The 57,671-nt window shown below is 38.5% G+C and carries 61 protein-coding genes and 2 pseudogenes (1 of these 63 running past the window's edge); 15 read left to right on the top strand and 48 right to left on the bottom strand.

Annotated elements, in window-relative coordinates; all coding sequences use genetic code 11:
- Window positions 1-772 precede the first annotated feature (772 nt).
- On the top strand, window positions 773-1,327 hold the full coding sequence (locus tag I2484_RS11720) for a DoxX family protein (protein ID WP_207151212.1): 555 nt from the start codon (window positions 773-775) through the stop codon (window positions 1,325-1,327).
- Between the two features lie 250 nt (window positions 1,328-1,577).
- On the opposite strand, the gene cydC is transcribed toward I2484_RS11720, so the two are convergent.
- The 7 genes from cydC to I2484_RS11750 form a co-directional block, all read right to left on the bottom strand.
- On the bottom strand, window positions 1,578-3,305 hold the full coding sequence (cydC, locus tag I2484_RS11725; protein WP_207151213.1) for a thiol reductant ABC exporter subunit CydC: 1,728 nt from the start codon (window positions 3,303-3,305) through the stop codon (window positions 1,578-1,580).
- On the bottom strand, window positions 3,302-5,032 hold the full coding sequence (gene cydD / locus I2484_RS11730; RefSeq protein WP_207151214.1) for a thiol reductant ABC exporter subunit CydD: 1,731 nt from the start codon (window positions 5,030-5,032) through the stop codon (window positions 3,302-3,304). The genes cydC and cydD overlap by 4 nt, the downstream gene beginning before the upstream one ends.
- A gap of 91 nt (window positions 5,033-5,123) precedes the next feature.
- Entirely contained in the window at window positions 5,124-5,234 is a 111-nt protein-coding gene (cydS, locus tag I2484_RS22000; RefSeq protein ID WP_481886405.1) for a cytochrome bd oxidase small subunit CydS family protein, read from the bottom strand.
- A 5-nt stretch (window positions 5,235-5,239) separates the two neighbouring features.
- The gene (locus tag I2484_RS11735) at window positions 5,240-6,271 is read right to left on the bottom strand and encodes a cytochrome d ubiquinol oxidase subunit II (RefSeq protein ID WP_207151215.1); all 1,032 of its coding nucleotides are present in this window, start codon (window positions 6,269-6,271) and stop codon (window positions 5,240-5,242) included.
- Complete coding sequence (locus tag I2484_RS11740; RefSeq protein ID WP_207151216.1) at window positions 6,268-7,617, bottom strand: cytochrome ubiquinol oxidase subunit I; 1,350 nt, start codon at window positions 7,615-7,617, stop codon at window positions 6,268-6,270. Before I2484_RS11740 ends, I2484_RS11735 begins: the two co-directional genes overlap by 4 nt.
- A gap of 629 nt (window positions 7,618-8,246) precedes the next feature.
- Window positions 8,247-9,437, bottom strand: a complete 1,191-nt coding sequence (locus tag I2484_RS11745; protein WP_207151217.1) for a MalY/PatB family protein — start codon at window positions 9,435-9,437, stop codon at window positions 8,247-8,249.
- A 137-nt stretch (window positions 9,438-9,574) separates the two neighbouring features.
- Window positions 9,575-11,701 carry an ATP-dependent Clp protease ATP-binding subunit gene (locus I2484_RS11750; RefSeq protein WP_207151218.1) on the bottom strand — a complete coding sequence of 709 codons (2,127 nt, stop codon included), beginning with the start codon at window positions 11,699-11,701 and terminating at the stop codon, window positions 9,575-9,577.
- A gap of 305 nt (window positions 11,702-12,006) precedes the next feature.
- Between I2484_RS11750 and I2484_RS11755 the strand changes: the two genes are divergently transcribed.
- Complete coding sequence (locus I2484_RS11755; RefSeq protein ID WP_207151219.1) at window positions 12,007-12,291, top strand: DUF3219 family protein; 285 nt, start codon at window positions 12,007-12,009, stop codon at window positions 12,289-12,291.
- A 451-nt stretch (window positions 12,292-12,742) separates the two neighbouring features.
- Here I2484_RS11755 and I2484_RS11760 read toward each other — a convergent pair whose 3' ends face one another.
- From I2484_RS11760 to I2484_RS11825, 14 genes and pseudogenes are all read right to left on the bottom strand, one after another.
- Window positions 12,743-14,092, bottom strand: coding sequence for an S-layer homology domain-containing protein (locus tag I2484_RS11760; RefSeq protein ID WP_207151220.1), 1,350 nt, complete (start codon window positions 14,090-14,092; stop codon window positions 12,743-12,745).
- Window positions 14,093-14,332: 240 nt separating this feature from the next.
- Window positions 14,333-15,406 (bottom strand): S26 family signal peptidase, encoded by a 1,074-nt coding sequence (locus I2484_RS11765; protein ID WP_207151221.1) that lies wholly within the window; start codon window positions 15,404-15,406, stop codon window positions 14,333-14,335.
- Entirely contained in the window at window positions 15,403-15,906 is a 504-nt protein-coding gene (locus I2484_RS11770; protein ID WP_207151222.1) for a sigma-70 family RNA polymerase sigma factor, read from the bottom strand. The genes I2484_RS11765 and I2484_RS11770 overlap by 4 nt, the downstream gene beginning before the upstream one ends.
- Before the next feature lie 20 nt (window positions 15,907-15,926).
- Window positions 15,927-17,195, bottom strand: coding sequence for a polysaccharide deacetylase family protein (locus tag I2484_RS11775; RefSeq protein ID WP_207151223.1), 1,269 nt, complete (start codon window positions 17,193-17,195; stop codon window positions 15,927-15,929).
- Window positions 17,196-17,574: 379 nt separating this feature from the next.
- Window positions 17,575-18,027, bottom strand: a complete 453-nt coding sequence (locus I2484_RS11780) for a pirin family protein (protein WP_207151224.1) — start codon at window positions 18,025-18,027, stop codon at window positions 17,575-17,577.
- A gap of 76 nt (window positions 18,028-18,103) precedes the next feature.
- Window positions 18,104-18,412 carry a monooxygenase gene (locus I2484_RS11785; protein ID WP_207151225.1) on the bottom strand — a complete coding sequence of 103 codons (309 nt, stop codon included), beginning with the start codon at window positions 18,410-18,412 and terminating at the stop codon, window positions 18,104-18,106.
- Window positions 18,413-18,456: 44 nt separating this feature from the next.
- Window positions 18,457-19,383, bottom strand: coding sequence for a DsbA family protein (locus I2484_RS11790; protein ID WP_255551353.1), 927 nt, complete (start codon window positions 19,381-19,383; stop codon window positions 18,457-18,459).
- Window positions 19,384-19,400: 17 nt separating this feature from the next.
- Entirely contained in the window at window positions 19,401-19,733 is a 333-nt protein-coding gene (locus I2484_RS11795; protein ID WP_207151263.1) for a winged helix-turn-helix transcriptional regulator, read from the bottom strand.
- A 467-nt stretch (window positions 19,734-20,200) separates the two neighbouring features.
- A pseudogene (locus I2484_RS11800) lies at window positions 20,201-20,479 on the bottom strand (dihydropteridine reductase); the annotation flags it as partial.
- 299 nt (window positions 20,480-20,778) lie between these two features.
- Complete coding sequence (locus I2484_RS11805; RefSeq protein WP_255551354.1) at window positions 20,779-21,780, bottom strand: ABC transporter substrate-binding protein; 1,002 nt, start codon at window positions 21,778-21,780, stop codon at window positions 20,779-20,781.
- Window positions 21,781-21,900: 120 nt separating this feature from the next.
- Entirely contained in the window at window positions 21,901-23,487 is a 1,587-nt protein-coding gene (locus I2484_RS11810; RefSeq protein WP_207151226.1) for a helix-turn-helix domain-containing protein, read from the bottom strand.
- Window positions 23,488-23,790: 303 nt separating this feature from the next.
- On the bottom strand, window positions 23,791-24,801 hold the full coding sequence (locus tag I2484_RS11815) for an ABC transporter substrate-binding protein (RefSeq protein ID WP_207151227.1): 1,011 nt from the start codon (window positions 24,799-24,801) through the stop codon (window positions 23,791-23,793).
- Between the two features lie 10 nt (window positions 24,802-24,811).
- Window positions 24,812-25,573, bottom strand: coding sequence for an ABC transporter ATP-binding protein (locus I2484_RS11820; RefSeq protein WP_207151228.1), 762 nt, complete (start codon window positions 25,571-25,573; stop codon window positions 24,812-24,814).
- A gap of 3 nt (window positions 25,574-25,576) precedes the next feature.
- Window positions 25,577-26,626: a FecCD family ABC transporter permease gene (locus I2484_RS11825; RefSeq protein WP_207151265.1), complete on the bottom strand. Its 1,050-nt coding sequence runs from the start codon at window positions 26,624-26,626 to the stop codon at window positions 25,577-25,579.
- 530 nt (window positions 26,627-27,156) lie between these two features.
- Between I2484_RS11825 and I2484_RS11830 the strand changes: the two genes are divergently transcribed.
- Entirely contained in the window at window positions 27,157-28,125 is a 969-nt protein-coding gene (locus tag I2484_RS11830; protein ID WP_207151229.1) for a glycine-rich domain-containing protein, read from the top strand.
- 328 nt (window positions 28,126-28,453) lie between these two features.
- Here I2484_RS11830 and I2484_RS11835 read toward each other — a convergent pair whose 3' ends face one another.
- From I2484_RS11835 to I2484_RS11855, 6 genes are all read right to left on the bottom strand, one after another.
- Window positions 28,454-29,023: a hypothetical protein gene (locus tag I2484_RS11835; protein WP_207151230.1), complete on the bottom strand. Its 570-nt coding sequence runs from the start codon at window positions 29,021-29,023 to the stop codon at window positions 28,454-28,456.
- 236 nt (window positions 29,024-29,259) lie between these two features.
- Complete coding sequence (locus tag I2484_RS11840) at window positions 29,260-30,843, bottom strand: sensor domain-containing diguanylate cyclase (RefSeq protein WP_207151231.1); 1,584 nt, start codon at window positions 30,841-30,843, stop codon at window positions 29,260-29,262.
- A gap of 501 nt (window positions 30,844-31,344) precedes the next feature.
- Window positions 31,345-33,099 (bottom strand): GMC oxidoreductase, encoded by a 1,755-nt coding sequence (locus tag I2484_RS11845; RefSeq protein WP_207151232.1) that lies wholly within the window; start codon window positions 33,097-33,099, stop codon window positions 31,345-31,347.
- 26 nt (window positions 33,100-33,125) lie between these two features.
- Window positions 33,126-33,929: a gluconate 2-dehydrogenase subunit 3 family protein gene (locus I2484_RS11850; RefSeq protein ID WP_207151233.1), complete on the bottom strand. Its 804-nt coding sequence runs from the start codon at window positions 33,927-33,929 to the stop codon at window positions 33,126-33,128.
- 753 nt (window positions 33,930-34,682) lie between these two features.
- Complete coding sequence (locus tag I2484_RS21835) at window positions 34,683-34,793, bottom strand: hypothetical protein (protein WP_346014187.1); 111 nt, start codon at window positions 34,791-34,793, stop codon at window positions 34,683-34,685.
- Window positions 34,794-34,835: 42 nt separating this feature from the next.
- Window positions 34,836-34,982 carry an HAD family hydrolase gene (locus I2484_RS11855; RefSeq protein ID WP_207151234.1) on the bottom strand — a complete coding sequence of 49 codons (147 nt, stop codon included), beginning with the start codon at window positions 34,980-34,982 and terminating at the stop codon, window positions 34,836-34,838.
- A gap of 380 nt (window positions 34,983-35,362) precedes the next feature.
- On the opposite strand from I2484_RS11855, the gene I2484_RS11860 reads away from it, so the two are divergent.
- Window positions 35,363-36,769, top strand: a complete 1,407-nt coding sequence (locus I2484_RS11860; protein ID WP_207151235.1) for an MDR family MFS transporter — start codon at window positions 35,363-35,365, stop codon at window positions 36,767-36,769.
- A gap of 44 nt (window positions 36,770-36,813) precedes the next feature.
- On the opposite strand, the gene I2484_RS11865 is transcribed toward I2484_RS11860, so the two are convergent.
- Together I2484_RS11865 and I2484_RS11870 are read right to left on the bottom strand one after the other, a co-directional pair.
- Window positions 36,814-36,993 carry a hypothetical protein gene (locus I2484_RS11865; RefSeq protein ID WP_207151236.1) on the bottom strand — a complete coding sequence of 60 codons (180 nt, stop codon included), beginning with the start codon at window positions 36,991-36,993 and terminating at the stop codon, window positions 36,814-36,816.
- 300 nt (window positions 36,994-37,293) lie between these two features.
- Entirely contained in the window at window positions 37,294-37,611 is a 318-nt protein-coding gene (locus tag I2484_RS11870) for a hypothetical protein (RefSeq protein ID WP_207151237.1), read from the bottom strand.
- Between the two features lie 395 nt (window positions 37,612-38,006).
- On the opposite strand from I2484_RS11870, the gene I2484_RS11875 reads away from it, so the two are divergent.
- Window positions 38,007-38,327, top strand: coding sequence for a cupin domain-containing protein (locus tag I2484_RS11875; protein ID WP_207151238.1), 321 nt, complete (start codon window positions 38,007-38,009; stop codon window positions 38,325-38,327).
- 356 nt (window positions 38,328-38,683) lie between these two features.
- Here I2484_RS11875 and I2484_RS11880 read toward each other — a convergent pair whose 3' ends face one another.
- Complete coding sequence (locus I2484_RS11880; protein WP_207151266.1) at window positions 38,684-39,532, bottom strand: pyridoxamine kinase; 849 nt, start codon at window positions 39,530-39,532, stop codon at window positions 38,684-38,686.
- A 203-nt stretch (window positions 39,533-39,735) separates the two neighbouring features.
- On the opposite strand from I2484_RS11880, the gene I2484_RS11885 reads away from it, so the two are divergent.
- Entirely contained in the window at window positions 39,736-40,284 is a 549-nt protein-coding gene (locus I2484_RS11885; protein ID WP_207151239.1) for an ECF transporter S component, read from the top strand.
- A 324-nt stretch (window positions 40,285-40,608) separates the two neighbouring features.
- On the opposite strand, the gene I2484_RS11890 is transcribed toward I2484_RS11885, so the two are convergent.
- From I2484_RS11890 to I2484_RS11940, 11 genes are all read right to left on the bottom strand, one after another.
- On the bottom strand, window positions 40,609-40,827 hold the full coding sequence (locus I2484_RS11890) for a hypothetical protein (protein ID WP_207151240.1): 219 nt from the start codon (window positions 40,825-40,827) through the stop codon (window positions 40,609-40,611).
- Window positions 40,828-41,320: 493 nt separating this feature from the next.
- The gene (locus I2484_RS11895; RefSeq protein WP_207151241.1) at window positions 41,321-41,914 is read right to left on the bottom strand and encodes a class I SAM-dependent methyltransferase; all 594 of its coding nucleotides are present in this window, start codon (window positions 41,912-41,914) and stop codon (window positions 41,321-41,323) included.
- A gap of 377 nt (window positions 41,915-42,291) precedes the next feature.
- Entirely contained in the window at window positions 42,292-42,741 is a 450-nt protein-coding gene (locus I2484_RS11900) for a transcriptional regulator, SarA/Rot family (RefSeq protein WP_207151242.1), read from the bottom strand.
- Window positions 42,738-43,217, bottom strand: a complete 480-nt coding sequence (locus I2484_RS11905) for a glutathione peroxidase (RefSeq protein WP_207151243.1) — start codon at window positions 43,215-43,217, stop codon at window positions 42,738-42,740. The genes I2484_RS11900 and I2484_RS11905 overlap by 4 nt, the downstream gene beginning before the upstream one ends.
- 14 nt (window positions 43,218-43,231) lie before the next feature.
- Window positions 43,232-43,651: an organic hydroperoxide resistance protein gene (locus I2484_RS11910; protein WP_207151244.1), complete on the bottom strand. Its 420-nt coding sequence runs from the start codon at window positions 43,649-43,651 to the stop codon at window positions 43,232-43,234.
- Between the two features lie 55 nt (window positions 43,652-43,706).
- Window positions 43,707-44,081 carry a hypothetical protein gene (locus tag I2484_RS11915; protein ID WP_207151245.1) on the bottom strand — a complete coding sequence of 125 codons (375 nt, stop codon included), beginning with the start codon at window positions 44,079-44,081 and terminating at the stop codon, window positions 43,707-43,709.
- Window positions 44,082-44,169: 88 nt separating this feature from the next.
- Window positions 44,170-45,273: an S-layer homology domain-containing protein gene (locus tag I2484_RS11920; RefSeq protein ID WP_207151246.1), complete on the bottom strand. Its 1,104-nt coding sequence runs from the start codon at window positions 45,271-45,273 to the stop codon at window positions 44,170-44,172.
- A gap of 224 nt (window positions 45,274-45,497) precedes the next feature.
- Entirely contained in the window at window positions 45,498-45,827 is a 330-nt protein-coding gene (locus I2484_RS11925; protein WP_207151247.1) for a YolD-like family protein, read from the bottom strand.
- A 13-nt stretch (window positions 45,828-45,840) separates the two neighbouring features.
- On the bottom strand, window positions 45,841-47,103 hold the full coding sequence (locus I2484_RS11930) for a Y-family DNA polymerase (RefSeq protein ID WP_218627998.1): 1,263 nt from the start codon (window positions 47,101-47,103) through the stop codon (window positions 45,841-45,843).
- The gene (locus I2484_RS11935) at window positions 47,104-47,307 is read right to left on the bottom strand and encodes a LexA family protein (RefSeq protein WP_207151248.1); all 204 of its coding nucleotides are present in this window, start codon (window positions 47,305-47,307) and stop codon (window positions 47,104-47,106) included.
- The gene (locus I2484_RS11940; protein ID WP_207151249.1) at window positions 47,307-47,690 is read right to left on the bottom strand and encodes a YhjD family protein; all 384 of its coding nucleotides are present in this window, start codon (window positions 47,688-47,690) and stop codon (window positions 47,307-47,309) included. Before I2484_RS11940 ends, I2484_RS11935 begins: the two co-directional genes overlap by 1 nt.
- 722 nt (window positions 47,691-48,412) lie before the next feature.
- Between I2484_RS11940 and I2484_RS21515 the strand changes: the two genes are divergently transcribed.
- Window positions 48,413-48,541, top strand: a complete 129-nt coding sequence (locus tag I2484_RS21515; RefSeq protein WP_255551359.1) for a hypothetical protein — start codon at window positions 48,413-48,415, stop codon at window positions 48,539-48,541.
- A 193-nt stretch (window positions 48,542-48,734) separates the two neighbouring features.
- Window positions 48,735-48,977, top strand: coding sequence for an ArsR family transcriptional regulator (locus tag I2484_RS11950; protein WP_207151268.1), 243 nt, complete (start codon window positions 48,735-48,737; stop codon window positions 48,975-48,977).
- Between the two features lie 280 nt (window positions 48,978-49,257).
- Here the strand turns inward: I2484_RS11950 and I2484_RS11955 are convergent, their stop codons facing one another.
- The 3 genes from I2484_RS11955 to I2484_RS11965 form a co-directional block, all read right to left on the bottom strand.
- The gene (locus I2484_RS11955; RefSeq protein WP_207151250.1) at window positions 49,258-50,259 is read right to left on the bottom strand and encodes a serine hydrolase domain-containing protein; all 1,002 of its coding nucleotides are present in this window, start codon (window positions 50,257-50,259) and stop codon (window positions 49,258-49,260) included.
- 239 nt (window positions 50,260-50,498) lie between these two features.
- On the bottom strand, window positions 50,499-50,660 hold the full coding sequence (locus I2484_RS11960) for a hypothetical protein (protein ID WP_207151251.1): 162 nt from the start codon (window positions 50,658-50,660) through the stop codon (window positions 50,499-50,501).
- Window positions 50,660-50,902, bottom strand: coding sequence for a hypothetical protein (locus I2484_RS11965; RefSeq protein ID WP_207151252.1), 243 nt, complete (start codon window positions 50,900-50,902; stop codon window positions 50,660-50,662). The genes I2484_RS11960 and I2484_RS11965 overlap by 1 nt, the downstream gene beginning before the upstream one ends.
- A gap of 591 nt (window positions 50,903-51,493) precedes the next feature.
- Between I2484_RS11965 and I2484_RS11970 the strand changes: the two genes are divergently transcribed.
- Complete coding sequence (locus I2484_RS11970; protein ID WP_207151253.1) at window positions 51,494-52,057, top strand: hypothetical protein; 564 nt, start codon at window positions 51,494-51,496, stop codon at window positions 52,055-52,057.
- Between the two features lie 472 nt (window positions 52,058-52,529).
- Here I2484_RS11970 and I2484_RS11975 read toward each other — a convergent pair whose 3' ends face one another.
- On the bottom strand, window positions 52,530-52,730 hold the full coding sequence (locus I2484_RS11975; protein ID WP_025783429.1) for a cold-shock protein: 201 nt from the start codon (window positions 52,728-52,730) through the stop codon (window positions 52,530-52,532).
- A 309-nt stretch (window positions 52,731-53,039) separates the two neighbouring features.
- Here I2484_RS11975 and I2484_RS11980 point away from each other — a divergent pair, with 309 nt between their 5' ends.
- The gene (locus I2484_RS11980; protein ID WP_255551362.1) at window positions 53,040-53,399 is read left to right on the top strand and encodes an anthrone oxygenase family protein; all 360 of its coding nucleotides are present in this window, start codon (window positions 53,040-53,042) and stop codon (window positions 53,397-53,399) included.
- Between the two features lie 96 nt (window positions 53,400-53,495).
- Here the strand turns inward: I2484_RS11980 and I2484_RS21520 are convergent, their stop codons facing one another.
- From I2484_RS21520 to I2484_RS11990, 3 genes and pseudogenes are all read right to left on the bottom strand, one after another.
- On the bottom strand, window positions 53,496-53,630 hold the full coding sequence (locus I2484_RS21520) for a hypothetical protein (RefSeq protein WP_255551363.1): 135 nt from the start codon (window positions 53,628-53,630) through the stop codon (window positions 53,496-53,498).
- Between the two features lie 9 nt (window positions 53,631-53,639).
- Entirely contained in the window at window positions 53,640-54,062 is a 423-nt protein-coding gene (locus tag I2484_RS11985; RefSeq protein WP_207151254.1) for an alpha/beta hydrolase, read from the bottom strand.
- A 95-nt stretch (window positions 54,063-54,157) separates the two neighbouring features.
- Window positions 54,158-54,333 (bottom strand): annotated as a pseudogene (locus I2484_RS11990) (GNAT family N-acetyltransferase); the annotation flags it as partial.
- A 172-nt stretch (window positions 54,334-54,505) separates the two neighbouring features.
- Between I2484_RS11990 and I2484_RS11995 the strand changes: the two are divergent.
- The 5 genes in view from I2484_RS11995 to I2484_RS12015 are tightly spaced (at most 30 nt apart) and all read left to right on the top strand, a layout consistent with a single transcriptional unit that may run on beyond the window.
- On the top strand, window positions 54,506-54,916 hold the full coding sequence (locus I2484_RS11995; protein ID WP_207151255.1) for a DUF6220 domain-containing protein: 411 nt from the start codon (window positions 54,506-54,508) through the stop codon (window positions 54,914-54,916).
- 2 nt (window positions 54,917-54,918) lie between these two features.
- Complete coding sequence (locus tag I2484_RS12000; RefSeq protein ID WP_207151256.1) at window positions 54,919-55,122, top strand: DUF5957 family protein; 204 nt, start codon at window positions 54,919-54,921, stop codon at window positions 55,120-55,122.
- A 6-nt stretch (window positions 55,123-55,128) separates the two neighbouring features.
- The gene (locus I2484_RS12005; RefSeq protein WP_207151257.1) at window positions 55,129-56,193 is read left to right on the top strand and encodes an FtsX-like permease family protein; all 1,065 of its coding nucleotides are present in this window, start codon (window positions 55,129-55,131) and stop codon (window positions 56,191-56,193) included.
- A complete protein-coding gene (locus I2484_RS12010; RefSeq protein WP_207151258.1) occupies window positions 56,193-56,876 on the top strand; it encodes an ABC transporter ATP-binding protein in 684 nt (227 codons plus the stop codon). The genes I2484_RS12005 and I2484_RS12010 overlap by 1 nt, the downstream gene beginning before the upstream one ends.
- A gap of 30 nt (window positions 56,877-56,906) precedes the next feature.
- Window positions 56,907-57,671, top strand: partial view of a sensor histidine kinase gene (locus I2484_RS12015; RefSeq protein ID WP_255551367.1) — the 5' portion only. Its footprint extends 402 nt past the window's final position; only the first 765 of its 1,167 coding nucleotides appear in the window; it begins with the start codon at window positions 56,907-56,909; the stop codon falls past the right edge of the window.

Below are 57,671 nucleotides of genomic sequence, written 5' to 3' on the forward strand. Positions count from 1 at the left end.
TGTGCAAGATTTTACGTGGAGAGGCGGGCATGATAGCCTGCATTGGCAGAGCCAGGTCCTTGTGGTGCCTGGCTTCTTGGCTCGTGCATCTTGCCTGTAGAGGCTCCATGTCAAATCAACTTGGAGTCTGCAGTATACTTTGCAATACTATGTATGAATCCTTTGCAATTCTCTGTACTTCGTTTTTGCAAAATACAGATGGCTGTACCCATATGCCCTTGAAGGCATGAAAGAATGAATAATAGTGCTATCCATCCCAGTGAACGTTGGAATAATTTTCTTCTGAAAGTATATGCTTAATTCATAAATCATTTAATTTCTTCTCTATAAAAATATACTATTCGATTTACATTATAATTATATCATTATTTCTTCATTTGATGTGTATTATTCTTACTATTCGTCATATTCCTGCATGACTATTAACGTAAAAAGTTCTACTAAAGTTTCATACGTTTTAATAGTAAAATTAGAAAAGCCAAAGAATCTCCATTTCAAGAAATCCCTCGGCACACAATGATTTATTGCACTCCATTTTAATATAGACAGTCATTATGAGTATTTGGTCATTTGATTCAAAGCATCTATATTGCTGCGCGTCAAAAAAAATGAGAATTCGAGCAAATAAATTTGTCCTTACATAGTTACCTGACAAACTGAACTGGATAAACTTGTAACACATGCTATAATGAAAATAGTACTTATGATACTTTCATTCTATCTTTTATGCACAGAAATAAAGAATAACGATATTATATTAAGAGGTGGAGACATGGTTGAATTGAAGAATTCTAAGTTTGGAAAGAATGTTATTGTCGAAGAAAACCCACTGTCAAGGTGGTTGTTTTCTAACACGACTTCCTCATGGATATGGTTAGTTTTAAGATTATACCTTGGTTATTCTTGGCTGATGGCTGGCATTGGAAAAGTTACTTCTGACGTATGGACTGGCGCTAAAGCTGGTGTTGCAATTGAAGGCTTTATGGGTGGTGCCCTTGCCAAAGCTGAGTCGGGGGACGTCGCGGGCTGGTATGCTTGGTTCCTAGAGAGCATCGTGATTCCAAACGCAGTCCCATTTTCTTATATGGTCGCTTGGGGTGAAGTGTTAATTGGACTGGGCTTAATCGTTGGGCTCTTAACAGGAATTGCAGCTTTCTTTGGTGCACTTATGAATATGTCTTTCTTATTGGCAGGTACCGTGAGTTCGAATCCCGTTATGTTTATAATTGCAGTATTCTTAATCCTAGCCTGGAAAGTTGCTGGTTGGTATGGACTAGATCGCTGGGTGTTGCCTCGCTTAGGAACACCATGGTCGTCAAAGAAATAAATGGTATAAATTAGATGATATCCCAAGTTTATTTACTTGGGATATTTTTTATACACCCTACTTTTTGCCTAAAAAGAGCTACCTGTTTCAGACAATAAGTCGAACAAATCACATAGTCGATTAGTAATACAAAAAGGAATAAAAAACACAAAGATATTAATCGATTTTTGTACTCTTATACAATTGCATTGTATAAGAGTAGTTACGCGTACCGCCATCTAACACTATGGAGATTCCAAGATGCCAAGTTTTAGTTTACAAAAAACACGCTCTGTTCAATTTGTTTCATTTCATAGAAGTAACCTTTTTTATCCATCAACTCTTCAAATGTTCCAGCCTCGACTAGGGTTCCATGGTCCATCACAATGATTTGATTCATCTTCTCTAAACCTGTTAAGCGATGGCTTACGACAATAACAGTATCCTCTTTTGCTTTTTCAAATAGATAGCCCATAATATGTGCCTCGGTTAATGCATCAATGGATGAGGTTGGCTCATCTAATAGCCATAGAGGCGATTGTATAAGCAAGGCACGGGAAATAGCCAGACGTTGTTTTTCTCCACCCGAAAGATTCTCCCCTTTTTCTAAGACTTTATCATCTAAGGAAAAGTGTCCAAGCTTCACTTTCTTCAACATGAATTCCATTTCTGTATCACTTAATCCACCACTAGCAAGCAGTAAATTATCTCGAATTGTTCCATAGAAAAAATGATTTTCTTGTAATACTACATTTGTCTTCTGCCAAATAGACTCCTGTGATAAATGATCAATTGAATCATTGTTAAAACGAATCTGACCTTGGTCTACACTATAAAACTTTAAAAGCAACTGCAACAACGTCGATTTTCCAGAACCACTAGGGCCGACTATGGCTGTTTTTGAACCAGCTGGAAATGCTAAGGTTACATTTGTTAACGTATTACGTGTTTCATCTGGAAAAGCAAAAGTTACATTCTTCAATTCAATCGAAGGAACCCCTTGAATAGATCGGTTTTCAAAAACTTCTTGTGATTTATCCTGTTCAGAGTCATTACCAACAACTGCGGTAAGTCTAGACGCTGCTTGCCGACTTTCTTCTAAATAGCTTGGGAAAGCTGCCATAGAAGTTGTATTTTCAAAAACTGTCAATGAAACCATGGCAAACATAGCAAGGTAAATCCCATCCAGTCGACCATCTGCCACTAAATAAGCGCCAACACCTAGAACAAGCAATGATATGAGAAGCGATAGAAACTTGTTGGCAGCCTGACTGAACAAGTTATGAATACTTTCACGTTCTTGTTCATCCAAGTAGGCCTGTACAGATTGATGTAGTTCGCCTTCTTTTTCTTCTAGTTGTTGGTGTATTTTTAAATCACGAAAGCCATAAAGAAACTCTGTCACTTTGGTAGACAATTCCCCGCGTCTCTGTCTCACCAGTCGATCCACTTTTCGTTGCGTTAAAGCAAAGATTGATGGAACAACAAAGGTAGTTACTATCAGACCGACGAATACGATTAAAGCTACTTCTATTGAAAACAGCGCTGTAAAAAAGATTGTACATAAAAATACTAATAGTAAAACAACCGGTGGGTAAAAAACACGCAAAAAGAAATTTTGTAATGCCTCCACATCACCCACTACCCTAGCAAGAAGATCTCCGCTTCTATATTTGCGGAAAATAGTTGGTGCTAATGGTTCTAACTGCTCGTAAAAAGAAACACGCATATTACTTAACATCGTAAATGTGCCTCGATGTGAAAAATAGCGTTCTCCGTAACGACCTAATGCGGATATAATCCCTAACATTTTTACCGACGCAACGATGATCATTAACGTAAAAATTGAAGGTGTTAAAGCCGCCTTGGAGATCAAATACCCACTGGATGCAAATAGACCTACAGCTGTTATCCCAGCTATAAATCCGCAGAGAATAGAATAGAAAATATCCTTTTTTTCTACGAATAATATCTTGATAACATATCCTAAGTTATTCAATTTGCCATCCCTCCTTGTTGAACAGACACCATATTACGATAGGTTTCCACTGATTCCTGCAGTTCTTCATGTGTGCCAGTTGCTAAGAGTTCTCCGTTGTCCAAGAAAATAATCTTGTCGGCATTTTTAATCGTATGAAGCCTATGGGCAACTGTGATAACCGCGGATTCTTTAGACAGTTCCTGAATTGAAGCTTGCAGGATCTTCTCAGTCCGAAGATCGAGGCCAGTTGTCGGCTCATCAAACAGAATGATAGACGGACTTTTCAGGAATGCTCTAGCGATGGCAATTCGTTGTTTTTCTCCACCTGAAAGGTCTCTTCCCCCTTCTCCAATAGGTGTATCATAGCCATGTTCAAGTGAATCCACCAACTCGGAAATACCAGCCTTTTCAGCAGCTTGTACGATTTCTACTCGAGTCGCATCCAAACGTCCGCCAATCGCAATGTTTTCTGCAATTGTCCCTGAAAATAAATAAGGATTTTGTGAAATATAACTTAATCGATCAAACCAATCTTTCTCTTTAAAGTTTGACCTTGGTTTCCCATTGATAAGCATTTCTCCCTCTGAAACCGATACAAGTCCAGCAATCACATTTAAAAGGGTCGATTTCCCCGCGCCAGTTTTTCCGACAATGGCTACTTGTTCATTTGGACCAATTTCTAGTTGGATGTTTTTTAATGTAAATGCATCTTCTCCATAAGTAAATCCTGCACCGCGTAATTCAATTGCTAGTGGTACTACTCTTTCCAAGCTTTCCGTTCCCCATAAAACAGGTTTTTCTGTTTCAGTTAGTTCATCTGCTAGCTTTTTAGCTGCCCCCATACTGCCCCTCCCCGTATGAAAAGCACTACCCAAGTCTTTCAATTTCGTGTAAAATTCTGGAGCTAATACTAACATGAAGAACGCGGTTAAAAATGTAATATCCTGAAATATGATTAAACGAAGGGCAAGTTCTAGAGCAATGATCCCCATGCTTAGCATCGAAATGAATTCCAATACTAAGGAGTTTTGAAATGCAATTTTAAGTACTTCCATCGTCGCATCACGAAAATCAAGACTACTTTTTCGTATCGTTTCTTTTTGTTCTTTGGAACGACCAAGTAATTTAAGTGTTGTCAATCCCTGTAACGTATCAAGAAACCCTCCTGAAAAAGCAGCCATTTTATCCAATTGTTCTTCGGATTTGTCCTTTGTTTTGAAACCAATAATTATCATGAATAGCGGAATGAAAGGTGCAGTGATCATAATAATCAGTCCTGTGGCAATATGTTGTGTGAAGATAACGACTAAAATGATGAGAGGAATGATCGTAGCTTGAATTACTTGTGGAATATAATTGCTAAAATAACTATCAATTTCATCCACAGTATCCATCATTACACTTACTTTTTTACCGGACTGTCCTTGAAGTGATGATTGCGCCGTATTTTTAGAAAACTTATTTAAAAGTAATTTTCGTAGATTCCCTTTTACCTGTGAAGCCATTTTCACCCCAGTTCTCCCACTCAAATACTGAAGGACTGTTCTTGCGAAAAACGCGAAGAACAATCCTATCAATAGCGGTACAATATCAGAGAATGTAGCGTCTTTTAAAAAAATACGATCCACAACTGCGACCAACAAATAACTTTGTCCAATGATTGCCACACCTGTTGTGACCGCAAAAATGACTATGAGAACCAGCTTTCTTTTCTGCTCTAATGCTAATTCCTTAAGTCCAACCATTGCTTTTACCTCCCAAAAAATGAGCTAATTTAGCGAAGTATTAAAGTAGCTAAAGTGGATATCAGAATCCACTACTACTAAACCTTATACTTTATTTTTCTTTTGTAACAGTTCCATCTTTTGAAGCAACCCAAAATACAATAACGATTGCTGCAATGATTACGATAAATGGAGCTACAAAGATTAGAAAGTCATGTAGCATTCATCTCACTCCTTTTTCTTGTTTCCTTTGACATAATCTTTATCAAATAAGAAGAGTTTTAATAACAGAAAGATTGAAGGTACTAGCAATATCAATCCTAAAATGAACACCACAATAAGTGAAATCGCCATTGCATCATTAGTAAATCCTTCGTAAATCGTTAAATATGGATATAGTAAGTACGGATAAAGGGAAATTCCATACGCATAAAAGGCTAGAGCAAACTGCCCTACTAATAGGCCAACTGCTAATCCATATTTTTTCCGCTTCCAAGTAAGCCATACCGTACCAATCCATAATAGGAATGATAATCCAAACATCCACCATAAATTTAGAATACGATCAAAATGTTCCGGATTGTGAGAACTTAATTCGTAAATGATACCTACTGCAGCAATGATTAAAGGGAAAGCCCAGAACATTGCATATTTCCGCATTAGGTTTGTTGCTCCTGTATCTTCTGCTTTATTCGAATACCAGGTAAGGAATACAGCCGATATAAACAGGACTGCAACGATAGATAAAACGACAACCGACCATGTTAAAGGACTCGTAAACAATGCTCCATAGTCTAAAACAGGATTACCATCAATAATGGAAATAAATCCACCTTCAGAAATGGTAAGCACTATGGATAATGCTGCCGGGACCAATACGCCTGCAATTCCATACATGAAGGCATATCCTTTATGCCCTTTATATCCTTTTGATCCGTACAGTTCAAATGCATAGTATGAACCACGAATAATCATTAAGATTAACGCAATACTCGCTGGAACTAGAAGAACTGTTCCATAATAGAATGCAGTCTTAGGGAAAAATCCAACAATCCCAACAAAAAAGAATACGAAAAATACATTCGTAACCTCCCAAACTGGAGATAAGTATCGCTGGATAACTTTTGAAACGACATGTTGTTTACCAGTGATTATACTGTAAGCGTTAAAAAATCCTGCGCCAAAATCAATTGATCCCAAGATGACATATCCAAATAGAAATGTCCAAAGTACTGAAATCCCTATTATTTCTAAACTCATGTTGTTTCACCGCCTTGTGCAGCTTCTTGTTGTTCAAGTTCTAGCTCAACTGGATTATTCTTAAACATCCGACGAAGTACGACTATGGTTCCAATTCCTAAAAACAAATACAAAGTCGCGAAAAGAATGACCATTAATCCAACATAATCACTGGATGTTGCTGCTTCTTCGATTGTCATGATTCCACGTAGAATCCATGGTTGTCGACCTACTTCAGCCATCCACCAGCCGGCTTCGATCGCAAGGAAGGATAGAGGACCTCCAAGAACAATGAGCCAACGATACCAGTTAGATTTCACGAAAGACCATGCCCGTTTCATTCCTATCCAATAGACCAGAGAAAGAACTACCATGAATCCTCCAATCGTAACCATTAAATCGAAAAAGTAATGGATAATAAGTGGTGGCGTTTCTTCTTCTGGAAATTGGTCTAATCCAATCACCACTGAATTTGGATTTCCATTTGCAAGGATACTGAGACCATAGGGTATCTTGAGCTCATATTTCACTTCTCCTTCATCATCCAAAATCCCATACATCAGAAGTGGTGCGCCTTCTTCCGTTTCAAAATGCCACTCGGCTGCAGCTAATTTTTCTGGTTGGTACTCTGCTAAATATTTACCTGAAAAATCTCCGATTAACGCTGCTGCAATGGAGAACACAAGTCCTATTTTCATTGTCATGTACAGTGATTTCTTATGATAAATATGGTTCGAACCTTTTAATATTTTGTATGCCGCAATGGATGCAAGCATAAATGCGGCTGTCATAAAGGACGTTGCAAGTACATGGGACACTTTCGTCGGCATCGCCGGGGTAAACATTGCAGCAATTGGATTTACATTTGTGAGTTGCCCATTAACAATATCAAAGCCTTGTGGCGAATTCATAAATGCGTTTAACACGGTAATGAATAGCCCCGAAGCGGCCGCACCAAGTACAACGGGAATAAGAAGTAAAAAGTGTTTACGTTTGTCTTCAAATCGATCTCCCGTGTATGCATAAATCCCTAAAAAGATAGCTTCAAAGAAGAAAGCGAATACTTCCAAGAATAGGGGTAGTGCTATAATATTTCCTGCCAGTTCCATGAAATTTGGCCAAAGTAATGAAAGTTGTAATCCGATTGCTGTTCCAGTTACAACACCTACAGCAACGGTGACAGCAAACCCACGGGCCCAACGTTTGGCCATTAATAGATAATGTTCGTCTTTTTTCTTAATGCCCACCCAATGTGCAATCATGATCATGAGTGGGACACCTACACCGATTGTTGCGTAAATAATGTGAAATGAAAGGGTTAGTAGTGTTAGTACACGGCTACCAAATACTGGATCGTCAAACAACAATTTTAATTCCCTCCTTTTACTCAAAACATTTTCACAAGCTCAGGTTTGAGTATAGTATAAAACTTGAGTTACGCTATAATTAATTTCATCTGTAATCCAATTTTAACTGCATTTGAATGCTAGTAGGTGTATATCTTGTGACAGTAACGACGATCATGTGAACGCGATAGTTCATTTAAGTTTTCGGAGTTAGGAGGACAAGTCTTTTTTAGTTATTTTATCCGAAGAAGGGAGTGTTTTCTTCGATTATGCCATCACTAGGAGTAGATTCACTAAATAGAAGTGCCTTAATTGTGAAGCACATTAAAGAGATTGGAAGCAGTGCTAATGATGTGTATGTACAATATAGAAAGAACTCAGTAATTGCATAGCCAATTAAACAAATCATCTACTCAATTAGTAATCATGAATTGAAAAAGATTCATTTGATTTCAATAAGTAAAGTGTCGTCGCAATGATATAAAAAAATAGAATCAGCCATTTCCTACATGGCTAATTCTATTATTTACACTGCAAATTGTATTGTTGGAAACTTCACCTACTCGGTTCAACTCTACCTATTCCAAAGTAGTGCCCATCATTTCCACTTCGTATGATTTGCCCCTTTTTGAAAAAGTGGTACCTGAAATTCAGATAGGATCTTTGACCGTGATTGAATGGACCGCTTCCTTCATTTGTTGAACCGCTTTCTCTACAGTTGAGCGAGAGCAAGCAAGGTTCATACGGACAAATCCTTCGCCGCCAGGGCCAAAAACATGCCCTTGATTCAATGCTACTTTTGCTTTGGAGAGGAATAGTTTCTCCAACTCTTCGGGCGTGAGTCCCAATTCCCGGCAATCAATCCAAGCCAGATAAGTCGCTTCTAATGGTAAAACTTTTAATACGGGTAAATTGGATTTGAAATACTTCGTAATGAAGTGCAAGTTTCCTTCAACATAGTCAAGAACTTCTTCCAGCCATTGTCCACCGTGATTATACGCGGCCTCTGTGGCAAGCGCGCCAAATGAGTTCGGCATAGTAACAGCGTATTTATCACCCTCGGCTACAAACTTCTCTCTTAGCGCCTTGTTTGAAATAATGATATTCGATGTTTGTAAACCTGCAAGATTAAATGTTTTACTTGGTGCCGTACAAATGATGCTATTGTCAGCAAACTGTTCTGAAATAGCCGCAAATGGAACATGCTTTCCGGGTTTGAATACAAGATCCTGATGTATTTCATCCGATACAACAAGGACTCCACGTTCCAGACAGATGTCGCCGAGCCGTTTAAGTTCTGATTCCGTCCAAACACGGCCACCGGGATTTTGTGGATTACAAAGTAGAATCATTTTAACCGAAGAATCTATTTTTGAAATCAGATCCTCAAAGTCCATCTCATATCTACCTTCTTTGAAAAGAAGAGGATTATATACGACCTGCCGATCATGATTTTGAATCGCTTTCATGAATGGATAGTATACTGGCGGTTGCACAATGATCTTGTCACCCGGCTCACTATAAGCTTGGACGATTAGATTTAACGCGGTAACGACCCCAGGACTATGACAAATCCACTCTTTTTCAACTGACCAATTATGTTGCTCTTTCATCCAATCGATTATTGCTTTATAATAGCTATTCTTCCTCATTGTATATCCGAAAATACCATGTTCTGCTTGGGACTGGATAGCTTTGACTACTTCATCTGGAACTTTAAAATCCATATCGGCAACCCACAGCGGAAGCAACTCTTTTTCACCGAACAATTCCTCTGTCGCATCCCACTTCACACTAGCCGTATTCGAACGTTCAACCACTTTGTCAAAGTCGTATTTCATAAAAAAATCGCCCCTTTTCTTACTAACCTGAATTTAATCGCAATGGAAAGGCTTAGTTTTTCTTTACTGAAAATCGAATTTCACGTCAAGTCTCTTAATTATGCAGCTCAGTAATGGAAGCTAATTTCAGGATATAGTTACACTTTGTTGATGACAATTTCTTCGTCCACGACATCGACACGGACTTTTTCAACATGCCCATCTAAAATAAGATCTGTTAATGGATTTTCGATTTTATCTTGAATGACCCTGCGAAGTGGGCGGGCTCCGAATCGTTTATCATAGCCTAATTTGACCAATGCTTGTTTTACTTCTTGGGAAACCGTGATGTCAATATTATTTTCTGCGATTGTTACTTGTAAATCAACAAGCATCAATTCCACGATTTCAAGTAGATTTCCCTCTGTTAATTCGTTAAATGTGACAATCGAATCGAAACGATTGAGAAATTCAGGTTTGAAATAATCGCCCAATATTTCGAGCATAGTAACGGACTCATGGACTGTTTGATTGAAACCGACACTCACTTTTTTGTCGCCTGTTCCAGCATTACTTGTCATAATAATGACCGTATCTTTGAAACTGACTGTCCGACCATGTGAATCTGTTAAGCGGCCATCCTCCATAATCTGAAGGAACATATTTTGAACTTCTGGATGTGCTTTTTCAATTTCGTCAAGGAGTAAAATTGAATACGGATTCCGGCGTACTTGCTCTGTTAATTGGCCAGCTTCATCATGCCCTATATAACCTGGAGGAGAGCCAATAATTTTAGATACCGCATGTTTCTCCATATATTCACTCATGTCGAGACGTATTAAGGTATCCCGTGAACCGAATAATTCTTCTGCCAGTACTTTTGTAATTTCTGTTTTACCAACACCAGTTGGACCGACAAATAAGAAGGAGCCAATGGGACGGTCTTTCGATTTAAGTCCTGCACGGCTACGACGGATTGCTTTTGCAACTTTATCGACCGCCTCTTCTTGACCGATGACTTTTTTGCTGAGATTTTCCTGAAGACCTTTCATTTTCACCTGTTCTGCCGCTTGTAGTTTTGTCACAGGAATTCCTGTTTTCTCTTCAACAATTAACTCAATATCTGCAACAGAAACTTCTATTTTTTCAGCTTCCCCGTTTTGTTTCGCTTCTTCCAATTGTTTACGTAATTGAATTTCCTCGTAACGTAAATTTGCCGCTTTTTCATAGTCTTCCATTTCTGCTGCTTGTTCTTTTTCTTGAATGATTTCGCCCAGACGCACTCCAAGTGATTCTGAATCTGAATTAGGGGTAACATGTATAAGATTTAAACGTGACCCTACTTCATCCATCAAATCAATCGCTTTGTCCGGTAAAAAGCGGTCTTGAATATAGCGTTGTGATAAGGTGACAAAAGCTTGCACCGCCTCATCTGTATAGCGAACTTCATGGAAATTTTCGTAACGTCCTTTAATCCCGTTTAAGATTTTAATCGTATCTTCTGCAGATGGCTCCTTGACGATAATCGGTTGGAACCGACGTTCAAGTGCGGCATCTTTCTCGATTTGACGATATTCTTTCAATGTCGTTGCCCCGATGAGTTGCAAGCCCCCACGCGCTAAGGCTGGCTTCAAAATATTTCCGGCATCCATTTGCGATCCTTCTGTCGAACCTGCACCAACGAGTAGATGAATTTCATCGATGAATAAAATAACATCTGTCCGGGTTTGAAGCTCTTCAATTAGTTGTTTCATCCGCTCTTCAAACTGACCACGAATACCCGTATTGGTAACAAGTGAAGCAACATCTAATAAGTACACTTCTTTATTCATTAGTTTTACCGGGACATCGCCTTCGTGAATTTTTACTGCGAGCCCCTCGGCGATTGCTGTTTTACCAACTCCAGGCTCACCAATTAGCACTGGATTGTTTTTATTTCTTCTATTTAACGTTTCGATGACGCGTCTTACTTCTTGATCACGTCCGATGACCGGATCAATCAGTCCTTTTCTTGCATCGTTTGATATATTTTTACCAAGTTGGTCTAGCAAACCATCGCCGTGACCTTCTTGTGTTTGCTTTGTTTGAGTTCTTGCCTGTTGGCCGCCGTTTGCTTGGAAAAAGTGATTCGCATTGTCGCTAAATGACGGCATCTCGCCTGCCTGTAATTGACCTTGGATTTCTTGAAAGCACGTATGACACATATTTATGTGCATACCTTGCTGATTCACTTGAAATCTTAAACTCATCGTCGCTTCGTTTTTACCACAATGTTGACACTGCATATTTGTATCCTCCCACTTTTTCATTTATCTATCTCGCTTGACTTTGACTATACGTAATCTATGAATTAATTGTACACTGACCTTTTTTGACTTTCAAGAAACTTGCTTGCATATTTTCGTTTTTTAAATGAATCCTCATGTTCATAGAGTTTCCACGTTTGCAATTAGTATTGTCTTTGTGTGGTAAACTGCAACAAGTTGAACGCCTGTACAGTGAAAGTGTGTATACTTACAAAATAATAATGTCTAGAGTATCATTGACTTTTTAAGTCAATACCTAGAATTTGAATTAGGAGTGATTTTTCTTGACCAGTAAAATATTTTTAAATGACAGAGTAATTTATATAGGTAGGTATGAAGAGGAAATAGTAAATGGATTATATAAAGTTTCAGTTGATTTTAACGTAACAAGTGATGATTACCATGACATGACAACTTTACTTTACAGCGGAATATTTGACGTAAAGATTCCTGAGCGTAACTTACTATTTAGGGGGTCCATTCATAATTATTCTACTTCCATTACTAATTTGTATGTAAAAGATCAAATAGGCCAGTTTAAATTGACTCTGATAGAAGTCAGTCAGTAAGAAATGGTGTAATGTGTATAGTTGATTTTGGATTACTATGGATTGAACGACTTCTCTATCATTACCCGGATGTCTGGCTGTCTAGGGTTGCGACATTGCCGTAGTCAGATAAGATACCCTGTTCATTCACAAACAGAGCATATGGATAGCAATCCTACATCTAGTAAGACAGAATAAACTAAAATGGACCACCTAATGCTACTAACATTAGGCGGTCTATATTAGTAGGTTCCCTTCAAGGGGTCAACTCTATAGAGATAAAATAATCCATCCATTATGAGCTCCCGCTCTAGGATGGTTTATTTTTATGGGCAAAGGACACTATTGCTATCATTCCTGTTTAGTGCAATGCGCCTTCTCCATTATAAAACCTGCTTGATAATTTCCCACATCGATTTTTAAGAGTACGACTAACAAATCGGTGACAGCTCAGAATAGGGAAGTCTTTTTATCATTTCTTCAGCGAATGTTTCTTTCCTTTCGTGTCTGTCACAATCAACTGCGTATCCGTCACTTCCATCCGTTTCCCAAGGATATTCGACAACTTGATTGTTTTTTTATCCAGTAAACTGTACTTGAAGACGCCTTTTTTATTGAAATAATACATCGTGGAGTGGTCATGCAGCACGGAGAGGAATTCTCCGCCCGCTTCGCGATTACTATGGACATCAAAAAGGTCAAATGTTGCGCGTGCGTCAAAAGTAAATTCCTTCCTCTTATCGCTGCTGCCATCCATCGCTGTCGAATAAAACACTAGCGTACTGTCCTTAAAATCATCCGGACCAATCGAGCGTGGACCCATATCTGTGTAGTAGATCCGGTCATTCCAAACAAACATATTGCTCATCTGGCTCGGCTCTTTCATTTTCACCAAATCTTGTCCATCAATCTTCATCTTCATCACAGCGTAGGCGAATGGCACTTCATCCGCTTCGGCAAATCCACCGCTATGGTATGGGATGAAAATCTCTTCGTTGTAGACAATAAGTTGGGTATTTGAATGCAAGTATGTCGCACTGGAATAATCCCAACTGCTTATCGGTACGTCTTTGTACTTTAATAACACTTCACGTTTGTCGGTTGCCATATTTTTTTTAATAAGGTCAGGATACCCAACCTCATCCCGCTCAGTGAAATAGGTAAAGCCATCCTGTTCAACGGTCTTCCCTTTGGTACTGACATATGAATGATAGCTACTGAGCTTCATCTTATCATCCATGGCACGGACTAAAAATGCCGAAAACTGTGCACGCGTGACAGAGTCTGATGGCATATATTTGCCGTTCGATCCGCCCGCGACGCGCTGTTTTGCGATTCCGTTGATGTCCTGATAGGCCCAGTGTGATGGTGTGACGTCAATAAATGTGGCTTGCTTGTCGAGCGGCATGTCGAACGCACGACGCAGGATCGCGGCCATTTGCGCGCGAGATGTTTTTTCACCAGGACGCATGTAGCCATTATCGCCTCGGAGAATTCCTTTTTCATTCACCGTCGCCAGGATCTGATAATACGGTGATTTTTTGGATACGTCTTTGAATTCGACGGAGGTATTTTCCGTCAGTGGAATTTTTAATGCCTTGATGAGCATCGATGCGGCTTGCGACCGGGTGATTGGCTCATTCGGCTTGAATGTGCCATCCGGATAGCCGCCGATAATAGTTCGGTCGGATAAATACATGATTTCATTTTTCGCCCAATGCTTATCCACGTCGGAAAACTGAATGGCAGCCTGTGCTTGGAATGGGGTCGCAGCGAAAATGAGCAGTAGAGCCGTCAATACGGCAGTCAGTTTACTTTTCAAAATGATAGAGCCTCCTATTTTTAAAAAAACGGTGGCTGTTGGTAGCAATCCTTGCCAACAACAACCTTTGATTAATGCCTTTAAGTGGAGGGAAAACCAGGTTGGTGTCTTTATATAGTGAGCGGTTGGTTGACGGCTACTTCTTCTGGACAGCTAACAACCTGGTTTCCCGAATATGTTTGGGTGAATCCCCTTGAATTATGTCTTAAACTTGTACCACCCCCCTTTTTGAATCCAATACTATTCCTGAATGAGCCAACGCTCTGATCCAGTATCGCGCTTCATATAAAATACCCGTTCCGCTACCCCTTCTCGCCCATATTGGTAGTGGATTTCTATCTCATTCTCAGATAGGGGAGTCGCTCCCCGATAAGAGGCCTCTAAAAACAGTTCACCCACTCGGCTAATTTGTGTAAAAGCGGGCGTCTCCAGCAAATTGCCGAAGCCCAATAGAACGTCATATAAATACAAATCAAAATACTGCTCCGGTGTATAAACACCCGTCAACTGTCCCGATAAATAATCCAGATACATCGAATGGGTACGCTCTTCCGTCGCTACGCCTACAACTTCCCCATAAATTTTATGCACAGGGGTAATCGCTGCACCTTGCACCGTATTACTTGCCGGGAAATGGTTCACTACTAAATATTCCCGCGCATTCAACTTTTGGTCGTACCCCCCTGCAAGCGTGACTCCCTGTTTTTCATAAAGATCCATAATTTCTGATGGCAACGGTTTGCCGTTTATCTTCAGCTTGCCCTTTTCCAGCACGACACGATCCCCCGGGACCGCAACCACTTCGTAATAGGCATCCATATATGTCGGTAAATGGCTTGTCGTATTTGTCATCGTGCGAACAATGTCGCCTGACTCATAGACAACCTCATCGAATAGATCTACTTTGCGCTCAATGACCGTATGGAAAGCATCCGAACTCCCTTTTAATGAAAAGTTTTCTTTATCCACATAATACAGACCGTCGACTTTATCAAAATGCGGAAGTGCCGCAAACTCCTCATAATCAACGGCTGACAGTTGCTTCTTCTTCTGAAGTGCCGAGATTTGCGCTAAATCATCCAGTGGATCATATGGGACCCCAGCTCCCTTATCTGAAGATAGAAAATTCGCAGGGTCAATTGTGAAAATAAGAAACAGTGCTACTATAGGTATCGCCGCCGAGACAAACAGCACTTGCCAAGAAAACTTTTTAGCCTGTGGCCGTAAACGTTCACCTACACGCTGCTTTATTCGCCTTTCCTGCTTCGCTGTATCGCCCATCATTTGATCGAGCTTACGTTTGAAATCGCTCAATTTTTCACTACCTCCTCATCCTCGTCCTCAAAAAATCCCTTTAGCTGCTGCTTTGCCCTTCGCAGCCGTGTTTTCACGGTATTTTCATTCAGCTGTAGATAGTTTGCTATTTCCGCTATAGATTGCTCGTCATAATAAAACAATAGTAAAGGTTCACGGTATTTTAACGGAAGTTGGAAAAGATTTTTTTCAAGTGTGGCCAACTGCTCTTGCTCCAACACTACTTCTTCTGCGCCTTTTACCGAAACAAAGATTGTATCGAACAGCACATCTTTTTTATGCTTCCACGAGCGCAAATAATCTTTTGCACGATTAGCTGTCATTTTCGTTAAATATGTCTTCAATGATGCCTCATTGCGAAACTGGTCACTCTTTTGAAAATACGTAACAAATACTTCTTGTACAATATCCTCGGCAGTCGACCAATTCTTCACATATAAATAAGCGATGCGCACTAAATAACGCGAATGCTCATCGATTACTTGATCAATAGTACTCATTTACGAACCCTCGCCCTCTTCTACGGCCACGCCATGTCCCCCTCCACATACGCAACAAATTGCTCAAACGACTTTTTCTCTGTTATTCCATATCGGCATACTTCATAATTTGACATCTTCCTATTCGCATACCCTTCGGTCGTCGTAAAGCCAATCAACACCCCTGCCTCTTTTGCCGCCGCGATGAAATTCTCATTATAATGCCCATACGGATAAGCTAATGAAACAGCTGCCGGTACTTGCTCGATATTTTGCTGTAAATCCAACAGTATCTCTTCTTTTGAACGATCTAACGCAATCCCTGCACCCGAAACCTTATTAAGTGAATGCAATTCATATGTATGTGCTTCAAACTGGAAAACATCCGCCAGCTCTACTAAATCCGAAGCGGTAAAAAACTGCAGCGGGCCTTCCGCATCAAATGGCTGCGCTCCCAGCGCCCGTTCGGTACGTGAGGAAATAATGTGCTGAAGCGCACTAAACCCGTATTGCTTCAAAATGGGATATGCATATTCCTTCGTCGATAATAACCCATCGTCAAATGTAATGAGCACTGCTTTACTCGGTACGACTAGGCGCCCTTCCAAATAGTCATAAAGCTGATGTGCCGTCAGCGTCTCGAAATGATGATCCGCCAAGTACCCCATCTGCTGCTCAAACGCTTCCAAGGAAATCGTACTATCCATCGTTGTCATCAACTCGCGCGGCAAAACCTGATGGTATACAAGCACCGGCAGACCCTCGTCCAAAGTAACGGCCTGTTTAGAAATATATCCCGGCCGCTCTCCTATTGAAAGGATATACCAATCCTCTTCCTCCCTCACGACCGGATAGCGATAGCCTTCTTCCATCTCCAGTATAACGCTGCTCTGCAAGTCAGCATCCTCATAAACCTCGGTTTTTTGCAAGGTATGAACAGCAGCCAACCGCTCCGTATGTACAAGTGTCGAAAGCTTCTTTTTTTCAACCTTCGCCTGCCCCTTACGGACAAAGGCTGTCATATTTCCCAACCGAAGCTCATAATACGCCTCATCCTCACCTGTGACAGCAACAGGCTGATTCGCCTCCAACACGCCAATCTGAGTCATGGCTGCCCCCTTCATATAAATCGGCTGACGCTCTTGCAAGGTCAACACCCGCTCAAATTCCCTCTTCGCGACAAACCGCTCCCCTTCCTTCCCCTGCGCAAACACTCTTCCTTGCGATTCAACCAAAATCCAGAGCGCACCAACACTGATTAATATAATCAAGCACATAAGTAACAGCACATTACTAGATATCTTTCTCATACATTTACCTCCACCGTCTATTAAGCAACGTACAGACGGTGATTTTCAGAAAAAGTTTCAAAAGTTTTTATAAAGATGTACCTAAAGTTTTTCTATGATGCTCATTTACTCGAATTCCCTTTTTCCTCAACTAAATAAAAGCATTCAGTCATAGAATATCTACTAGTTAATCACCCTGTGCGATACCATTGATTGAGATAAATTATGTGTGTTCCTATGCAACAAAAAATCCGCGCAATTGTATACAAAATAAATAGAGATTAGATTATCGGTACCTAATCTAATCTCCAGTTCATAAATATGTAATTGTAGTCAATAGCCGAAATAGGTGCCTGACACTTGCCAGCTAAGGAAGTTAGAGCCTATTTATGTTAGTTCTTCAAGCCACTAATTGTCCCACCATGATATACCAACCGTGATTGTCTACCGGTTTATCATGAAATTGAATCTCTGGGGAAAGGTCTGTTTCATTTGGTCGGACGAAGATTTGAAGCATTTCCACCTCATCTTCTTTTACTCTTTCCTCATGCCAAAAGCTTGCACCTGCATTCATCATCATTAATTTACCACGTGCAATCGGCGCATCAAAACCTGCGGAATCACGATGATGCGTGATACCTGAGCTTATATAACTTAATATTTCATCATTTACGTGTTCGTGCATATTAATCGTTAAGCCCTTTTTCATAACCGCATGGTCAATGATTGCTAATGGCCCGAATGCTGTATCTGCGGTTTTATTGCCTAAAATTTCACCTGGTTTAACCCGTGTAATTGTGAATGGACCCCTGAACGGCTCTGCATGATTTACCGCTTCAAGTTTTTGTAACAAGACAAAAACCTCCTTCTCCATCATATATAACAAAATCGACTCTCCATTGGAAAGTCGATTTTGTTGGTAGTATCATTTATTTTTCGATCGGACCATTATTAATCAAAGATAATGGCACATTAACCTCGAAAATCTTGCCACGAATAGCTTGAATCCCGAAAGACGTTAAACGTGCCGAGTGCATTTCTAAATAGGCTTGGGCCGTTTCTTTTGTTTCGAATAAATAGACGCCTCCAGCTTCTTTTGCCACCGCATCTTCTGTCCAAACTTTCCAAATCATACCTGGCTCATCATTAATGCTTTGAGCCAATTCTGCAAAGCCTTTTGACATTTCTTCCCCAAATGGACCTTCCATTTTGAAATCTACTTGTAATAAATATGTCATTTCAAGTCTCCTTTTTCATTTTAATACTTACTCGTCTACCACAGTTATTTTACTTGAATGTATTTCTCGCCAAGGATTTCATTTGTTTCATAAACATCTTGTGACAATTCCTTTTGAATAAATGGAGTCACATCTTTTTCCTCAATTGAATAATATTCTTCAATTTCGCGTGAAAATAATAATTTTTCTTTGCGAAGTAATTGATCTAAATTGGATAATTTCTTCGGATTTAACGTTTCATTTGGTAGTAATTGTTGGAGTGCATTGGTGTATTCCTCAAAAGTTCGGGCACCCACGATCCGAACCCCTTTTTGCTCTTCATTTACCATGACGATTGTCGGGAATCCGCGGACACCTAACTCACGGACGAGTTGGAAGTCTTCATGTAATGACGTATTTGCTTCTGGAAGCTTTGATTGAGTAAGGATTTCTTCTCCATCAAGCCCAACTTGATTGACAAGATTAATTAAAATTTCATCTTGTGCAATGTTTTTATTGAAAGCAAAAACCTCTTCTCGTGCACGTCGTAAAAATGTGTTTGCTAGCTCTGGACTTTTTTCTTGAATCACCTTATACACTCGGGAAGGGATAAATGACGACTCGATTGGATTATCGTACCAAACAGTTCCATCAATCGGCATGCGGGAGTGTTCACCAACTTCTCTCCAATGACCAGCAACATCTGATGGACTAGAAATGCCATTGTTTGCGTCTTTGAAGCCATCCCAATTTTCAAGCAATCCGCCCATAAGTGTGTGCATATTAAAATAGTGCCCGTACTGATCGACAAACTTTCGAAGGACCGGTTCTAATGCCCAGCAATGCGAACAGATTGGATCCGTTACGTAATAAAGTTCAACCTTTTTTTTCTGTGTCGAGAAATCGATAAACTCCATTGTGGCAGTGTCGTCCCCACCTGGCCCGCATATGCCAGTTTCTAAATCACAAATCATGTTATTTTTCGTTTCCATTTAAATTCCCCTTTTCTTTATTGGTGATTGGACAAATCAAGTTCAATATTTTTTTGTGCCCACGCTTGTATTGGCTGTAGGGCGATTGCAAGTTGTTGTCCTTTTTCAGTTAGATGATACGTAATTATGACGGGAGTTCCTGCCGTTACTATTTTTTCCACTAAGTCAAATTCCGCAAGCTCGGTCAATTTCAACGAAAGTGATCGAGGGGTAATATCATTTAAATCGCGCTTCATTTGAGAAAAATGAGCAGTAAAGTCAGGACAATTCGACAAATAATGAATAATGAGCCCGTTCCAACGCCTTCCCAAAATCTCGAAGCTGGATTCTAAATAAGGACATACTTTAATAAGTATCACCTCCAACTATTACTTTAAGTATAAACTAGTATAATTAGTATATCAAGTATAAAGATTATACTTGATGTGTCTGCCATTTAAACAAGCATGTTCGTATCAAAAGATATGGAAGGAACAACCCAAAATTGTTTTTCAGTCTTAAGTATCTAACAAAAGCACCATTTGATACGAAATCGGTGGAGGGAAGATTACTGAGCAGCCTTTCCTTGGATAAATACTAGCTATTCCCGATTATTTCCGAACTACCCTATCACCAATAAACCTAGACAAATCAAATAAAGAGGGTTTATAAATGACGAAGAGGTGAAACTAGTAGCAATGGAAGTCGGAAATCGGTTAGGGTACATATCTACAAAAGAAATAGAAAAGTAATCGTCAAATAACGGCCACCTGTTATACGAGTGGCCGTTATTTGACGATTACGATTGAAATAGTTAGCGTCGATCAAGGAATCTTAGATCGCCGACTCCAAGGTTTCTTAAAACTGTTTTAAATTCAGAGCACTGCTCTCTGATGCGTGTTGTAATACCGATTGAATTTTCGTGCGGTAAAGTGGAGATTGACATGTGACGAATCAGGCCGCGGTTTGGTTTATCTCCGGCATTAAAACCTTCCAGTGCGAAGTGGGTGTGGGAACCTTCTTCCCATGTAAAATCTTTCGGACAGTCGAGTAGGTACGTTTTAACCTCAGGCGTTTCATCAATAATCTTATTTATTTTAGTCCAGTATATTTGCATTATATATTCTCCTTACTCAATTATATTTATTGTTATTATCTAACACACAATAAGTGATAATGATTATCAATTAAATAGATTGATTATTTAATATGATTTACGCGAATTTAATTCACTAACAATGTAGAGAAAATCTTGCACCTGAATTTTTCATAGTTTCGGCCTATTTTTTAGTGAGAGTGGAAGAAAAATAGCAAAGAGTACTGTGCTTAACACAAAGAAAAGCAATTCATGTACGTGAATACATATACAAAAATAGACCAGACAGTCGCTAAACTTGCCCGGTCTTCATTCTATTATTAATTTAGTCGTTCTACTAAATCATCTAGTAATAAATTTGCTGCTTTAATACCACCTGCTGTGTTCCAGATTGTTTCATTCACTTCAAATACTTGATTTTTTTTTGAGACATTTAAGCTTTTAAATACTGGATTTTCCAACCATTGATTAGCCTTATCATATACATCTGATTCCGTAACCCAGTAAAACATAATATCTCCATCCATCGTTTCCATTGCTTCTTCGGAAACTGTTTCCATAAAATTATCTACATCCTGGGATTCTGGACGGCCCACACCCATTTGTTCAAGCAGTACCCCACTAAATGTGTCCTTCTGGTATATGCGGACATCTTTAGCAGAGAATCTTACGACGGATACTTTCATTTCTTCCTTATCGCCTAATTTTTCTTTTGCCTGAGCAACACGATCATCGAATGCTTTCATGATCATCTCACTTTCGGCTTTTTTATTTAATGTCTCAGCATACAATTCAAAGTTGATCTTCCATTGCCCTGATAAATCTTCAGAAAACACAGTTGGTGCAATTTTGCTTAATTGATCGTACGCTTCTTCGTGCCTTACTTTATTACCAATAATTAAGTCCGGGTTTAATTCAAGAATAGCTTCAAAATTAGGCTCGTTTTCAAAACCAAGCTCCTGGACACCGGCCATCTCGTCTTTAATATGATCATACCAAGGTTCTCCAGTCCATGATCTAACCGCACCAACTGGTTCAATTCCTAATGCTAGTAATGCTTCTGTTCCTTCATTCGTTAAGATTACAACACGTTGTGGTGTACCCTTAATTTTTGTAACGCCCATTGCATGCTGAATTTCCCGAACTTCTTCCGCTTCTACAGCATCACTTTCTGCTGAAGCTTCACTTACTACTGTAGTTTCCTTGGTACTGTCCGTATTAGTCGTTTGATCCCCACATCCACTAAGAGCGAGCATAATTATTGATAAAATCGAGAAAATAAAAATACTCTTTCCTAATTTAATCTTTATTTCATTTAACAAATTGATAACCTCCCTAGCATTATGACTGATAATGATTATCAATCTCACTTATTATTTTATCAAGTCGCCATTTATTTATCTATAGACAGTTTTGCCTTATGGGTATGGATAGGTTTGTCCTCACAAATAATGTGTATGAAAATACTTCACACAGTCATTTATAATATTTCTCCTACCAGATGGTCCCCACGGATCCCATGCAAAACTAGTAGGAATGTAAATTTGGTTTTTCTTTACTGCTTGTAATTCCAGCCATAATGGATTTTCAACTAAATTATCTACTGACTCCTGCGCACTCCAAAGAATAATTATTCTTTCAGGATTAAGCTCAACCATTTCGACTAATGAATAATTTCTACAACTCGAATAGGTTAATCTTTCATCACATTGAAATCCCAAACCTTCATAAAACAAATCACTTATGGGATGACCCGTCACACCATGGACAATCATACTATCTTTCAAGACACGAATAATCGCCCATTTACCACTTACTGTAATCTTCCTTAATTTATCTTTGGCTATCTGCTCTACTTTTTCAATATCGTTTATAACATTTTCCGCTAATTCTTCTCTCCCCACTACTTTCGCAATATATCTCTGATAATCTTTCCAGTTAAGAAATCCATCAAAATGGATAACTTTTGTATTTTCATGAATATGAACCTCATTATTAGTAGTACTACAATTATTCCTATCATTTTGTTTTAGAATATAATGAGGTTCCATCGTCAATCCATCGTTTAGATCTAATGGAATCTCGGCATTTAATCTTTTTGTCCCCTGCAATTGACTTTCTAAGTATATGGGAAATCCAGTTTCGGTTGGACATTCTGTCGGAAAACAAGGAGCTGCAACAGGTTTAATTCCAAGGGCTAGTAAATGATCTTGTAGAAAAAGATTACTAAAAATCGCAATTCTTGGTTCATACTTCTTACGGTAAATTGTAGGTGATATACCTTCTGAGTTTTTAAATAAACGACTAAAATATAATTCGTCTGCAATTCCGACAGTACGTGCAACATCTTTAATCGAATATATGGACGTTTTTAGCATATTTTTTGCTTGTTCTATTCGTAATTCGCGTAAGTACCCACTTGGCGTTAATCCGGTCTCACGTTTAAAAGCGCGACAAAAGGAACTCTGTGTCATAAATGTTAAACGAGCAAGATCACCAATTATTAGCTGTTCTTCATAATGCTTATTCATATAATCAATTGTGAGCTTAATTGGGCCATTTTCATTCTTTTCTTCTAATGCCTTGTTTTTAGAAATCACATACAGCAATTCGTAGAGCAATGCTTGTTTCCTTAACCATGATATATATGGGTCAATACTAACTTTATCACTTATTTTTTCTAACAAAGACAGTACTCTTGCCTGCGACATGATTTGTAAGATTATCATTTTAAAAGAGTTCATATTATCTAGGTTAGATGCAGGTAGATTTGTATACTGCAAATAATAGAAGTGGACTTCGTTCATGATCGTTGCGCCAACTTCTATCGCTACGCTAGAATCTAGAAAAATGCTAGTACCAGGTTTAATATGATGTTTTACCCCATTGATGCTCACTATCCCGCTGCCGCTAGTAATATAAAATAATCCCTTCGTTTGCATAGTTAACTTCTTTAATTGAAATCCAATTTTAAATGTATGTTTCTTGCAAGACACAAAAGATAATGCAGTATCATAAGTTGTTTTCAAAACCCAACTCTCCCTTTTCTCCGCTGTATAAGTGAATTATTTTTATAAACTAGCTATCAATAAAAGTGACTACCTTTGTCATAATAAATACTATCCATAGTGAAAGCTACCTGTGCTTGACGCAAAGACAAACCATTTACCATGCGAATAAACATACAAAAAGACCAGACATTCGCCAACTTGTCTGGTCTTTATTCTATTATCATGCTATTGTAGTGGTTTATTAGAGCAATTTAGTACCTCAAATTTGACGCCAGCATTAGAACATTTACATTTCCTTTCGAAACTGGCACCTATCACATTTTATTTAAACAAGTCTGGATATATTTCTTTCGCTACTAGTTCCATTCCATCAATCGTGTTATAACCATAGCCAAACATATAATTGTAATCTACTACATAAATCTGCTTATTTTTGATGGCCTTCATACTTGATAATTTCGGATTCGCATAGATCCCTGCTTTCACCTTTTCAAGGTCTGCGTCATCCCATTCCGGTAAGATTAATATATCTGGATCAGCCTCAATAAGCGTTTCTATACTTACATCGGCTGTTTCCTTCTTAAATATGTTATCTAGCTTGACCATATTAAAGGCATCATTGAAGAATGTTTCATCGCCTGCTGGATATACATAAATCTCATTAGGATCATTTGTATGCAAATAAGCAAATGTTTTATGGTCTTGAATGCTCTCTAATTTTGAAATAATCGATGTTTGTTTCTCTTTTAGCTCTTTTATAAAGCTATCCGCTTTGTCTTGGACACTAAAAATTTCACCAATGTTTTCAATATCTTTATAAATAGATTCATACGTTCCGCCTGTAACAGATGACTCTATTACATAGGTATTAATAGCCATGTCATTGAGTGTATCTACTGTACCTACACCCCAATCCGCATTATCAAATAAGCCACCTCGACCAAAAACTAAATCTGGATTGGTCCCTAATGTCACCTCTTTGCCGACATATTCATCACTTAGTATTTTTAACTTCAGATATTCTTCCTCTACTGATTTGTCAGGAGCTCCAAAGTTTGCCCCTACCCCAACGATTTTATCGCCTAAGCCTAAATGCAATAATAATTCCGCTGCTGGACGCGTATTAGCCATGATTCTTTCGGGTGCTGCATCAAATACTTGGTTTTTCTTTTCCCAAGTGGTTCCGCCTTCCGCTTTCGTATAGTTTTGAATCGTTAACGGGTAATGCCCTTTCGCTTCGGGTTCCTCTGAGTTACTTTTACTTGAACCTCCACAAGCAGTTAATGTTAGCAGTGCCGCTAAACTGATGCCTAGTAATAATATTCTTTTCATGGTGCTCCCCCTATATGCCATATGCAAAACCTAATCCATTTGTAACTGGATTGGTATATGTTTGACATTTAATTTGATATAATGCTTCAATTGTAGCTGGCGTTAAAACCTCATCTGGTGTTCCATGTGCATAGACTTCTCCATCTTTTATGGCATACAGGTAGTCGCAGTAATGTGCTGCCATTTCTAAATCATGGAGAGCTGCTAATACACCAATGTTCAAATTTTTAACACATGATAAAATTTCAATCTGATAGCGTATATCTAAGTGGTTTGTCGGTTCATCTAACACCATAATTTTTGGCTGTTGCGCAATGGTTCTCGCTAAAATAACTCTCTGCTTTTCTCCGCCAGACAACGATAAGAAACCACGATGTTTGTAATCTAGTAAATTTGTTCGTTTCAATGCTTCCTCAACGATCACGAAATCCTCTTTTTTGTCTGACTCCAACATTTTTTTATGTGGTGTTCTGCCTAACATCACCATTTGCTGTACAGACAAATCAAAACTCATTTCATTAAATTGCCCTACGACACCTAATCGCTGTGAAACCTTTTTCTCTGAACTTTTTAGTACATCTATGTCATCTAAAAAAACCATTCCTTTTTGAGGTACAAGACTCTTATAGATACTCTTTAACAGGGTTGACTTTCCACAACCATTTGGTCCAATCAGCCCTACAAATTGTTGTTTTTTCACAAGGATTGAAATGTTTTTCACAATCTCTTTTTTCCCTATACTAATATCTATTCCCTTTGCAATTAATTCCATTTTCTACCCTCCAAAGTTGTAGCCTCTTTTTACAATCATGTAGATAAATAATGGAGATCCAATAACAGAGGTGATGATTCCAATCGGCAATTCAACATTATGTATTAATGTTCTTGACAAAATGTCGGCCCAAATCATGAAAAGTCCACCTAAAAGCAGCGTACCGAGCATTAAACGCTTATGATCTGCTCCGAAAATCCCCCTTGTTATATGTGGAATAATTAAACCAACAAAGCCAATCATTCCTGAATAGGCGACCATTGTCCCAGTAACAACAGCAGTGACGATCATATAAATTTTTCGGAATGCACTTAAGTTAATGCCTAGTGTAATAGCAGATTCATCACCTAGCAGCATCGTGTTTAACACGCGATGTTGGAATAGAAATAGGGCTGCTCCAAGCAGAACAACAATAGCTAAAATCGGCGTTTTATCCCAACTTGCTGATGCTAAACTTCCCATTGACCAAAAAGTAACAGTTTTAATCCCTTCTGCATTATTGGCAAAATAGATAATTAAGCTAGCGAAGGAGCTACACAATGCCCCAATTACAACCCCTGATAATACGAGTTTCACAGATGTTGCCTTACCGCCGATGCTCGATAAAATAAGGACTGCCATTGATGTTATCATCGCACCCAAGAAGGCTCCAAATGCCACTCCAAACTGCGACAAAAATGCACTACTTCCAAATCCAACTAGAATTGCAAAAGTTGCACCTAATGATGCTCCCGATGAAATGCCAAGTATGTATGGGTCAGCAAGTGGATTTTGCACTACCGCTTGCATAACCGTCCCACATAATGCAAGCCCTATGCCGATAAGCAGTGCGAAAATCACGCGTGGCATCCTCACCTGTAAAATAATATTCAAATATGATTCGCTTTGGATATGATCTAAGGATCCAATCCTTCCATTTGTTAATGCATGCACTACTATATCCATAGACTGCGTGAAAGGAATGTTCACTTGTCCGATTGATACTGAATATACAGCTGACAGCAAAATGATGCCTATTAGAAGAAAAATAAAGACATAATAACGATTGCCCATCCCTATCTTGTTTAGACCCTTTTCACTCAAATTTTCACCTCCGTTTTAGCTACCAACTTAATTGATAACGATTATCATTATCAATTACTACTTGATTGTAAAACATATTCAGAACAAAAACAACAACAAATTTATAAAATAATTTGTTAATCCCATAAAGTCATACATAACGGAATTTATTCAAACTTTTTACGGTAACCAAAAACCAAGGTATAAACCTTATAATTAGAGAATGAAAAACCCTTCATCAATTCAATGAAAGGTTCTACTTAAAAGATTGTTTACACGGGGACGACCACTGTGTCAGACACAAAGACGAATAACTCACACATTTGAAAAATTATACAATAAGTAAAGAAAAACCGCATAGCTATTGATTTATATTGTATTGCATTATCCGTATAGTTTCTCGCGCAGCGGTACCCGAATAAACAAACAAATGCATTTTATGGTAAAGTAACTATAAATATAAAATGCTCTGTATTCACTTCTTACACAGTAGAGTAGCATCACCTAAGGGGGAAATGTAAATGGAACTATACTTGATATTTGTAGGAATTATTCTTGTAATTGTATGTCCAAACCTGTTTTTTATAATGAAGAATCGGACATACTTCTATTCAAAGAAATTGACTGCTCCGCCATGGGCAGACAAAGAGACAAAACAACTTTTCCGACAATTCAATCGTGCCTGGTCAATGAAGATTGAGAAAACTATCAATGTGCACGTAAAGAATAGCAATCGTACTCAAACAGATGTCGAACTACGAGAACAGTGGTATGAACTCAAGAAATTTCTTTTGTTAGCAGGCATCTCAAAAAGACTACCGATGTTTTCCAATAAGGTAGACGATATTTGGCACTTCTTTTTAGAGGAAGAGCAGCTGTATAATCAATTCTGTTTAGATTTCATTGGCGAACAGATTGAACATCACCCTCATGAAACACCAACACTTCTTCCAACTGAACGTGCTTGGTTCGACATGTTATATCTTTCTTTTTTCAACGTTACTTCCCGCTCGCATCTATGGGGGAAATTCGTGCGAAAAAAGAAACTACACACAAATTGGATAGAGCGTATAGTGAATGATCCAAAAGGAATCATTGAGTCATTTGGCCGACACTCATCCGATGCGGCCTCGACACATACATTGGCTACCTTCCTCAAATTCGCACGACAACAAGCGATGAAGACAAACAGAAAACAAGGAAAGCGAGTTAAACGAAAAGACGGCTATTGGTATGGAACCTCACTATTCGCCTTATATGACTATGACACAGTTCAAGAAAAGAAGAAAAGAGTGACTGGTGCTTCAGCAGACGGATCTCCTGGCTTTGCAGTTGACTCCGATAATAAAGAAGAATGGAACGAGATTGTCACCAATGTGAATTCGTTTGAAGTAGGAACAGACGCCGGAGCTATGCCAAGTGCTCCTTCGGACGGAGGGGACTCTGATTCTGGGAGTAGTTGTAGCTCGTGTAGTGGGTGTTCTTCGTAATAATAATAAGTAACTGGAGGGCACCTGTGCTTGACACAAAGACAACCAATTAACACAGCCGAATAAACATACAATAAAACCAGACATTCGCCATTTGTCTGGTTTTCATTCTATTATTATGCAATTGCAGCGATTGATCTGAGTAGTCCGCGCACAGGTACCTGAAATTTTGATCAATCATTTTGATTCCAGTAGGGTCGGTTTACATAATCTTGATTTGACAATTGAGATGTACAATAAGTATAAGCCCTTGAGTTATCACAACAATTCAGATATGGCGTCTTTTCCTTTTCAGGAAAAGACGCCATATCTGAATTAGTATTTAAAGTTACTTGATTAGTATCTCAATCTCATTCTTATATTCTGCTACTAATTCATTTAATAAATCATTGGCTTTGTTATTATATTCCTGAATCCCCTTTTCATTGTCGACCTCTGGTTTACCAAGCATTTTTTTAGTATATGCATTTATATAAGCAATTTGTTCTGCCGTAGTTTCCACGTATTTTTTATAATATTCTTCAGGTTCCATACCAAACTTTTGGGCTTGCGAATCGACAAACTCACGATTGGTTTTTTCTGTTGGATCATCGGTATCTTTAGAGGGAAAAGTTAAGGTCGTTTTATTTGTTTGATTTAGATTATCGGAAACATCAAGATGCATTTTTTTGGCTTCTTGCATCACTAATTCAGCTTTTACAGTTCCTTCAATATTTCCCAATACCTTTTCATCTGGATACAAAAAGCGTAATTTACCTATCGTAATTTCTTTACCATTCACGATTGCCGCTATATCATCGTCATTATAATCTTTTATACTACTTTGACCAGTTGAACCGCATCCCATCAGTGAAATACTTACAAACAAAGAAATTATACATAGACAAATTCTTTTCAAAAAAACACCTCCATTATAAAATTCTACCTACTGGTAATACGTTTCATAACGCAAAATGTTTCAATATACTTATTCATCAATATGACCCGATTGATGAACAACTCACACATCCAAATATTCATACAAAAAGTAAAGAAAAATTGTGTAGGTATTGATTAATTCGGTATTATTATACAACCGCGTCACATTCACTGAATAGCGCCACGAACAGGTACCTAAAATTCAGTAGGGGATTTTTAATAGATACTGACATTGGCACCTGAAACTTCGGCCATGATGCTTTTGTTTCGCCCTGTACTCTTCGCTTCATACAAGCATTTATCTGCGATTTCGATTAACTCCATTGCGTAATGTCCACTTTCCGGGAAACTTGCAATGCCTGCTGAAATCGTAACAACTTCTCCACATGGGCTAGCTGTCGTCTCTAACTTTTTCCGTAATCGTTCGGCAACGTCAAAGGCTTCTAACTTAGTCGTTTCAGGCAACAGTAAAATGAATTCCTCACCACCGTATCTGCAACAAATATCATTATTCCTCGACACTCTACGCATTTCCTCAGCTACAAATTTTAACACTGCATCCCCTGAAGCATGACCATATGTATCATTGACACGTTTAAATCGGTCAATATCGAATAAAACGATTGAATAAGGCGTTTGATCTTCCGTCCATTTCTTCGTATGTTCATCCATCGTCCTTCTATTTACTAATCCTGTCAAAGGATCCGTTGTTGATTCGTGAATTAAAAAGTTCACTTTATCTTGAAAGAAGGAAAAACTCTTAAAGAGTGCATTTTTTAATTGAATCGCTTCGTAATACCAAGCATGTACATTTTCAATTTCTGTATTCGTTTCATTTTCCGCACTAGATCTTGCATAGTGCGCCAGTTGTTGTAAAGGACGCGCAATTCGATTGGAGATATAAAAAATAATAATATAAGAAAGCAGGAGAAATGGTAGCGTTTTAAGTACCATTTGATTCCTTAAGTCTTTAGACGGCAACAACGTGGCTTCAGTGGGTCGTTGCGATACGGCTCCCCATTTTGTTGTCGGCATAAACGCATAGCCAGCGAGCATATCAATTTCATAGGAGTTTACAAGCCTCTTGGCACCGCTACCCCCATTCATAATATCGTTTATAACAGGATTTCCGTGAATAATTGTCCCTATTCTCTCTTTATTTGGGTGATAAAGAATGCGCCCATCTTCATCAACAACATAGACATAGGAACCATCCTTATAAAAGTGCTCTCCTAATAAATCATTTAATATACTTTTCTCCATCAAATAAATCGATCCACCTACAAAACCTAGGTAATTTCCATCGCCATCAAAAATCGGTTGTGAGATGAAGATAATTAAACGACCCGTTATTGACATATATGGCTTTGTTATTAATGGCTTTCTTTCTGCTAATGCTTGCCGTCCACCTACCGATGCAACTTGCTTACCCAGTATTTGTAAGGACTGTGGGGATGCCGCAATAATCTCACCTGATGCAGATGTAATAATGACAGAGTTAAATGTATTGTCTTGCTCAAAAAGTCGATTTACCTCATTAGCTATTAGTGCCTTAGAATCCCCTTGCTCTAAATAGCGTGGGATGTCCTTCGCACTATACTCCAATCGTTGAAGTGTCGATTTCATAAAATTATCAGTTGTGCTCGCAATTTTCTGGACGTACACTCGGTTTGTTTCCAATGTATTTTCAATCAGCGTCTGCTGGTTCACACGATAACCGGCTGTAATACCACTAATTAGCGTGAGTCCAACTGACAGTAAAGCTACAAATAGAATTAAGTGTTTAAGTGATATTTTCATTACCCTGTAAATTTCCCCTTTTTTGAAATCCTTTTTTGAAATATAGATTTTAAGTGAATAACTCCAATAACTCCGCACAACTGCTAGTCATATTCCGTAGTTTATACGTTGCCTATGTAAGTACTTCTGGTTACTATTATATCAGTTAAATGATTAACTATGTTTTTTAGTGAAAGGAACCTGCGTGAGACACAAAGGCGAATAATTCACATGCTCAAATAGTTATACAAAAATAATAAAACCCGCATATTCATTAATTTTATCTGTATTATTATTCAGTCCTTTATTATTCACTGAATGCATACCTAACCATTATGCATGAGTAAGATAACGTGAAAAGTTCAATATAGTAGATAATTATGAATATAAATTACTATTGAGTGAACACAAATAAAAAAGCCCATGAATATGGCTTCTTTATTTGTATGGCATTTAATCTAAAGCCTGTAGGTTCTAACTACCTGGCTAATGCTAGTTCAATCCGAAATTCACTTCTATTAATCATGCATTTTTTACTTGCACCTGTTGGGTTAGTAAGCCACCTTCACTTAAATATTTATTCATTCCTTCAGCTGCACGATAGGCAAATGCCCCAATCGTTCCAGTAGGATTGTAATTACCAGTGTGTGGAAATGACGAGCCCCCCACCACAAATAAGTTTTCCATATCCCACATTTGCGAATACGTGTTGACGGCAGAATTTGCTGGACTAGCGCCCATAATAACCCCACCTATAAAGTGATCGGTATAAAATTTGTGATCAAATTGTAAATCATCTGCAACCTTGTCAACATCAACAATATCAGCACCCATCTTGTTCATTATTTCTTCACATCGGGCTACACCAGCTTTAGATCGATTAATATCATCTTCCAAATATTTAACAGTTACACGCAGTAGTGGATTGCCTAGTGCATCTTTATATGTTGGATCTAAATCCAAATAGCTGAACTTATTTGGTAAAAATGCAGTTTGTGATGTGATAAACAAGTTTCGATTCGTGTAATGTAACGAGTTTTTCTTAAATTCCTTACCCCATGTAGGTGTTCCAACTGGGACTTGGTTATTGGAGATTGGTCTTGCTCCTAACTGACTAAAGTGGATCTCAAAACCATGCAAGTAATTGAGATTTGTATGATCTTCATTATCCCCTGCAAAATCATCAAGGGTGGAACCAAGTGAACCAGTTCCCATATAGAGGTTATACTTCTTATCTTCAAAAAAACCGCGAGCACCAATATAGGTAGAAAGATTTGAGAAATGGCCTGTAAAGTTCTTACCGATTATACCTTTACCCGTTTGTGGATTGTATGGGGTCCCGATTTTTGATAGTAAAAGTAATTTTGTATTTGAAAAGACAAATCCAGCAAGTACAACAATATCAGCAGGTTGTTCGTATTCTTGTCCAGTGCTCGTATCAACATAAATCACGCCAGTCGCACGTTTCCCATTATGGCTGACTCGCGTTACGTTTGCCCCGTTTCGCAGTTCCATGTTCCCGGTCTTCTTAGCAGTTGCAAGTACCGTTCCGATTGGATCAGCTTTCGCACCGAAATTACAACCGTATTCTTCACAAAATGCACAATATACACATCCATTAATGGTTTCTCCATCTGGATTTTGATAAGTTTGTGACACAGTAGCACCCGGCATTCGATAAGGATGATAGCCCAGTTCTGTAGATGCTTTTTGAAATAAATTAATAGCTGGCGTAGTTTTTAGGGGCGGATTAGGATATTTATCGGAGCGTGGTGGTCCGAGTGGGTTTTCTTCTCCCGAAATTCCAGCAGTTTTTTCAAATTTATCGAAATATGGTTCCATTTCATCGTAAGTAACCCCCCAGTCTTGCATTGTTGAATCCTTCGGAATTTTCCCCTTACCATAACGTTCGACTGTTTTGCTGTATATTTCAAAATCATAAGGTAGCCAGCGAAAGGTCCATCCGTTCCAGTGAACGCCAGCCCCACCCGTATTTTCACCCAATCTTGCATTCACATTGTTTCTTACTGGAAGTGCTGTTTCGGATAGATCACCTCTTGATGTTATCGTTTCTTTATGAAGGTTTTGCATCAAATCATAACGTTGCGAGTAACGTAGCTCGTCCTTTGTACCATTAAAGTCTTCGTGCTTCTTATCTTTACCGCGTTCAAGTATGACAACTTTATGACCTGCTTTAGTTAGTTCTGCCGCAACAATACCACCGGCCCATCCTGATCCTACGATGACTGCGTCAACCTTATTGAGTTTTTTGACCACTGCATTTCCTCCTAATGAATAGATGATTAATGTCCCTGATAATTTTCCAAACTAACTGGATCCATTTTTACAAAGTCTTCACTATCAATAACCCCCATATATGATGCTTGTGCTCCAGGAAACTCCTTCATTCTCCAACCATCCATATTTTTATTACCACCATATAGTGGATCACAGTACGCACCTTCTAGTGTGGATCTATGAAGCAAGAAGAAGAATTCGGATGATAATAAACCATTCATTTTAATTTTTCCATCTTGTAAATCCTGCAAAATTTCACCTTGCTGCGCTTCCGTGGCTTTATCGAAACTAGTATTAAATCGTTTACCACTTTCTTGATTCATTACTCTTAGGCCAAGTAAAAAAATACTTCCTCGATCCAAAATCGATTGTTCACCTCGCTTTTCCTCAGCTCTTTCGCTTGGTTTAGTTTTAGGAACGAATGGGCCTTGTCGATAGTCTCTGGCATTTACTCCCCATTGACCGGCTAACTGCTTGTCAATATAATAGGGCACCCCTAATTCAATTGCACCCGGCCCATTCTCATCTTTCGGAAAAATTTGCTCAGTTGCAGCTTGAAGTACTGCAAAGTCTTCCCTACGGGTAAAAAATTGTAAGGCTTCTTGAAAGTCCGTAGCATGTTCCATACCAGACTTTGTAGCTGTTTCATTTTTTTGTGTGAATTTATTGGTCAGCAATCCTCCAAGAAACGAACCTCCTACAACTCCGCCAGCTACCATTCCTGTGTTTTTTAAAAACCTTCGGCGGCTAGGGTCATATGTTTTATCGTCTTTCGTTTGCTTGTCATCATCTGTGTGTTTATCTGTCATTTATTACCCTCCTCAAACTTCTGTTTAAATTACACATTGATATCGTTTTAAATATGATGCTCTAGGACTATTAAGACCCCTATCATTTTATTAATCACCCTCCATAAGCACAACTTGAAATTCTTTCTCGTTTTTCTCTTGAACAAGACCTAGGAAAAAAGATTGAATAGAAAGTATTCCACCTCAAGGAAGACCTAGGCAATTACTAAATTCAATAAATTGGAACTACTTGACAGTACCTGCCTCTAATAACTATTGACCATTATTCGCGAAAATATAACACCTAATTGGATTTCATCCTTAAATTTGTTCATTTGGGAAAAGAATATTGATGTGATTTTGATAATCAGACGACGTTAAATATTCCAAATAAAGGTAATAACCAGAAAATAGATAAGCGTTAAATAACGCCCACCTGTCAAACAGGCGGGCGTTAACGTATTATTTAAGTATTCTAAATGACGAGGAAGGTTACTGGTAGAGTCTTTGACTACATCTTCTATATTTTTATGTTTGTTTATAGAAAGTTTCCTTCTCCTTTTTATATTAAAAATAGTCCAAGTATTTCTTTTGATTGTAATTACCAGTTTCAGATTAAATCATCTGTACTAATATATTACGGCCTAATCGAAAATGGTGTAAATAGTTTTCCTCGATTTGATGGTGAAATATAAAAGTTCGTTGCTTTCATTGGATTCTAAAAAACAACTACCCTTTATTTGCTTGAACCCTCGGTGATCCATTTTGCTTCGCTCAGGAGATCTGGAAACATGGCGTCCGCAACCGGATCACTCTTCCCAATGAACACCTCTTTCGTTCCTGCCTTTTCCCAGCTAAGATATCTGTGTCTGTATCCCCGACCATGATAGAAGAGGAGAGTTCCACGTCATAGTTTTTAGCTAGATTTCAAATTAGCTTGCTGTTCGGCTTCCTACCACCGCAACCTGCTTTCAGTTTATGCGGGCTGTATACAACGTCTTCAATTATTGTTCCTTTTTTCCGAAGCTCCTCCGTCTTATGGGCATGTATCGCCTGTAACTGCGATTCCTTCATAAAGCCCCAACCTACACCGCCTTTATTGGTAACAACAAACACATAGTGATTGCCTGTCGTAATTCACGTTAGGTATCATGGTGTTATTTTCAGGACATATGCCTTGTGTTCCAGACTTTGGCGTATCAATTATGTTGTACTGGTGCATGATACATTTATGACATTTCATCAGATTGTTTCGTTATGCGATGTGCGACCAGCTATACCAATTATTGCTGAATCTAGTATACATTTTATGCATTCTGACATACCCTACACTTATTTAGACAATATATTTGAGGTCTTGTAGAATAGCCACTAACATGTGAGGGCTGTCAGTTTCAAGTTTAACTCTGATTTGTTCGGGTACAAAGTAACTAAAATGAGGTGGTTAAAGAATAATGGAAAACTCGCAACCGTTTGAACTCAAAAAAAATATTCCACTGATGGCCGTTTTATTATCCGGTGCATTTATTACAATTTTAAATCAAACTCTTCTTGCAACAGCCCTGCCGCCAATCATGAAGGATCTCCATGTTACAGAAAGTACAGTTCAGTGGCTGCAATCGATTTTTATGCTTGTCAACGGAATCATGATTCCAATCACAGCATTTTTAATCGGAAAATTTACAACACGGAAATTATTCATTACCGCAATGAGTATATTCGCCTTTGGTACATTCATCGCTGCAGTTTCTCCTAACTTTGCCTTCTTGTTACTAGGACGGGTTTTTCAAGGAGCAGGTGCGGGGATTATGATGCCACTCTTGCAAACGATAATGTTCCTTCTCTTTCCTGTTGAACAACGAGGAAAAGCGATGGGTATGTATGGTCTTGTCATCGCATTTGGACCGGCAATTGGTCCGAGCCTATCGGGATATCTTGTGGATCACTACGCATGGAAAAGCGTCTTTTATGTTGTTTTACCGATTGCTGTCATAATTATCATTGCGGCCTTCTTTTTGCTGAAAAATGTCACAGAACTAACCAATCCAAAGATGGATTACTGGTCCATTGTCCTCTCCACACTTGGTTTTGGTGGACTCCTTTACGGTTTTAGTATTGCCGGTAACACGGGGTGGCTTCATGTAAACGTTGGTATTTCCTTTGTAGTCGGAGCTATTTCGCTCTTTTTATTCATTCAGCGACAATTGAAGTTGGAAGAGCCCATCCTTGAATTCCGGGTGTTTAACTATTTGGTGTTCACGTTGGCCACTGGACTCGGCATGATTGTATTCGCCTCCATGATTGCAACAACCGTGATTTTACCAATCTTTATGCAGAACCTGCTTGGATTCAACGCCTTTCATTCCGGACTAATGCTCTTGCCAGGCGCCATCGTAATGGGTATTATGAACCCAGTGACAGGAACACTGTTCGATAAATTCGGGGCTAAATGGCTGTTGCGCGCCGGATTTTTCATCCTTACTGTGACAACGTTCATGTTTGCAAACCTATCCGAAGAAACAAGTTTCACGTATTTAGCAGTCTTGAATGCGGTTCGGATGCTCGGCATCGCTATGGTCATGATGCCGTCTACAACACTTGCGTTGAATCAGTTGCCAAATCACCTAATAGCTCATGGAACCGCCATGAATAATACGTTCCGTCAGATTTCTGGTGCAGTTGGTACTGCGGTTCTCGTCGCTATCACGGTAACAGCAGCGATAGGTGACGACACGGTTGCAGGCGCCATCCACGGGGTCAATGTAGCCTTCCATATGGCAGGATACATTGCGGTCTTCGGGCTTTTGTTGTCATTTACAATTAGGGACTCGAAGCCGAACCAAAGCTCGACGGAAGCGTAACACAAAAAGCCTACCGCACCATTTGAGTATGCTATTTCTACTGCTTACTCTTCTTTCCTGAAAAGGTCTTTTACAGTTACAACAAACAAGTACAATGAAACGATAAGGAACAGAAGTGCAAATAATTTAGAAACCAAAATGTCCCTATTCAAGAATTCACTAAGTGATATCCATATAGCCAAAAGGGATATCACCATAACTAACGCATCCTTCTTCTTCGACATACCCCTGTCTCCTAACGAATAATTTCGCTCCTGAACTTGCCTTATAAACGAAGAGGCGCAAGCTATACTGCCAATGATTACAGCCATAAGAATGTACCACTTCTGCCATGTTTTTTACCAGCGATTGCCGCAAGACTTACCACTCGTTGCCAATGAGTTTACCAATGTGGTAACGCTAAGAAAGTGCAAATTTACAACGATAAGGATTTTGAAAGATAAAAAGCCTACCCCCTCCGTATCTTGAGCGAGGAATTAGGCTTATGATTTTCAACAATCGCACCCGTTTCTGGAAGACAGTTATTATGAATAACTACCTTCCTTCTTGCTAAAAATTTCATAACCAAAATATCCAAATAACATACCTATTCCAGGTCCCCAAGTAATTGCAGATAGAAAGGAAAGGGGGGTAAATAAGCTGAGAAGTATAGCAACAGCCAAACCAATCATCATTCCAAATGGTATTAAGCTATCTAATATATTTTGAGCACTTCTTGTTTTTTTCTTACCCAGAGTTCCTTTCTTAGACTTATGTTTCATTCTTAGAATTACAAATACTCCAATCCCACCCACTATTGCAACTGGCAGTACAATACGCGCAATTTCTAAAGATAAATTCATATTATAAACCCTCCTTTCTTTCGTTTTTAAGTTGATTAATTTTCAACATAGTTTATTCCGTTAAATGGCCCGTTTGCGGAAGATTTATCATATTTAAAATTATTCAAGATTGTATAACAAGTATAACATTATTGTTTCCAAAAAATATGGTTTCTTATCTTTGATCATTCAAAAGGTATGAAGTGGTAAACAGTCTGTCATTCAGGGTTAAAAACTATGTCAAGGATGGTTCATTTCATTGTCTGGAATCATTTTTTTATTGTCATGCAAGGCTAATGGGCACAAAACAATAATTTCAACTCCAAAATCTGCACCAAAAATCGAATCTTCTAATTTGAAATTTCTTTCAATTGCATTATGATAGAGGTGAGAAGAAATTTCGAGGAGGAATTAATATGGAGAAAAAATCCCTGTTAGATTATCAAGTGTTTGATGAAAAACGATTTACAAAGAAAAATATCTATACAAAAGCGGATAGCGTCGCATTCGTGTTAAACTTCTTTCCGGGTCAAGAAATGCCTGCTCATAAGCATCCTGGTATGAATTTAACGGCTCTCGCGATTCAAGGCAATGGTGTGTTTACAATAGATGACCGAGAAATGACAATCATGAAAGATGAACTCATTCACTGTAATGGAAACGTGATGATTGCTTTCAAAAATACGAGCACCGAAAAAACGAGTATTTATGTCATTTTGAACAAAACCGATGAATAACAAAGTAATTCTAATTATGTGTGTGCCTGTGCAACAAAAAAATTACCCAATTGTATAAAAAACGATAGAGATTAGATTATCGGTACTTAATCTAATCTCCAGTTCATAAATATGTAAACGCTGAGAATAGTCAGTATATCTTCGTGCACAGCGCACCTAACAATCTTGTACGATCCATCTCCGCTCCATTTTCTTTGAATACGCAAAAAGCAGTATACCTCCTCATTCCAAAGGAAGTATACAGCTCTTGTATGTATTGTTATACCCTATTGTAGGTCATGATAGGAGACATTCACACTTTTAATTCAGAATCGATTCTGAACCCCGTCCGAATTATCCAGCTAACTGTCAACCAACTAAAGCAACATTCGCAAAAATTGTTCGAAATTCACGCCTGCCTCGCGCGGAACTTGCTCCTTTGCCGTAGCTTCAATCGCAGCGGCTATAAACGCCTCCGCAAGCTTCATGGACTCCACTATATCCTGTCCGCGCATCATACCACCCATAATAACTGATGCAAACAAATCACCGGTTCCCGAATAGCTCTCGCCGTTATAATCTCGGATACGATAATAGGAATGATTTGCATCGACATACATATTGCCTACATAGCGCTTGTTCGTATCTGCTGGCGGCGGATTCAAACCAGTAATTATGACGTTTGCCCCTGTTATATGCTGTAGCTGATGGCCCGCCTCCTCTAGCACCTGAAAATAATCCGATTCATTTTGATAGCTCTGTAGCTTTTCATACGACAACCCTGTAAGCAAGCAGCACTCTGTAATATTTGGCGTAACAATATCTGCGCACTTCACTAAATCCTTCATACGATCAAGCAAATCGCCTGTAAACATTTTATATACCTGGCCCGTATCGCCCATTACCGGATCGACAAGCAGCTTCGTTTCACTCGAATGAAACACATGTAAAAACTGAAATATTTTATCAATTTGCTCTTTTCCTGTCACAAAACCTGTATGAATGCCATCAAAGGTTGCACCAAGCTTTCTCCATTCCTCCACAAAACAATCCATATTTGACGTTAAATCCTCACAATAAAAACTTGGATACCCAGTCTGCGCCGTTAAAATCGCAGTTGGCAATGGCACTGCCTGAACACCCATCACTGATAGCACAGGTATCGCAGCCGTTAACGAGCATTTTCCAAAGGATGACATATCCTGAATTACAGCAACTTTTTTAATCCTATTCGCCACCTAACTAATCCTACTTATACTCTCTTCATCGTATCATAATAAGGCAGAGGCGAAAATGCACTAATAACTATTACTTTACAGACAAATCAATCTGACCCCTTACATTTTAATGAAATTGGCACTTTAACAATAGTCAGCTCTTTGCTAAAGTTAAAGCACTTAAAAAAATCATTAAAGTGAGGAAGATGCAGATGCAACATATACAAAATCAAGCCTATACCAAACCACAAACGAAAACATTTGATTTAGTCATTACCGCAGTTTTAGCAGCACTTATTTTCACCGCAACAATGATTAATATTAAATTACCATTCGGGCAAGGTGGACTGATTCACTTAGGGACATCTGTGCTTTTCATCGCAGCGATTTTATTCGGTCCTAAAAAAGGTGCACTTGCTGGAGCTATCGGGATGGGCTTATTCGATATCTTAGGTGGCTGGCTAATTTGGGCACCAACGACAATTATCTCCCGCGCATTACAAGGCCTAATTGTCGGTAAAATCGCTTGGTCTAAGGGCCATAGAGGCGACAACATTGGGATAAACATTTTGGGAGCAGTTGTTTCAATGCCCGTGATGATTGCAGTATACTATATCGGGCAAGCGATTATGTTCAAAAGCTGGATTGCTCCTTTGGCATCAATTCCTGGAGACATCATCCAAAACGGTGTAGGTTTGCTTATCGCGATTCCAGTTTGTATCGCACTGAAAAAAACATCGTACTTTAAAAAGAAATTTTAATACGTACAACAAATGCACGCCATCTTGCTGTTTGCTTACAGCATAGATGGCGTGCTTCTATTTTTCTAACATACAATTTGCTAAGGGGCCATTATTTATTACTAACAATCAGTAGATATCTTAGCATAATGCATAAATAGCGCCCTCTGTAAAATGATGGTTAGATCCTTTTCATTTTAGTAGATGCGGCGATATTGTTAGTTATTTTCGGCGTTTCTATCACGCATTCTACTTATTTTCCAGCGGATTCCGTTTTATCGAAGCAGAAGGTGGCGACTCCTGTAGGAACAGCGCGTCCAACCGAGGCATCGGTGGTATCGAGGTTTAAACTTCTTCACCGATTAAAAGTAATGCTGAATGTCTTTTTTCTGTTGTCTTGCCGTCTTCTTCGATGAATTCTGGTGAAATATCTGTTTCATAGACGTCGTATTTAACATCTATAATTATCTGATTTTTATTATACTTACTATAGTTATTAGTCTCACCTTCCAATTCACCTGGAGAAAACGCTTCTAACAATTGTACTTTTATAACTCTTAACATTTCGTTCACCTCCCTCCACATTGATCAATGCGTGAATGGAAATGATTGTCTCTATTATAATTCGACATAATAAAAGAGCGCCCATAATTAAATGAGCGCTCTAGAGGAAATTAAATGTCAATGGCTAACCAACCATAGTATGCTAAAAACATTAATGTTCCTATTAGAAGAATAGCATGATTTATAGTTGCGAATACGTAATAGTAGTGAAATATTTCGTAATACACAATACCAAAAACTCAACTTTTAGAGTATTAAAAAAGCACTTATATATTGTTTTTAACGCTTAGTTTCAAAATAATCCGAATGGAAATATATGGAAAGAGATTGCATGAAAATCATTTTTATTAGGACTTACTTTTTTCAATTTAAAGTGCCCATTATTCTCTTTATCTATATGCATTTTTATGTATTTCACTATATCAACTACTATTGTTCATCGAATTCATTTGTCGGGCATTAAAAAGAGGTACGCTGTGCAAGAAAGTACAAGTTACTTTATATTCAAGCCCTTAATTGATAAGAACAATTTCTGATAGAGTGATTCTACATGCGTCACCTCGATACCTGCTAGCTCTATCACTGACAGCGTATCACGGTTTAAATGACAACCATCACAGATTTTAGTCCACAAAGGATTCAGGATGTCTTGCGTTTTTCCGAATACAGGTCGATCCATACGTACATGCTCAAAAAACATAATTTTAGCACCCGGTTTACTAACACGCCGGATTTCTTCCAACGCTTTTAACGGATTTGGAATCGTACAAAATACAAGCGTTGCGATAACTGTGTCAAATGTATCATCCTCAAACGGTAATGATTCGGCACTAGCTTCCAATACATCGATTGGCACATTTGCTTGCTCCAGGCGCAGCTTCCCCCGCTCACTCATCAAAGGATTCGGTTCAATTGCAGTAACTTGAGTAGCACATCGATAATACGGGAAATTAACCCCTGTTCCCGAGCCAATCTCCAAAACGTTTCCCCCAGCTTCACGCACAAGCTCAGTTCTTATTTTTTTAAATCTTGTCGCTTCTAATGGCCTCATCGCCAAATCGTAAAGCTGTGGAAACCAACTTCCCATGCAATCAGCGCCTTTTTTTGTTTTGTATAGTGCTTGTGTAAGGAACTTTTAAAAAAGGTACCCGTGTCAGACACAAGGACGAACAATTTACTCATTCTAATAATTATACAGAAAATAAAGGAAAATCGCATATTTATTGATTATTTTATTATTATACAATTGTATTGCATTCACTGAATAGGGTCTCGCATAGTTACCCAAAAATGATATCAAAAAAGCTTGTTCAGTATATATCCTGAAACAAGCAAAAATCTCAATTACCATTTGTTCAAGTAACTATTTTAATTCCCCTAAAATAGTTACTCACTATCTCGTGCATACCGTAGCCAATGAATAGTAGTAGAATGGATGCTACTAAGACTCCCAACTCCTACGCTTTACGCACCAGCAGATTTTGACCGATCTTTCAATTTTTGATCCAGTTCATTCAGCCGCTTCATTAGTTCATCATATTCAGTCAAGCTGATGTTGCAAAGTTGGATTTCTTCTGCGATTCGTTTCGTGATAGGACCCTTATCGCGGTGCGCTTTTTCCTCTAAATAAATAAATACTTTTCGTTCATCTTCTTTTGAGCGTTCTTTTCGTACCCAGCCGTTTTCCTGCATACGTGTAATCATCGGTGTCAGCGTTCCTGTTCCCAGGCCTAGCCGTGTGCCGAGTTCTTTCATCGATACTTCATCTTTTTCCCATAACGCTAAAAGCACCAAATATTGCGGATACGTCAAACCAAACGGCTGCAACACACTTGTATATAGCTTATTAAACTCTCCGGCAGTTTCGTATATAGCGAAACAAAGCTGATTGTTTAATGACAGAAAATCCTTCACGATAAAATCTTCTTCAAATCTTCCTCTATTTTCCCAGGTTCAGTTTGTGGCGAATATCGCTCAATAACCTCTCCATGCTGATTCACTAAAAACTTCGTGAAATTCCATTTGATTTTTTTCGAAAACAGCCCTTTTTTCTCTGTTGTTAAGTGAATGAAAAGTGGATCCGCTTTGTCACCGTTTACGTCAATCTTTGCAAAAATGGGGAACGTGACACCATAATTCACTTGGCAGAATTCTGTTGTTTCGTTTATATCGTCAAACTCTTGATTATTAAATTGGTCGCATGGAAATCCCAAAACTGTCAGCCCTTCATCTTTATACTTTTCATAAAGCGACTGCAATCCGCCATACTGGGGGGTAAGTCCACACTTACTAGCTGTATTTACAATAACTAAAGGCTTGCCTTCATATTCTTTTAGTGACAGGCTTTCCCCATTTGTTTTTTTTACTTCAAAATCATAAACTGATACCATTTTAAAGCTCCCCTTTATTTAATGATTATTTCAACATCAACGTTACCATTGAGTGCTTTAGAGTACGGACAGTAATGGTGCGCTTTATTCACATATTCTTCCGCGATGGAATGGTCAACACCCTCAATTGTTACTTCGAGTTTGACGCCAATTTTAACACCTTTATCTTCTTTATCTGGGTAAAGAGAAACAGTCGCTATGACTTCACTGCTTAAAAAGTCAACTTTCCCTTTTTCCAACTGTAACTCAAGCGCACTGTTAAAGCATGCGCTGTAGCCTGCAGCAAATAGCTGCTCCGGATTCGTTGCAGTTGTGACATTCCCTCCTAATGCTGCTGGTTTTGCAACATCCAAATTGAATATATTGTCAGGTGAATAGACATAGCCATCGCGCCCGCCTGTGTTAATAATCGTCGTTTCATAAAGTGGTTTCATGTCAAAAACTCCTCTTTCTTTTATTTAAATCGTGTACAATCAAATCGTACACGATTTAAATAAAGAATGCAAATATAAAGCGGCCATTACACTTCGGACAAGCAGTATGTAAAAGCGAGGCATCATGCTTGGACATCTTTTTCGCATGACTCGTATGTGAACGTGCCGTCCGTTTGGTATCTTTTGCTTTTCGAATCGATTGCATGTGCTTAGCCTTGAAAAGTTTCCTGTCATTTTTAACTAGGGCCAAAAGTTCCGAGAGCTTTTCATTGATCCCCTTCACGGTAGCCTCACTAATGTGCTGCTCCTTGTACTGGCTGATTGTTGTTAGAAGATCAGGGAACTGGATAACATGTGCTGAGGTGAAATCCTTATTGAATTTAAATTTAGAGTTAGGTGAAAATGCGATGATGGAACAGACATCCTGCATTTCTTCTTGTCCTATGTAGGTAAGCAAAGCTTGAACATGGCCGCTTATTGCTCATTTTCTCGTCCTTCTCATTTTTTGCATTTCCTACTCATTTACCTTTTGTGCCCCACTGTTGCTGGTGTCGCTGCACTCCTTCTTCTCCGTAAAGTGTACGTACAAACACTTCTTCTGCACGTTTCGTTCGGATATTGATGGCGAACTTTTGCTCACATACCGCACAATTAAAGAAGTCCGGATCGCCTATCGCTTTCAAAGTGAAAAATTCATCTTTGATTTTCGAGAAATCCCCTTTGAGCCATCTGTCCAAAATTGCTTCCTGCTCAGAACCTTTCACGGCAAAACGCTCAAGATAGCGAATGTTTTCCTTCGCCAACTGACCGAATGAATGGCCCGCCCAGTACATACTTGCGTCCGTATAGCCTTTGTTTGTTATATCCGTAATTAGATAATCGTACGGATCGTGTGTGATTTTCTGCGACAGCATGCTGAGCATCGCCAGGGCAACCTGATCGGGTTCACCTAATTGCTGTTCAGAGACACGTGCAAACTGACCGCGTATCCGCTCTGCCGGATCAACTGGGTCATTCATATGTATCAACCGATGTAGAATTACAGAGTAATGCACTCGTGTAACAGACTTATCGGGATTATAGAATCCGAAATCCCCTGTAGTAATTCCGTTTGAATAAAGTGCACGTATGTAGTTGCTTGCCGGATGGTCTTTCGGCACGTCCATGAAATCGAGTTCCACTTTCACTTTCAGATCAAATGCGATGGTCAGTACCTTCGCCATCTCTGCACGGGTAATCGGTTGATTCGGATAGAGGTTACCTTTTGCATCCGGTTCAAAAATACCGGCTTGCTGCAGTTTCTTCACGTCATTGAAAAATGCATTTTCCGTCGATACATCCTTGAACAGGACGAACGGCTTTGTTGCCGGCAATTTTACCGCACGGTTAACGAGCGCTGCCGCATGTTTTCGCGAGATGACTTCCGCCGGTCTGAATTCCCCGTTTTCATAACCGCTTAAAATTTGCTGGTCCCTCATTTCATGTACAATTTCAACATACAGACTGTTCTTTGATACATCTGTAAACGGACTCTTCACTATCGCTTCAGCATCTACAGGCATAACCATGGCAGGCATAGCGAGTGCCGCCGCGAGGGCGAGTTTCCATATCTTTTTCTTCATTGAATTTCCTCCGATCTGCGCTCTCACTGTCGTGAGCAAACTACAGACGCGATTTCCCGAGAAAAGTTTCATTTTTTTCATTGTGGGGTACCTGTGCACGAAATCTTCCTGTTTGTTTCAACAATCGGATTTATTTCACGGAAGGAATAACCTAGTATTGTGTGGTGCACAGCCAGCCATCACTAATAAAAAGCCCATTCCAAAATAGGAAGGGCTTCTATGCGTTATTCAGCAATCTGCACACTGATGATATCCTTCACCTGCATGCGGTCCCTTCCAAAAGGACTATCAACCGTAATCCACATTGACTCAACATTTATTTCTTTTATGACGCCCATGTATAAAACGCTTTTCCCTTTATCCCATAACTTTACCTGTACTTCGCATTCTCTTTTTTTCGCGACTTCTATTTCGTACTGAATAGCTTGTAAATCAAAATCATCAAGTTCAGGACGTCCTTCATAATGATCTTCATTCTGCCATCTGCGCAACTCTGCGACGTGCTCTGACAGCATCATGGCAGTCCATTTAATATTGCCACGATCTCGTATCATGATATACCTCCCATTATTTGTGACCGCCGACTAACCTTGAACGACCGATTGCGGTACCATCTTCCGTGAGCGACACGGCCCGTAGGATTGATGTTGATCCGTATTTATCACGTATATTATCCATAACCATTCCTAATTTACGATTCCGTAGTTTATGCCCATCGAAAAAGCTTAGTTGCATGGAAGTTTCATCTTCTAAATTGGTTATTGAGATCGTGATTTTTCGCACAGGGCGGCCATCGTGAAATTTATCAAATAGAGCGATACATGTCTTATATATTTTCATTGTGTCATTTGTGGCTTCTTCTATAGATAGCGACCGACTAAATCCACCTCCGAATGAATGCTTACTATAACCAATCCCAAGATGGACGGTCCTACCCTCTCTTCTGCCTTCTCTTGCCCGACGAGAAACATCCTCACACATTTCCAAAATAACGACAAGCACTGATTCCCGGGTCACGTAATCCCTGTATAGCGTCTGCCCTTTGCCGTAACTTTTCACTTGACCTTCCAAGAGTGGAGCACCCAGTTCTGACAAATCAATTCCCCATGCGTGATGATAATATTGGTTTCCCATAACACCAAACTTCTTTTCAAGTCTTTCCAAATCGGCATGCGCTAGATCCCCAACCGAGTATATACCGATGTTATTCAAAGACTTCTCCGTCTGACGACCAATTCCCCACATTTCACTTAATGGTGATACTGTCCACAGTTTTGCCGGCACATCTTCAAAGGTCCATTTTGCAAAACCTGTTTTCTTCGCTTCTAAATCCAACGCCAATTTTGCCATTAACATGTTAGGACCCATGCCAGCCGTTGATGGTAAATTAAGCGTTTCCAGTATTTCTGCTTGTATATCCTTAACCGTTTCCACCGGGTCACCCCAGAGTTTCTCGGTTCCCGTTAGGTCAATAAACGATTCATCAACCGAATAGACATGTATAGCCTCTGCAGGCACGTAATTGTGGAGGATATGTGTGATTGCCATGGACATTTTGAGGAAATAAGACATTTTTGGTTCGAACAAACGGATTTCGGGATGACTAGGGATTTCAAATAAGCGATTACCTGTCTTTATACGAAATTTCTTTTTCATCGCGGGACTGGCCGCAAGTACGACCGACCCTTTTTGTTGTAGGTTGCCGACGACCGCGATTGGCACAGTACGTACATCTAAATTGTGCAACGTAGCCATGCAGCTCGCATAGAAGCTCATCATATCGATACAGGCAATTTGTTTGGTTGGTTGCCCCTTATATATCGGATGCATTTAACTTACGACTGTCAACGTGCGTGGTGATGAATTTACAAAGTTTATATACCCATTTTCCCTCATCCTATCTAAATGACCGTGGACTGTGGATGGTGATTTGAGTCCGACTGCTGTAGCAATCTCCCTAATCGTTGGTGGATACAGGTTTTCTGCTGTATAGCTTTTAATGTATTCTAAAATATTTCTTTGACGTTCGCTCATTAAATAACAGCTCCTTTGGTATGGTGTTCTCCGGACTTCGTAAAATAGATGCTTATCAATTCCTCGGTTCTGTTTCGTAACCGAATGTTTAAATATTTACGTCGTTCTTCGTGACCATCATGCATAAATACGTACTCTGTAAACGTTCCATCGTTCAGTCTTTTAATTACTATCATTTTATTACGCTTCAAATATAGATTCGTTTCTTTCATTTCATGCCTTGCAGCCTTAAGTGCACCTTCAATAATTTCGACATAAGGTTTTTTCAATTTGAATGAACCAATTTCAATTTCACCACGATCCTTCTCCAATACATTAATAATTATCGGTAAGTAAATCATGTTTTCGAAATAAGGTATTGCCTCAGATGGAATGAATCGCACGACTTAAATCACCAGACTTTCTTTATATACGATGGGAACAAGTGCGAGCACGTTATCAATTGTAAAAGTTCGCCTGGATTTACGTAGAAAACAGTATGCACAAAAAGATACCACACCGACCTGCAGTACATTGATTGTTCTTTTGCTGATTGCCCCATTTTTTGATATGTACATCATATCTAAGACGTAATTTCCATTCATCGACTTAATTAACTCAACACGCACATCTGTTCCCTCCTTTTGTAATTAGTATACGGAATATACGTTCTTATTGCAACCACAAATATCCACTTAACAATAGTTACCATAAATGGATTATTCGTTAAGTGTTTGCTTGCTACTTTTTTAGTCATTTAAAGTATTAGTAAGTCATGTGTCAGATTACTTTTCTTTCATAGTCGGTTTTGCGGGGTCAGGAACAACCCTCCATGAATAGATGCCGTCCTGAAACGGACTTAACTTTATTGTGTCCTAGATATATACTTATAGATTCAAAAAAAAGGAACCTTTCACAGCAAAACTCAGCATGTTTCACTTGCAAAAAAACAAATCTGAGACGACGGTTAAGGCTCTCCAAGATGAAGGCGCTGACATTACAGCGCCTGCTTAATTTCCTTTGTCTCGATTTTCTTTCCCAATGTTATATCGAACATTAATATGGTTTACACTTGGATTGTTGAATAAATTAATCGGATAAAAGTAAGGATAGGAGCGGGATAATTATGAAGTATTTCTTAGTTGGATTTTCACACACGGATATGATTGGTTGGAAGAAACATGTAAATGCCCATATTTACTATTTGGAGCAACTCATTGGTGAAAAAAAAAGCATTGCTCATATTCCACGTTAAAGACCGCAACGAGCTACAAATTTTGCTGGAAAATGATCCATATTGGTATGAGGGATTAGTAGCTGATTGTAGTATTAATGAATGGGACCCAATGTTTGGTTCCCTCCAAATGCCACGACATAAGCTAATGATTAAATTGAGCAAGCTTTTAAACAAATAGCAGGTACACTGGATAATAAAGGAGTGGGAGACTATAAAACGTGAAAATGCAATCAAATTAATACACGAAGGATTTGAAAATGTTGGCCATGGCCTGGCAGCGATCGGAGACGAAACGAGACAAAAGATTATTCTGACACTCCTTAATGAGAATTGTTATCCGGGTATGCGAGTTGGTGAAATAACTGAAAAGGTTCATTTATCAAGACCTGCAGTTTCTCGCCATCTACGCATCCTCAAGGAGGATAAAATCATCAGTATGAGAGAAGAGGGATAAAAAAATAATAAATTTTAGTAGTCTTGAAAAAGGATAACTGCTTGAATAGGTGAATATAGCTACATCGTATTAGGTTACTCTACCATTGATTGTGGAGTGCCTGTGCACGAAACTTTCATGTTTGTTTCAACAATCTGATTTTATTTATGGAAGGAATAACCCAGAATTGTATTTGAATTGTGTGGTACACAGGCAGGCATCACTCGAATTACACCCATGCTTGGCACACCAAAAAGCGTATAATAGGTGATCACTATTTTACACTTAGTTGAAAAGTAGTCTATAAACATTTCATTACGGTATCACCAAAGGTTCTAACATCGGATAAATAATCGAAACCATTTGGAGAACCGAAACTATTAAAAGCACGCACTACAACAATATCGTGTTGAGGTATAACTAATAAAGTAACGCCCGTATATCCTAGTATTTGATAAGAACCTTTAGGAACAAGCATTCCAATTTCAGATTTTTTGGAAGGTAAATCCTTAACAAACCATAAGAATCCGTTTTGTGGAAGATCTGAGTCAATTGATTCTGGACTTTGTAGCGAGGTGGCTAAAGTAATAATTTCACTCGGGACGATCTGTTTTCCATCTATGAATCCTTTTTTCAGATGAAGAGATCCCCATTTTGCTAACTCTCTTGCTGATACGTACATATTTCTTTCGTCTCCAGCTGTGCTTTTCCCGTTATACCAACTTGAATCATTGGGTTCTCTAATTACCTCAACTAGATTTTTGTTTGTTTCTGCGTACCAACCAGTCGCTCTTAAATTCAATTTCTTAAAAACCTGTTCAACTAAAATTTCTGCAACTGTTTTTCCAGTTACATTTTCTACAATCTTCGTCAACGTATCTATTCCGATACCACGATAAGCCCAACTTTCCCCTGGCAAGAACTCTCGCAGTATTTTCCCTTCACTATATTTGAGTCCATGTGTATGAGTTAACAGATGTCTAAGAGTTGTATCTTCGAATAATTGCGGCTCACATGTAGAATAATATTTTGTTACCAAATCATCTATCGATTCTATATAACCTTTATAAATAGCGTATGCAACAGTAAAGCCTATGTAACTTTTCCTAACTGAAGCAATATGAAATTGTGTATTTCCTTGAATTTTTCTGGCATCTAGAGCTTTGGAATGCTTTCCCCAATATTCTTCTAAAATAACTTCATCGTTTTTAATAATGAGAAGTGCAGAACCTGAACAATCTACTACTTCAGAAGTGTTTTTGACATGAGATAGAACCGTACAAAATTTCTGACTAATAACCATAATTTACCCACTCCCCTAATACTATCGATCAATTCAATATTCGACATAATATTAGGTAATCCTCTAGTCGAACAAGAGATTGGATAACCATTCCGCAAAAATATCGATTTAATTACGCAACTGGTATGCATCTCGCATACACCATAGGTTAACATAACACCAATTCTCGGAATTAGTTACCTCCATTACTCAATAAGAATAAGCTGCCATGTAAAGGGAGCGGATTCTGTGGTGTCTGACTAAACATCTGTATCACGGTTTCTCTGAAAACCTAAATAACCTTCAAACATTCCGAATGCCGCAGCTAAAAGCCCTATCGTGACTTCGATTGTCATAAACTCTTTATTTTTGGGTAAATAAAAGAACGTTGATTGGACATTCTTTTTGAGGCGTAATATCATTACTCAATTTCACATAATTTCAATTCTGAAAAACTTTTCCTGATAATTTCTTCAGAATAAAAGTTTATTTTTCCACCTTCCGTAACCTCTCTGTATTTTACTCGGTAGGTTTTATCGTTTATCCTAACAATATCCGCTCCCATCATCAATTGCGCAGTTTGAAAATCAACAATACCTTCACTACTTCCTCTAGCTCCGAGTCCAAATTCAGTAATAGCATAAACTTTGACAGACCCATTCATAGAACCACTCCTCTGACATCTGATACTTTAACACTCTAACGCTTTACCGTTATAATACTACAGTTTCAGACATAAAAGGAACGAAGATTGCATTTAACCCACAATTTTTTAAATATTCCCTACCTCGTCATTGTTCCATTGTGTTTTAGAGGGATAAGAGATGACAAAGGATAGTAGTTCGCGCTTCATACTGACCCTACAGACCATTTAGAAACCCCAAGTTAAAGGTACAGGACTTGAACAGTAGCATTCATAATTGTCCAGGCCTGGACCGGCTAATCGCTTGATTCGTCCCTTTACGGCTCCTGAATAAATAGGCTTCCGGATCCCCCTATGTTATTTCTAATTTAAAGAAATAAATTGTGTGCTGCACTGGCAGCCATCACTACCTTAAACTAAAATGCCTGCCCCCAATTAGTATTGGAAGCAGGCATTATTTATACGAATGAAAATTGAGAAAGTAGTGCATTAATTATTAATGGTAGTAATGGACTCGAGTCTCAAAATAAAGCACGACTTCAAGTAGAAGTATTGGAACTTATTCCCCCGCGAAACGAACTAATCATAAATAGAATGCAGAGGAGAGTTCTTATGAAAAAGAGATTGGGCCTAATTGCAATTTGCTTACTGGTACTATTTGTAGTATTTTATAGACCTTTGCCTGCGGCGGCTTGTTCCTGTATGGTTCCACCACCCGCAGATATAGCACTAACCGAAGCAACTGCTGTTTTTAGTGGCGAAGTAATTACAATAGAAAAAGGTAAGGGTGTGGATGGGGAAAGCGGAAAAACAGTTCGTTTCAAAGTGGCGGAAGTATGGAAAGGTGTCGACAACGCGGATATTTCCGTTTTCACAGGAAATGATTCAGCAGGTTGTGGGATAGACTTTACGATCGGGAAAGAGTATTTAGTGTATGCTCACAATTGGGATATGGATGGAAAGTCCGTACTTTCAACTACGCTTTGTGACCGGACTGCTGAGCTAGCAAATGCTGCTGACGATATTACATTGATTGGTAAAGGCACAGTTCCTGAACAAAATGAACAAACTCCAGATAAGAATGATAAGCAGTACTACTTATACACCGGGGCGCTAGTTGTGGCAGGATTAGTTAGTATTTTTGTTTGGATGCGTTTAAGAAATACTAAAGCTTAAATATCTACTAACCAAACTAGCACGACAGTACAGCATAATTGCACTTCTGTTGATTAACCATTTACTTGCATAAAACACTAGTGAGATGGGCTCGAAAACCTCCATTTCCACTAGCTATTTTCCGGTTCGCTTTCGGCGAAATATTCATGACAACATCTTTACCCAGGGGCAAGTGTATAAGCATGTTGCGAATAGTTGCCGTTCGCTTCCCTACATTAGTCAAGTGAAAAATGCAGATATGTTTGAAAGAAACGAATTAGATAAGAGGTATCTGTGTCAGACACAAAGACGTACAATTCATACGGCTGAGTAATTATATAGGATATAAATAAAAATCGCACAGGTATTAATTTAATCTGTATTAGTATAGTATTGCATTGTATTTACCGAATAGTTCCGCTCACAGGGTTCCTAAAATAAATTTAAGCAAATAAAAAAAGACCCTACATATAGGGTCTTTTTCTAGCTATTATTAAGCTTTTTGAACGTTTGTAGCTTGTAGGCCACGTTGTCCTTGTTCAATTTCAAATGTTACACTTTGACCTTCGTCTAAAGATTTGAAACCTTCGCTTTGGATTGCTGAGAAATGTACGAATACGTCTTCTCCTGCTTCACGCTCGATGAATCCAAAACCTTTTTCTGCATTAAACCACTTAACTGTACCTTGTTCCATAATTGTTGCCTCCTAGTGCGGTTATCCACACAATGTGTTACTACCCTTGCTCAAATACTTAGACGAAAAACAAAATCTTTTCTCAATCTGAAAACGAACAAAAATAACTCTTTCTTAGAGTAACAGATATATGTTAAAACAGCAAATGGTTTGGCTTTAAAGACCAATGCCTTGAGTGAAGCATTGAATAGCAAACAGGATGTACAGGATAAAGATATTTGGTCATAATTCTTTAACGTCTTAGCAGTTCTCGCTGTATTAACAACAGGTATTGTTGCTGGAACTGTCTTTGCATACGCCAACTCAGTCATGCCTGGTCTGCGTAATTCAGATGATCGTACCTTCGTCCTTTCTATTAGACACTTGACCTCATCAGTAGCCAATCCAATTTTTCTATTGATTTCAAATGGTGCTCTTATCGCGCAAATTGGTTTTGTTGTATTAGCCGGTTCCTTGCAGCAATTTGATAAAGTCGTTTTAGGATCCATCGCGTCGATCTTTTATGTCGCTACTTTACTTATCACTTTCTTAGGTAACCTGCCGCTGAATAAAGCGATTATCTCTGCAGAGCTACCTGAAAGCGGTTCGCAATGGAATGAACTTAGAGTCCGATTTGAATCCCGTTGGACGTTGCTGAACCACTTGCGTACCTTAACGTGCATTTTGTGAGTGCGACCGCACTATTAGTAGCGTTGCTCATTAATTAGTGGAATGAAGAAGGGATAGTAGAGTATCTCCAAAGGAATTCATCAACTTACCCAGGATTTATTTCCACTTCATAAAAATAACCGCTACATAAATCGACAATATAAATATAAGCGTCAAATAACGTCCACCTGTCATACGGGTGGCCGTTATTTGACGCTTACGTTTAAAACGTTCAAAGGAATCCATCGGCATTGATTCAAACTACTTTAATTCTATCTTTATCTGCTGTTCGGATTTATTTTCAAATTTGTTATAACGGAATGCAAATTCAATCGTACGTTGTTTCAATTCCAATGGCTGTCTATCTATAGGCACAGACATAACTACAATCCGTGCAATTGGAAATTGTTCCGCTAACTTCAATGCAAAAATGCCTCCTACCGGTATTTCTTGGTAGCTTTCTAGAGTATCCTCCCACCTATCGTCAATTGTGTAAGGAATTAATGCCTCTGCTTCCTGTCCATGGCCCCTATATAATGAAGCGAAACAAGTAAATCCAAATGACTGATGATTTGATTTGGCAAGCTCATTCATGTCTCGCGTATGACTCGTAAAAGAATGGAGTAAGAGAACAGCAACATCATTTCCTTCTATAAAAATCGATTGGGCTTTTTTAATACGCATTCCCTCACCTCGCACTAAGACCAATTCCCTAGATAAAAATACAGCTAAAGGTTTACTTATATACCATGTAAAACGACAGATACTAGTTTACTTGATTATCGTCTCCACACATCAGCATATTCTTTTTTCTTTTCAAATTCTAATTTGGCAAATGGGCACAAAGGTATAATTGTTTTATGTTCTTCCCGCGCTTTAGTAACAACTTCTTTTACAAGGGCTTGTGCAATACTTTCCCACTTAATGAACCATCAACAAATGTATGATCAATAATCGCAGTGATGAATTACTACTTCAAAAAAGTGATGAATTATCACAAAGAGTAGTTGAATTAATTGAAGATAAAAGAAGCTTAATAATTATTTAAGAATTACATAAGAAGTGGCTTAGAATTACTCCGTATCATGAACTTATGAACACGAAACAAAATATAGGAGGTAAACAAGTTGAAAGTAATTAAAACTAGAATTCGTGTTGGAAGATTTATTTTCCTCACCCTTACAACCCTTTTCACCATATGTATCTTGGTACAGGTTTATCTGGCCGGAATGGCGGTCTTTGGAAATCCTCGAGTTTGGGTAAAGCACATCATTTTCGTCCACTTATTTGGGTTTAATTTACCGATTTTAATGATTATCTTTGCCGTTGTAGGATCTATGCCACGATGGGCGTACTGGAATACTTTCGGAATATTTGTATCCACATTCCTTATGTACTTCACCGCAAATATTAATGCAATTTTGCCATGGATGGGGCCAATTCATCCAGTTTTAGCTATACTGCTATTCGTTCTACCATGTTCAATTATTATAAAAACATGGGGTTTGATCAATAACAATCGAAAGGTGAGATATTAAAGATGAGATTATTATTGGCTATATTGATGGGATGTATTGGAGGCTTTATGCTCGGAATTGTATTATCCGAGTTAATAGGCGTATTCGGAATGGTCCTATTTAATAAACCAATTGGGATTAAGTATCTACCATTTTATACTGCCATACTTTGTGCAGTTATGGCATCTATTATTAGTCAAAAAAACAAATACAATAATAAGGGGTAGAGGTAAATGTTTTTAGCATTTAAGGAGTTAAGACAATCAAAGATTCGATACGCATTAATTAGTGTAATCACGATTGCTGTATTATTTTTAGTGTTTTTCGTCACAGGATTAGCTAATGGATTAGCCTTTGGAGACAGCTCTTCCATTAAAAATATACAGGCAGATTATATTGTGATGAATAAAGAGGCTGATGGCGCCATTATAAAATCGGATTTAACCGCAAAAGACGTGGAAATCATAGGCGAACAATTAGGAGGAAATGCCTCACCTTTAGCAATTACCATGTCAGCTTTAGAAAGAAATCAAGTAAAAGATGTCGATGTTGTATATTTCTCCGTTGATTCAGACAAATATGAAAAAATAAACGTTATAGAAGGAAAAGACATCAGCGAGTTATCCGTGAATGAAGTGATAGCTGATAAAAGTATAGAAATGTTTGGACTGAAACTAAATGATCAGATTATAGACAAGAACACAGGGAAGAAACTAATTATTGCTGGAATTACGAAAGATCAAACCTATTCTATGATGCCCGTTATCTATGCTGATTTTGAACTGGGCATGAATTCTCTTTATCAAAATAAGCTATCGTATAATGCAGTCGTTTATACGGGGGGAAAAACCTCGATTATTGGGTATGACATAATAACACCCGATGATTCCGCAAAATCTATACCTGGTTATAAAGAAACACAAGGTTCATTAATGATGATTGTTGTCTTTTTGTTTATCATTTCTGCGTTTGTTTCAACAGTTTTCTTTTACGTCATTACTTTACAAAAAATAAACCAATTTGGAATTTTAAAGGCAATAGGAGCGAATACATCCTATATTGCAAAAAGTATTATCATCCAAGTTACGCTAATTACGATGATTGGCTTAGTATTTAGTAGTTTATTTGTTTATGGAATGACACAAGTAATCCCTGAAGGAATGCCTTTTCGAACTTCACCTACTTTAGTACTTGGTACAGCTGTTTTATTTTTAGTTCTTAATCTTTTAGGTTCATTACTATCTGTGAGTAAAGTTGCGAAAATTGATGCACTTGAAGCAATTGGGAGGATTGAATAATGAATGAGGATATATTAATACTGGAGCATGTACAAAAGAGTTTTGGTGATGGTGATTCTTCTATCACCATATTGAAAGATATTTCATTAACAATAAAAAGAGGAGAATTTATTGCCATTGTTGGACCATCGGGTTCTGGTAAAAGTACACTTCTATCCATTATTGGTGCATTATTATCACCTAGTAGTGGGAAGGTGATAGTAGATCAAAAGGACATAGCAGAATACAAACCGTCCAAGTTATCGTCCGTACGAAAAGATAAAATAGGGTTTATATTTCAATCATCACATTTAATCCCCTATTTAAATGTAAAGGATCAATTGATGTTAATTTGTGATATTTCCAGAGCAAACAAAAAGGAATATGAGAAAAAGGCTACCGACTTAATTAGTCACCTAGGATTAAGCCATAGATTAAAGACATACCCAAACAAGTTATCTGGCGGTGAAAAACAAAGGGTTGCGATTGCAAGAGCATTTATGAATGATCCTGATATCGTATTGGCAGATGAACCGACTGCAAGCCTAGATTCTGAACGCGGAAAACAGGTTGTTGAAATGATATCTAATGAAGTGAAGTCAAGGAATAAAGCAGCAATTATGGTGACACACGATGAAAGAATACTTCACTTATGTGATCGAGTATTGCGTATAGAGGATGGCCAGATATTCGAAGTGGTATAATTTAAACAAAGCTATAAGGGGCTGTCAATTATGACAGCCCATAAATTTATTTCTCCTAGCCATTATGTCATTATGAAGAATAAAAAATTTCACTTAAGAAGGTGTATCGTATTGTCTATTAAAAAACGATTAATTTTCTCTAATATTGGAATGATTATTATTCCGATTATCGGGTTTTTAATAGTGGAAATAGCTTTGGGTTACTTACTATTTTACGTTTTCCAATGGAATCCACAAGGTTCGGCATTGAAACTGTTTATAAGTTATCGATTTATTGCTATGGCACTAATTTTGATCATTACAAACGGCTTATTAACTTATTATGTGTCAAAAAGTATAATTTCCCCAATTACCAAACTCTCTCTTGCTGCTAAGAAAATCAGTGAGGGGGATTTAGAGTATAGCATAAGGTCTAACAAGCAGGATGAATTAGGTGTGCTGACAAACACATTTGAAGCGATGCGGATAAAACTGAAAGAGGCAGAAACAGCCCAATTACAATATGAACAAAACCGCCAAGAACTGATTGCAAGCATTTCGCATGATTTGAAAACACCACTGACATCTATCAAAGGCTATGTGAAAGGTATTCAAGATAAGGTGGCTGATACCCCTGAAAAATTAGAGCGATATATGGACACGATTTATAGAACAGCAAGTGAAATGGACGGCCTAATCGACGAATTATTTTTATACTCCAGATTAGATTTACAGCATGTCCCATTTGATTTTGAAAAAGTGGATTTATATGCTTTTTTTGCCGATTTTGTTGATGAGTTAGCGTATAACTTGGAT

It is taken from the genome of Sporosarcina sp. E16_8, from assembly GCF_017347095.1.
Taxonomy (GTDB): Bacteria; Bacillota; Bacilli; order Bacillales_A; family Planococcaceae; genus Sporosarcina.

Bases quoted from the DNA above. Each gene is read 5' to 3' on its own strand.
- I2484_RS11790 (WP_255551353.1), bottom strand. From the start codon at position 19,383: ATGGAAACGAAAAATAACATGATTTGTGATTTAGAAACTGGCATATGC.
- cydS (WP_481886405.1), bottom strand. From the start codon at position 5,234: ATGCTACATGACTTTCTAATCTTTGTAGCTCCATTTATCGTAATCATT.
- I2484_RS11875 (WP_207151238.1), top strand. From the start codon at position 38,007: ATGGAGAAAAAATCCCTGTTAGATTATCAAGTGTTTGATGAAAAACGA.
- I2484_RS11870 (WP_207151237.1), bottom strand. From the start codon at position 37,611: ATGAATTTATCTTTAGAAATTGCGCGTATTGTACTGCCAGTTGCAATA.
- I2484_RS11865 (WP_207151236.1), bottom strand. From the start codon at position 36,993: ATGTCGAAGAAGAAGGATGCGTTAGTTATGGTGATATCCCTTTTGGCT.
- I2484_RS12005 (WP_207151257.1), top strand. From the start codon at position 55,129: ATGTTTTTAGCATTTAAGGAGTTAAGACAATCAAAGATTCGATACGCA.
- I2484_RS11955 (WP_207151250.1), bottom strand. From the start codon at position 50,259: ATGGTTATTAGTCAGAAATTTTGTACGGTTCTATCTCATGTCAAAAAC.
- I2484_RS11830 (WP_207151229.1), top strand. From the start codon at position 27,157: ATGGAACTATACTTGATATTTGTAGGAATTATTCTTGTAATTGTATGT.
- I2484_RS11815 (WP_207151227.1), bottom strand. From the start codon at position 24,801: ATGAAAAGAATATTATTACTAGGCATCAGTTTAGCGGCACTGCTAACA.
- I2484_RS11735 (WP_207151215.1), bottom strand. From the start codon at position 6,271: ATGAGTTTAGAAATAATAGGGATTTCAGTACTTTGGACATTTCTATTT.
- I2484_RS11850 (WP_207151233.1), bottom strand. From the start codon at position 33,929: ATGACAGATAAACACACAGATGATGACAAGCAAACGAAAGACGATAAA.
- I2484_RS11895 (WP_207151241.1), bottom strand. From the start codon at position 41,914: ATGGGAAGTTGGTTTCCACAGCTTTACGATTTGGCGATGAGGCCATTA.
- I2484_RS11915 (WP_207151245.1), bottom strand. From the start codon at position 44,081: ATGCAGGATGTCTGTTCCATCATCGCATTTTCACCTAACTCTAAATTT.
- I2484_RS11965 (WP_207151252.1), bottom strand. From the start codon at position 50,902: ATGAATGGGTCTGTCAAAGTTTATGCTATTACTGAATTTGGACTCGGA.
- I2484_RS21520 (WP_255551363.1), bottom strand. From the start codon at position 53,630: ATGCCGATGGATTCCTTTGAACGTTTTAAACGTAAGCGTCAAATAACG.
- cydD (WP_207151214.1), bottom strand. From the start codon at position 5,032: ATGGTTGGACTTAAGGAATTAGCATTAGAGCAGAAAAGAAAGCTGGTT.
- I2484_RS11775 (WP_207151223.1), bottom strand. From the start codon at position 17,195: ATGAGAAAGATATCTAGTAATGTGCTGTTACTTATGTGCTTGATTATA.
- I2484_RS11840 (WP_207151231.1), bottom strand. From the start codon at position 30,843: ATGAAAATATCACTTAAACACTTAATTCTATTTGTAGCTTTACTGTCA.
- I2484_RS11745 (WP_207151217.1), bottom strand. From the start codon at position 9,437: ATGAAATACGACTTTGACAAAGTGGTTGAACGTTCGAATACGGCTAGT.
- I2484_RS11975 (WP_025783429.1), bottom strand. From the start codon at position 52,730: ATGGAACAAGGTACAGTTAAGTGGTTTAATGCAGAAAAAGGTTTTGGA.
- I2484_RS11970 (WP_207151253.1), top strand. From the start codon at position 51,494: ATGAAAAAGAGATTGGGCCTAATTGCAATTTGCTTACTGGTACTATTT.
- I2484_RS21835 (WP_346014187.1), bottom strand. From the start codon at position 34,793: ATGGTCGGGGATACAGACACAGATATCTTAGCTGGGAAAAGGCAGGAA.
- I2484_RS21515 (WP_255551359.1), top strand. From the start codon at position 48,413: ATGAAGTATTTCTTAGTTGGATTTTCACACACGGATATGATTGGTTGG.
- I2484_RS11720 (WP_207151212.1), top strand. From the start codon at position 773: ATGGTTGAATTGAAGAATTCTAAGTTTGGAAAGAATGTTATTGTCGAA.
- I2484_RS11935 (WP_207151248.1), bottom strand. From the start codon at position 47,307: ATGAGCGAACGTCAAAGAAATATTTTAGAATACATTAAAAGCTATACA.
- I2484_RS11860 (WP_207151235.1), top strand. From the start codon at position 35,363: ATGGAAAACTCGCAACCGTTTGAACTCAAAAAAAATATTCCACTGATG.
- I2484_RS11855 (WP_207151234.1), bottom strand. From the start codon at position 34,982: ATGAAGGAATCGCAGTTACAGGCGATACATGCCCATAAGACGGAGGAG.
- I2484_RS11750 (WP_207151218.1), bottom strand. From the start codon at position 11,701: ATGCAGTGTCAACATTGTGGTAAAAACGAAGCGACGATGAGTTTAAGA.
- I2484_RS11820 (WP_207151228.1), bottom strand. From the start codon at position 25,573: ATGGAATTAATTGCAAAGGGAATAGATATTAGTATAGGGAAAAAAGAG.
- I2484_RS11960 (WP_207151251.1), bottom strand. From the start codon at position 50,660: ATGATATTACGCCTCAAAAAGAATGTCCAATCAACGTTCTTTTATTTA.
- I2484_RS11980 (WP_255551362.1), top strand. From the start codon at position 53,040: ATGCCTGGTCTGCGTAATTCAGATGATCGTACCTTCGTCCTTTCTATT.
- I2484_RS11985 (WP_207151254.1), bottom strand. From the start codon at position 54,062: ATGCGTATTAAAAAAGCCCAATCGATTTTTATAGAAGGAAATGATGTT.
- I2484_RS11770 (WP_207151222.1), bottom strand. From the start codon at position 15,906: ATGAGTACTATTGATCAAGTAATCGATGAGCATTCGCGTTATTTAGTG.
- I2484_RS11890 (WP_207151240.1), bottom strand. From the start codon at position 40,827: ATGTTAAGAGTTATAAAAGTACAATTGTTAGAAGCGTTTTCTCCAGGT.
- I2484_RS11920 (WP_207151246.1), bottom strand. From the start codon at position 45,273: ATGAAGAAAAAGATATGGAAACTCGCCCTCGCGGCGGCACTCGCTATG.
- I2484_RS12010 (WP_207151258.1), top strand. From the start codon at position 56,193: ATGAATGAGGATATATTAATACTGGAGCATGTACAAAAGAGTTTTGGT.
- I2484_RS11885 (WP_207151239.1), top strand. From the start codon at position 39,736: ATGCAACATATACAAAATCAAGCCTATACCAAACCACAAACGAAAACA.
- I2484_RS11785 (WP_207151225.1), bottom strand. From the start codon at position 18,412: ATGACATATTTATTACAAGTAGATTTCAAAATGGAAGGTCCATTTGGG.
- I2484_RS11825 (WP_207151265.1), bottom strand. From the start codon at position 26,626: ATGGGCAATCGTTATTATGTCTTTATTTTTCTTCTAATAGGCATCATT.
- I2484_RS12000 (WP_207151256.1), top strand. From the start codon at position 54,919: ATGAGATTATTATTGGCTATATTGATGGGATGTATTGGAGGCTTTATG.
- I2484_RS11905 (WP_207151243.1), bottom strand. From the start codon at position 43,217: ATGGTATCAGTTTATGATTTTGAAGTAAAAAAAACAAATGGGGAAAGC.
- I2484_RS11925 (WP_207151247.1), bottom strand. From the start codon at position 45,827: ATGATACGAGATCGTGGCAATATTAAATGGACTGCCATGATGCTGTCA.
- I2484_RS11930 (WP_218627998.1), bottom strand. From the start codon at position 47,103: ATGCATCCGATATATAAGGGGCAACCAACCAAACAAATTGCCTGTATC.
- I2484_RS11910 (WP_207151244.1), bottom strand. From the start codon at position 43,651: ATGAAACCACTTTATGAAACGACGATTATTAACACAGGCGGGCGCGAT.